This window comes from Fibrisoma limi BUZ 3 (assembly GCF_000296815.2).
GTDB lineage: Bacteria > Bacteroidota > Bacteroidia > Cytophagales > Spirosomataceae > Fibrisoma > Fibrisoma limi.
The window spans coordinates 1-52,536 of sequence record NZ_CAIT01000001.1; the positions used below are offsets into that span (position 1 = coordinate 1).

Annotated in this window: 43 protein-coding genes; 19 read left to right on the forward strand and 24 right to left on the reverse strand. The window is 53.1% G+C overall.

Translation table 11 applies throughout. The features are described from left to right. Positions 1–59 precede the first annotated feature (59 nt). Both dnaA and BN8_RS00010 read left to right on the forward strand, forming a co-directional pair. Positions 60–1,469, forward strand: a complete 1,410-nt coding sequence (dnaA, locus tag BN8_RS00005; RefSeq protein WP_040005158.1) for a chromosomal replication initiator protein DnaA — start codon at positions 60–62, stop codon at positions 1,467–1,469. Between the two features lie 33 nt (positions 1,470–1,502). Further along, on the forward strand, positions 1,503–2,516 hold the full coding sequence (locus BN8_RS00010; RefSeq protein ID WP_144051539.1) for a GNAT family N-acetyltransferase: 1,014 nt from the start codon (positions 1,503–1,505) through the stop codon (positions 2,514–2,516). On the opposite strand, the gene BN8_RS00015 is transcribed toward BN8_RS00010, so the two are convergent. Both BN8_RS00015 and BN8_RS00020 read right to left on the reverse strand, forming a co-directional pair. After that, positions 2,502–3,290, reverse strand: coding sequence for a DUF3108 domain-containing protein (locus BN8_RS00015; protein WP_009279691.1), 789 nt, complete (start codon positions 3,288–3,290; stop codon positions 2,502–2,504). The two genes, BN8_RS00010 and BN8_RS00015, sit on opposite strands and share 15 nt — an antisense overlap. Before the next feature lie 29 nt (positions 3,291–3,319). Next, positions 3,320–4,366: an aminopeptidase gene (locus tag BN8_RS00020; RefSeq protein ID WP_009279692.1), complete on the reverse strand. Its 1,047-nt coding sequence runs from the start codon at positions 4,364–4,366 to the stop codon at positions 3,320–3,322. A gap of 281 nt (positions 4,367–4,647) precedes the next feature. On the opposite strand from BN8_RS00020, the gene BN8_RS00025 reads away from it, so the two are divergent. Beyond that, positions 4,648–6,744 (forward strand): peptidoglycan DD-metalloendopeptidase family protein, encoded by a 2,097-nt coding sequence (locus BN8_RS00025; RefSeq protein WP_083882473.1) that lies wholly within the window; start codon positions 4,648–4,650, stop codon positions 6,742–6,744. A gap of 76 nt (positions 6,745–6,820) precedes the next feature. Here the strand turns inward: BN8_RS00025 and BN8_RS00030 are convergent, their stop codons facing one another. The 5 genes from BN8_RS00030 to BN8_RS00050 all read right to left on the reverse strand — a co-directional run bounded on the left by BN8_RS00030 (position 6,821) and on the right by BN8_RS00050 (position 11,625). Beyond that, positions 6,821–7,384 carry a GNAT family N-acetyltransferase gene (locus BN8_RS00030; protein WP_009279694.1) on the reverse strand — a complete coding sequence of 188 codons (564 nt, stop codon included), beginning with the start codon at positions 7,382–7,384 and terminating at the stop codon, positions 6,821–6,823. A gap of 2 nt (positions 7,385–7,386) precedes the next feature. After that, positions 7,387–8,487 carry a mandelate racemase/muconate lactonizing enzyme family protein gene (locus BN8_RS00035; RefSeq protein ID WP_009279695.1) on the reverse strand — a complete coding sequence of 367 codons (1,101 nt, stop codon included), beginning with the start codon at positions 8,485–8,487 and terminating at the stop codon, positions 7,387–7,389. A gap of 93 nt (positions 8,488–8,580) precedes the next feature. Beyond that, positions 8,581–9,708 carry an amidohydrolase family protein gene (locus BN8_RS00040; RefSeq protein WP_009279696.1) on the reverse strand — a complete coding sequence of 376 codons (1,128 nt, stop codon included), beginning with the start codon at positions 9,706–9,708 and terminating at the stop codon, positions 8,581–8,583. Positions 9,709–9,722: 14 nt separating this feature from the next. Continuing rightward, positions 9,723–10,202: a 2-C-methyl-D-erythritol 2,4-cyclodiphosphate synthase gene (gene ispF / locus BN8_RS00045; protein WP_009279697.1), complete on the reverse strand. Its 480-nt coding sequence runs from the start codon at positions 10,200–10,202 to the stop codon at positions 9,723–9,725. Positions 10,203–10,389: 187 nt separating this feature from the next. Continuing rightward, positions 10,390–11,625: a M16 family metallopeptidase gene (locus BN8_RS00050; protein WP_040005159.1), complete on the reverse strand. Its 1,236-nt coding sequence runs from the start codon at positions 11,623–11,625 to the stop codon at positions 10,390–10,392. 87 nt (positions 11,626–11,712) lie between these two features. Here BN8_RS00050 and BN8_RS00055 point away from each other — a divergent pair, with 87 nt between their 5' ends. Together BN8_RS00055 and BN8_RS00060 are read left to right on the forward strand one after the other, a co-directional pair. Further along, positions 11,713–12,843: a tetratricopeptide repeat protein gene (locus BN8_RS00055; protein WP_040005160.1), complete on the forward strand. Its 1,131-nt coding sequence runs from the start codon at positions 11,713–11,715 to the stop codon at positions 12,841–12,843. A 65-nt stretch (positions 12,844–12,908) separates the two neighbouring features. Then, positions 12,909–13,907, forward strand: a complete 999-nt coding sequence (locus tag BN8_RS00060) for a phosphotriesterase family protein (RefSeq protein ID WP_144051540.1) — start codon at positions 12,909–12,911, stop codon at positions 13,905–13,907. A gap of 5 nt (positions 13,908–13,912) precedes the next feature. Here the strand turns inward: BN8_RS00060 and BN8_RS33515 are convergent, their stop codons facing one another. The 3 genes from BN8_RS33515 to BN8_RS00075 form a co-directional block, all read right to left on the reverse strand. Beyond that, positions 13,913–14,452, reverse strand: coding sequence for a DUF8439 domain-containing protein (locus tag BN8_RS33515; RefSeq protein ID WP_009279700.1), 540 nt, complete (start codon positions 14,450–14,452; stop codon positions 13,913–13,915). A 122-nt stretch (positions 14,453–14,574) separates the two neighbouring features. Further along, positions 14,575–15,774 (reverse strand): DNA polymerase III subunit gamma/tau, encoded by a 1,200-nt coding sequence (locus BN8_RS33520; RefSeq protein WP_229367592.1) that lies wholly within the window; start codon positions 15,772–15,774, stop codon positions 14,575–14,577. Positions 15,775–15,924: 150 nt separating this feature from the next. Beyond that, positions 15,925–16,632, reverse strand: coding sequence for a GNAT family N-acetyltransferase (locus tag BN8_RS00075; RefSeq protein WP_040005168.1), 708 nt, complete (start codon positions 16,630–16,632; stop codon positions 15,925–15,927). Positions 16,633–17,014: 382 nt separating this feature from the next. Between BN8_RS00075 and BN8_RS00080 the strand changes: the two genes are divergently transcribed. Genes BN8_RS00080 through BN8_RS00090 form a run of 3 tightly spaced genes read left to right on the forward strand, consistent with a single transcriptional unit; the run spans position 17,015 to position 19,568 of the window. Beyond that, positions 17,015–18,328: an MFS transporter gene (locus tag BN8_RS00080; protein ID WP_040005161.1), complete on the forward strand. Its 1,314-nt coding sequence runs from the start codon at positions 17,015–17,017 to the stop codon at positions 18,326–18,328. Between the two features lie 23 nt (positions 18,329–18,351). Beyond that, complete coding sequence (locus BN8_RS00085) at positions 18,352–19,173, forward strand: ion transporter (protein ID WP_009279705.1); 822 nt, start codon at positions 18,352–18,354, stop codon at positions 19,171–19,173. A gap of 56 nt (positions 19,174–19,229) precedes the next feature. Continuing rightward, a complete protein-coding gene (locus BN8_RS00090) occupies positions 19,230–19,568 on the forward strand; it encodes a translation initiation factor (protein WP_009279706.1) in 339 nt (112 codons plus the stop codon). Between the two features lie 130 nt (positions 19,569–19,698). On the opposite strand, the gene BN8_RS00095 is transcribed toward BN8_RS00090, so the two are convergent. After that, a complete protein-coding gene (locus BN8_RS00095; RefSeq protein WP_009279707.1) occupies positions 19,699–21,204 on the reverse strand; it encodes a peptide MFS transporter in 1,506 nt (501 codons plus the stop codon). Between the two features lie 150 nt (positions 21,205–21,354). Between BN8_RS00095 and BN8_RS00100 the strand changes: the two genes are divergently transcribed. Together BN8_RS00100 and BN8_RS00105 are read left to right on the forward strand one after the other, a co-directional pair. Further along, positions 21,355–22,629 (forward strand): MFS transporter, encoded by a 1,275-nt coding sequence (locus tag BN8_RS00100; RefSeq protein ID WP_040005162.1) that lies wholly within the window; start codon positions 21,355–21,357, stop codon positions 22,627–22,629. Between the two features lie 33 nt (positions 22,630–22,662). Continuing rightward, complete coding sequence (locus BN8_RS00105; RefSeq protein ID WP_009279709.1) at positions 22,663–23,316, forward strand: peptidoglycan DD-metalloendopeptidase family protein; 654 nt, start codon at positions 22,663–22,665, stop codon at positions 23,314–23,316. Positions 23,317–23,329: 13 nt separating this feature from the next. On the opposite strand, the gene BN8_RS00110 is transcribed toward BN8_RS00105, so the two are convergent. The 3 genes from BN8_RS00110 to BN8_RS00120 all read right to left on the reverse strand — a co-directional run bounded on the left by BN8_RS00110 (position 23,330) and on the right by BN8_RS00120 (position 26,058). Beyond that, positions 23,330–25,036 carry an arylsulfatase gene (locus BN8_RS00110; protein ID WP_009279710.1) on the reverse strand — a complete coding sequence of 569 codons (1,707 nt, stop codon included), beginning with the start codon at positions 25,034–25,036 and terminating at the stop codon, positions 23,330–23,332. A gap of 121 nt (positions 25,037–25,157) precedes the next feature. Next, positions 25,158–25,499 carry a hypothetical protein gene (locus tag BN8_RS00115; RefSeq protein WP_009279711.1) on the reverse strand — a complete coding sequence of 114 codons (342 nt, stop codon included), beginning with the start codon at positions 25,497–25,499 and terminating at the stop codon, positions 25,158–25,160. A gap of 4 nt (positions 25,500–25,503) precedes the next feature. Beyond that, positions 25,504–26,058: an SET domain-containing protein gene (locus BN8_RS00120; protein WP_009279712.1), complete on the reverse strand. Its 555-nt coding sequence runs from the start codon at positions 26,056–26,058 to the stop codon at positions 25,504–25,506. A gap of 299 nt (positions 26,059–26,357) precedes the next feature. Between BN8_RS00120 and recQ the strand changes: the two genes are divergently transcribed. From recQ to BN8_RS00140, 4 genes are all read left to right on the forward strand, one after another. Further along, entirely contained in the window at positions 26,358–28,505 is a 2,148-nt protein-coding gene (gene recQ / locus BN8_RS00125) for a DNA helicase RecQ (protein WP_009279713.1), read from the forward strand. Positions 28,506–28,688: 183 nt separating this feature from the next. After that, positions 28,689–29,741: a lytic transglycosylase domain-containing protein gene (locus tag BN8_RS00130; RefSeq protein ID WP_009279714.1), complete on the forward strand. Its 1,053-nt coding sequence runs from the start codon at positions 28,689–28,691 to the stop codon at positions 29,739–29,741. A gap of 175 nt (positions 29,742–29,916) precedes the next feature. Further along, entirely contained in the window at positions 29,917–31,158 is a 1,242-nt protein-coding gene (locus BN8_RS00135; RefSeq protein WP_009279715.1) for a lytic transglycosylase domain-containing protein, read from the forward strand. Positions 31,159–31,384: 226 nt separating this feature from the next. Further along, positions 31,385–32,617 (forward strand): lytic transglycosylase domain-containing protein, encoded by a 1,233-nt coding sequence (locus BN8_RS00140; RefSeq protein ID WP_040005164.1) that lies wholly within the window; start codon positions 31,385–31,387, stop codon positions 32,615–32,617. Between the two features lie 2 nt (positions 32,618–32,619). Here the strand turns inward: BN8_RS00140 and BN8_RS00145 are convergent, their stop codons facing one another. From BN8_RS00145 to BN8_RS00190, 10 genes are all read right to left on the reverse strand, one after another. Further along, positions 32,620–33,651 carry a DUF4249 domain-containing protein gene (locus BN8_RS00145; RefSeq protein WP_009279717.1) on the reverse strand — a complete coding sequence of 344 codons (1,032 nt, stop codon included), beginning with the start codon at positions 33,649–33,651 and terminating at the stop codon, positions 32,620–32,622. Positions 33,652–33,654: 3 nt separating this feature from the next. Continuing rightward, on the reverse strand, positions 33,655–36,012 hold the full coding sequence (locus BN8_RS00150) for a TonB-dependent receptor (protein ID WP_009279718.1): 2,358 nt from the start codon (positions 36,010–36,012) through the stop codon (positions 33,655–33,657). Positions 36,013–36,149: 137 nt separating this feature from the next. Then, positions 36,150–37,484 carry a cryptochrome/photolyase family protein gene (locus tag BN8_RS00155; protein WP_009279719.1) on the reverse strand — a complete coding sequence of 445 codons (1,335 nt, stop codon included), beginning with the start codon at positions 37,482–37,484 and terminating at the stop codon, positions 36,150–36,152. Positions 37,485–37,670: 186 nt separating this feature from the next. Then, positions 37,671–38,015, reverse strand: coding sequence for a hypothetical protein (locus BN8_RS00160; RefSeq protein ID WP_009279720.1), 345 nt, complete (start codon positions 38,013–38,015; stop codon positions 37,671–37,673). 278 nt (positions 38,016–38,293) lie between these two features. After that, positions 38,294–40,252, reverse strand: a complete 1,959-nt coding sequence (locus BN8_RS00165) for a CocE/NonD family hydrolase (protein ID WP_009279721.1) — start codon at positions 40,250–40,252, stop codon at positions 38,294–38,296. 114 nt (positions 40,253–40,366) lie between these two features. After that, positions 40,367–40,591 carry a hypothetical protein gene (locus BN8_RS00170; RefSeq protein WP_009279722.1) on the reverse strand — a complete coding sequence of 75 codons (225 nt, stop codon included), beginning with the start codon at positions 40,589–40,591 and terminating at the stop codon, positions 40,367–40,369. An 11-nt stretch (positions 40,592–40,602) separates the two neighbouring features. Beyond that, positions 40,603–41,382 (reverse strand): LytR/AlgR family response regulator transcription factor, encoded by a 780-nt coding sequence (locus tag BN8_RS00175; protein WP_009279723.1) that lies wholly within the window; start codon positions 41,380–41,382, stop codon positions 40,603–40,605. 13 nt (positions 41,383–41,395) lie between these two features. Then, a complete protein-coding gene (locus tag BN8_RS00180) occupies positions 41,396–42,871 on the reverse strand; it encodes a histidine kinase (RefSeq protein WP_009279724.1) in 1,476 nt (491 codons plus the stop codon). A gap of 134 nt (positions 42,872–43,005) precedes the next feature. After that, on the reverse strand, positions 43,006–43,662 hold the full coding sequence (locus tag BN8_RS00185; RefSeq protein WP_009279725.1) for a hypothetical protein: 657 nt from the start codon (positions 43,660–43,662) through the stop codon (positions 43,006–43,008). A gap of 82 nt (positions 43,663–43,744) precedes the next feature. Beyond that, positions 43,745–45,970, reverse strand: a complete 2,226-nt coding sequence (locus tag BN8_RS00190) for a TonB-dependent receptor (RefSeq protein WP_009279726.1) — start codon at positions 45,968–45,970, stop codon at positions 43,745–43,747. A gap of 151 nt (positions 45,971–46,121) precedes the next feature. Here BN8_RS00190 and BN8_RS00195 point away from each other — a divergent pair, with 151 nt between their 5' ends. The 5 genes from BN8_RS00195 (at position 46,122) to BN8_RS00215 (ending at position 52,511) form a co-directional block, all read left to right on the forward strand. Next, a complete protein-coding gene (locus BN8_RS00195) occupies positions 46,122–46,703 on the forward strand; it encodes a LutC/YkgG family protein (RefSeq protein ID WP_009279727.1) in 582 nt (193 codons plus the stop codon). Between the two features lie 30 nt (positions 46,704–46,733). After that, positions 46,734–47,315, forward strand: coding sequence for a GNAT family N-acetyltransferase (locus BN8_RS00200; RefSeq protein ID WP_009279728.1), 582 nt, complete (start codon positions 46,734–46,736; stop codon positions 47,313–47,315). 87 nt (positions 47,316–47,402) lie between these two features. Further along, positions 47,403–48,113 (forward strand): (d)CMP kinase, encoded by a 711-nt coding sequence (gene cmk, locus BN8_RS00205; protein WP_009279729.1) that lies wholly within the window; start codon positions 47,403–47,405, stop codon positions 48,111–48,113. 39 nt (positions 48,114–48,152) lie between these two features. Then, positions 48,153–49,217 (forward strand): NAD(P)/FAD-dependent oxidoreductase, encoded by a 1,065-nt coding sequence (locus BN8_RS00210; protein ID WP_009279730.1) that lies wholly within the window; start codon positions 48,153–48,155, stop codon positions 49,215–49,217. 33 nt (positions 49,218–49,250) lie between these two features. Next, on the forward strand, positions 49,251–52,511 hold the full coding sequence (locus tag BN8_RS00215) for a hypothetical protein (protein ID WP_009279731.1): 3,261 nt from the start codon (positions 49,251–49,253) through the stop codon (positions 52,509–52,511). Positions 52,512–52,536: the final 25 nt, after the last annotated feature.

The window sequence follows — 52,536 nt, forward strand, 5'->3', positions numbered from 1 at the left end:
TTTGAGCGACACCCAACGTAACCTATAGATGTCCCGTGAACGTAACTACTCAGACAGGCATGCAGCGTGAAGTCATGACGGTGTGGAATCGCTGTCTGCACGTAATCCGGGAGAGCGTGCCTGAACAAAGTTTTAAAACCTGGTTTGAACCGATTGTTCCACTTCGGCTCAACGGTCACGTACTGACCATTCAGGTGCCAAGCCAGTTTTTCTACGAATGGCTGGAGGAAAATTTCGTGCATGTCCTGCGTAAGGCTCTCGATCATGCCATCGGCCGCGACGGTCAGTTGGAGTATTCGATTATTGTGGATAAGGGCAACGAAACGAACCGTCCGCTGACCGTTAACGTACCGACCACTAAGTCGACGCAAACTGCCAAACCCGATAATGTCAATCCCGATATTCTGAAAAGTCCCTTTCAGCTCAAAGACCTCGATTCGTTGACGCTGGATTCGTACCTGAACCCAAGCTATACATTCGACAACTACGTTGAAGGCGACTGTAACCGGCTGGCTCGTAATGCAGGCTATGCTGTAGCGCAGCGGCCGGGCGTTACGTCGTTTAACCCGCTGATGATTTACGGGGGCGTTGGCCTTGGTAAGACCCATCTGGTGCAGGCCATCGGCAACTACATCAAGAATAACAACCAGGGTAAGTTCGTCCTGTACGTAACGTCGGAGAAGTTTACTAACCAGTTTCTGAACGCCATCAAAACCGATACACTCCGAGACTTCAGCAGCTTTTACATGCAGGTTGATGTGCTGGTGCTGGACGATGTGCAGTTCCTTCAGAAGAAAGAGAAAACCCAGGAGATTTTCTTCCATATTTTCAACCACCTTCATCAGTCGGGCCGGCAGATCATCATGACGTCCGACCGGGCGCCGAAAAACCTCGATGGCTTGGAGGATCGGCTTTTGTCGCGCTTTAAGTGGGGGTTGACCACCGATCTGCAAACGCCCGATCTGGAGACCCGTATTGCCATTATTCAGAAAAAACTCCAGGCCGAAGGGGTTTATATCGAAGACAATGTAATTGAGTACCTGGCCCATAGCATCAACACCAACGTCCGCGAACTCGAAGGCGTGATCGTATCGCTGATGGCGCAGGCATCGCTCAACCGACGCGAAATAGACCTGGAACTGGCCAAGCACACCCTGCGTAACATTGTCGAGGATTCGGAGCGGGAAGTAACGATCGATTCGGTGCAGGAGGTCGTGGCCGATTTCTTTGGCGTGACCATTGCCGAACTGAAGTCAAAATCCCGTAAGCGCGAACTCGTGTACCCGCGGCAGGTAGCTATGTACCTGGCAAAGGAAAAAACGGGATTGCCGCTTAAGTCAATCGGCTACCATTTCGGCGGGCGCGACCACAGTACCGTCATCCACGCTATCCAGACAATCAGCGAACTGGTGAGTAAGAAAGCCGAAACCCGCGATGCCATCGAGAAGCTGAAAGCACAGTTTAAATAACCGCCAGCCCCTTACCTTCATGACTGTGGCCCCATGGTAGCGAGTACTCTGCCGAATGAGCTTCGGCTCCTGGATCGTTCCCAGGTGAATGAGCTGGCCTGGAACACCTGTGTGTCGTCGTCGAGTCAACGGACGGTTTACGGATATAGCTGGTACCTGGACGCGGTTCTGCCCAAACCTGACTGGTGCTGGATGGCTGTCGTTCTGACTGATCAAAACGGTGGATATCGAGCTGTGTTGCCGGTGCCTTTGCGTCGAAAGCGAATTGCCGGAATGAGGTATGCCTGGGTTGTCCATCAACCGGTTTTCTGCCAGTTTCTGAGCGTGTTCGCTACCGGACCAGCCCTTTCCGTCGAACCGTTCTATGCGCTTGTCTGCCGCCAATTTCGATACGGGTCAATCTTCTGCGTCAAATCGCCTGCCGCAGTGTGGCCAATTGCCGTTGAGGTTCGTGAACAGTTTACGCATACGCTTGATTTATCAGCCAGCTACGAACAACTGGTCGCCGGTTATTCTGCCGACCGCCGGTTGAACCTCCGTCGGGCACTGGCGGCAGGGTGGGTCGTTGAAGAATCTGTAGACCCGGAGCCCATCATCGACTTGTTTAGAGAATACCATGCCGATGCGATTGATGGGGGAGTGGCCGACTGGGCCTATACAATCTTCCGAAATTTAGTCGTGGAACTAAGCCGGCGCGGGCTGGCGACGCTCCAGTACGCCGTGCGTAACGGGCGTATCGAAGCCGGAGCATTGTTTGTGCAGGAAGGCGACCGGATTATTTATCTGTTCAATGCGGCCTCAACAGACGGTCGGCAGGGGCAGGCCCGAACGTTGCTGCTGGATCAGTTGATTCGTCGACAGGCCGGTCAGCCGCTTATTCTTGATTTTGAGAGCCCCGATAAAGCGTCGATTACCGCTTTTTACGGAAGCTTTGGGGCAGTCAAAGAGCCATATTACTCCGTGCGCTGGAATCGGCTCAACCGGGTAGAAAAATTAGTCAGACGTATCATCAGGCCGCAAACCCGCCGACGATCAGAAAAACCGTAGTGGGTGTTTTAGCCCCGCATGATGCCGGATATCCATATCCAGCGAGCCGATAGCCAGTTCAACCTCCACCTTCAGCGGAATCTTATTAGCGTCGTCGGATACCCAGATTTTGATGGCGTCGTCGCCCTTGAAGAAACTGTTGGGCGGCATAATGGGTGTCAGTTTCAATACGTTGATGCGGCCGAACTTTGTTTTGATGACGTCTTTGCCCCGGTACTTGACCTTCATGTTATAGATGGTGTCGTCGTAGAAAGCCGGGACTTCAACTACCTGCCCAACGTTCAGCTTGCTGAAGTCGATGGTCCGCACAAAATAATAACTGCTCACCACATCGTGCACATTGTCGGGCACGTGAAAAACGTCGCGTTCGGTACGCTCCTCTGCCCGAACGGTATTGTTGAGGTGGTTGAACGTAATGTTCTCCTCTTTCCGGTAATTGTTTTCGCGCAGACTCGTGTAAAACTTCTGGGGCAGAATGGCGTTCGTATCGATATAGGAACGCCACGTATCGCGCACCTTCGTGACCAGCGCAAATGCCCCCACAGTACGTCCGTCGACGTTGACCCGGTAGCAAGGGCGTTCGTTCACTTTATACAGCGTGGGACTCACATCCACGATGGCTTCTGCTGCGTTCAGAAAGCCGTAATGAACGCGGTATTCAATATGTTCGCCTGGGCCAAAGCTATTATTAACCACTCGCCGATAGGTATCCATGGTCGAAAAACCTGTCGCAATAAGGGTTAGTACACCGATGCCCAACAAGAACTTCTTCATAAATCAACAGCTTCCCACGACGGGGGTCATTACAAAGATGGATATGTCTTTTTTAAATATGTCAGGTACTCCTTAAAGTCGCTATGAAACCGGGTAACAAACTCTTCCCGAAAGCGATTCTGCTGTTTTCGGTACGTTAGATACCCGATAAAATACGCGTTGTTCGGTAGGTTTAGTTTGTTCAACGACCGTTTTTTTACCGAACGACGTGTTGCCGTACTCCGCTCATCCCGAATCGTATCCGAGGTGACAACGATCTGCCGGATTGCCTGCCACTTCAATGAATCTTTGACGGCCACCGGTGTCGTTGGTTTAAAAGACCCGTAGAGGCTGTCAAGCGTTTGAGTGCCCCGTAAGATATGCTCGTCATACCGGTCATAAAACGCTTTAGTGGCCAGGTAGTTCTGATATTCTTCGGACGCTTTCCCGTATTTAAACGCCAGAAAGCGCAAGGCACCGTATTCTCCGACAAAATCAGCAAGATTCTCGTTGTATTCCAAACTATTTTTTACGAACAACGTCCCGTGGGTTAGCTCATGAATGATCAGTTCGGCCAGGCTTCCGACCGGCCGCTCAAGCATGCTGGACAGAATAGGGTCTTTTAAAAATCCTAATGTTGACCAGGCCGAGACCTCGCCTACCCGGGTATCCCAACCCGCCTGCTTTAGCTCAGTTACTTGTTCGTCAGCACGATCTTTTTTAAAAAAACCTTTATACGAAAAGGTGCCAATTATGGGGAAATTCCATTGTTTAGCAACCAGTTTATAAGGTTCGGCGGCCGTTATTACCCATAGGATCGGCTTTCCGTGCTGATCATAAAACGATTCATAGCTACCCGAAGGATCAAGCCCGACAGAGTCTATGGCAAAACGCTTGATTTCCTGGATAAGTTCAATTTTTGTCTTGAGCGAATCCGGGAAGGAAGCATCTGCCAACACCTCATCTACGGGCTTAGTATTGAATAAAATGCGCAGTTGGCCGCGACCCTGCATAAGGCCGTAGCTGATTAGTTCACGCTGCCACACACCTATGACAAGCAAAACCAACAACACCCCTATGCCTACTTTTTTCCACATGCCACGTAAGGTGGAACGACTACGTAACAAAAATACGAAAAAACGGCGGTGGGCACCGTCAACTGGTCAAGATATATAAACATAGTTACAAGAAATAGAAACTATTGTATTTGTTCGGCCTTACGTCAGGCAATCAGTCCTGCTCTAAGCAAAAGCAGTTAAGCAGCCGGTAATTTTAGGCACGAAGGTACTTTCCACTTACCGGATACAAACCAGCTTTTGTACCTATTGTAGAAAGGTATTATTTTTAGTTATCGCTATCCGCTATCTATACACATCTCATGAAACAGACTTTATTCTATGCCATATGCACTGGGTTAGGGCTTTCCATGAACGCTCAGGCACAGCATCTGAACCCTCCTCCACCAACTGCTGGGGTAGGTGTTTATCAGGAAATAAAGCAACCATGCTTAAGCGAAGAAAAACACCGGGAGATACAGGCGTATCTTCGTCAAAAAATAGAGCTGCTGCGGCTTACCAAGCAATCACGTCAGTCGGCTGAGCATCCCAAGTTCGTATTCCCACTCAAAAAAGCAAGGTCAACTCCACAGTACAGCTTCTACACCATTGTTAACTTCGTCGACCACGATCCGGCGATAGGAGCAACGGACTTTAATCAATATTCGGCTACAAACAGGGATTATAATTGTGGCCGGCGTACGTACGATCAGAAGAACGGGTATCAGCACCGTGGTACTGATCTATCCCTGTGGCCTTACGACTGGCAAACCATGGCCAGGGAGGAGATCATGGTGGTAGCTGGAGCCCCAGGAACTATTATTGGTAAAACAGACGGTAATGCAGACCAAAGTTGTGGGTCGGCGACCAGTTCGGCTACTGACTGGAATGCGGTGTACGTTCGCCACGATGATGGGTCCGTAGCGTGGTACGGTCACCTCAAGCGGGGTTCATTAACGGCTAAGCAAATTGGTCAGCGCGTCTCGGAGGGTGAGTTTCTGGGCTTTGTAGGCAGCTCCGGTCGATCATCAGGACCCCATTTGCATTTCGAAGTGTACGATGCCGCCAATAGACTGATTGATCCGTATGCCGGGCAATGTAATCCGTCAACAACTGATTCGTGGTGGAAAGAACAGCCGACTTATCTCGAAAAGGTAATCAATCGCATTAGCGTTCATGATCAGCAACCCATTTTAGGGGCTTGCCCGCCACAAGCCAATCAATCCAACGAAGTACAGATCGCCAAACCCGGTCAATTATTTTATTTCTACGCATTTGGCCGGGATATGAGCGTTAATGATAACATCCTGTTTCAGATCATTAGACCGAACTCGAGCGTTTTTGCAGCGTATACCGCTAAGGCTACAAACGACTACACGACATTTTATTGGTGGTATTCAAACCAAATACCAGCCGATGCTCCTGAGGGTATGTGGAAGATTCGGGTAACGTATGGAGGTAAAGAATTTGAGCATTCTTTCTTGATTACCAATAAATCAGCGGATGTGCTACTGGTCGAATCGTCTAAAAAAGGGCCGTTGTGCGAGGGGGATACCGTAACGTTAGCCGCCAATCTGGAAAGCAGTGAGATTGTGTGGAAAAAAGACGGCCAGGTCATACCCAATATTGCTGGCCAACGACTGCTTGTTCGCCAGCCTGGAAAGTACACGGCCGAATTGAACGGGTACGTGTCGAACACTATTGACCAGACGATATGGAAACCGCTTGCCATCACGCTAATGCCGGGCGATACGTCGGTTTGTCAAGGTCAACAGGCGGTCTTATCAGTTAAAGCCTCGGATACTCGGTCCGCCAAAATTCAATGGCAGCGCAATGGAGTTGATATTCCCAGTGCCGTGAATGGTACGTATCAGGCAAGCCAGGGCGGTACGTATGCCGTCACTGTTGCTGATGGCGTTTGTCCAGCGGTCAGTAAAAGCATGACTTTGACTGTTAACGAGTTGATTAAGCCAGTTATCACCCAGAACAGTTTTATACTAACATCCAGCTTAGTTAGTGGAAACCAGTGGTTGTTGAATGGCCAGCCTATTCAGGGGGCTACCGGCGCAACATATAATGCAAATGAGGGCGGGGTTTACAAAGTGCAGAACAAGCAGGCCTGTGGGATAATTGAATCAAATGAGGTTGCTGTTTTAGTCACTGCACTCGAAGATACGACGGCTCTGTCTGTTCAGGTGTATCCAAATCCAGCCAGCAGTCAGTGCATAGTTACCTGGCCAACCCGCAATCAATTTGAAACCCTATTACTGACTGACATGATTGGACGCCCCCTCAAACGATTTGAGGTAACTGATCAATCAGCCGTTGTATTACCGCTGCATGGATTACCTAAAAGTACGTATTGGCTATTGTTTCAGCACAAAGAGACTGTTTTGAGCCGGCGGTTAATAATCAACTGATCAACGTTGACAGCAGGCTGTACAAAACGCTACCTATCAGGACAACCAAGGGCCGTAACAAAATAGGAAAATTGCGTTATTGGAAAGCCTGCCAATCCCAGACGACAATCACCCAGCTTTCGCCCAGGAGGTCGTCATAGAAGGAACTGATGTGCTGAAAGCCAACCCGTTCGTGGGCTCGTAGCGATCGGGTGTTGCGCTCGGCAATATCGGTGATCAGCAGTTGATATCGGTCGCTGTACACGTCGCGGTGGTGTTGGTACAGTTTGTCGAATATACCCTGGCCACGGTAGCCATCCGCTACGCACACCTGTCCCATGACGTAGTAATCATATGCACTCAGCGGTCGTCCGTGATATTTTGTTGTGTTTAACCGCCAGAAAAGAGGGAGCAACTCAGGAATATCGGCACCGAACGACGGCAGCATCGTCAGGGCGTAGCCGACCACCGTATCACCGTCTTTGGCGATAACGCTCGGCGCGGCTTCGTTCATCCGGCGCAGGGTGTCCGGGTTATGTTCAACGGTTACGAAGCCCTGCGCGGCCTGTACCTCAGGCGCCAGCGAACGCGGTAAGTTCTGCTGCTGAAGCGCCAGAATACCTTGTATGTCGGCTTCGCTTTGAACGGTGGTAATGAGCATAGCTAGGAAATGACAGTGCGGTCGAGTTTGGACAAAAAATCTGGATCAACATTGGCTCCAATACCGGGTGAATCAGGCAGGCTGATGGCGTATCCCGCATAAATGGCCCCACCCACGACCGGGTCCAGGGCGTGTTCAAAGGGAGCGTCGAGGTCAAAAAACGTAACGTTCTGTCGGGCTGAGGCAAAGTGTGCATTCGCCGTAATAGCCAGTCGTGACTCCGACATGCAACCGATCATGCAGGGTATGCCCGCGGCTTCGGCAATGGCATTAATTTTCAGGGCTTCGAAGATGCCGCCACTTTTCGAGAGCTTAATGTTGAAATAATCAATGGCTTCTTCTCGTACCAGCCGAAGGGCATCCTGGGCATCGAACAGCGACTCATCGGCCATGATTGGTACGGGCGACGCCTGTCGAACCTGCCGAAGCCCGGATACGTCCCAGCGTCGGATAGGCTGTTCGCAGTACTGAACGTTCCAGCCACCGATGGTGCGCAGTACAGCCGACGCCGTCACTACGTCCCAGCCCTGATTGGCATCGGTCCGTATGGGGGTTTCGTCGCCGAGGGCAAGCCGAATTGCTTCGACCCGCCGAATGTCGTCGCGCTGGTTGGTGCCCAGCTTTACCTTGACAGCCTCGCCCCCGTTGGCTTTAATACGTTGGGCATCCTCGACCATGCGCTCGGGCGAATTGAGGTAGATCGTTTCGTCCGTAACGACCGTCCGTTTCTGCCCGCCCAGAAACTGGTATAGCGGCATGTTGGCCGCTTTGGCCGCCAGGTCATATAAGGCCATGTCGAAAGCGCTGCGGGTAGTTGGATGGCCGGGTAGGTAACGGGTCAGCGCCGTCAGACAACCTTCAATATCGAGCGGATCACGACCGAGCAGGAGCCGGGCCATGTCCTGCGCTGCCGCCAGCCCGGACGCCTGCGTTTCGCCAACGATCATCCAGAACGGCGAGCCCTCGCCCCAGCCGGTAATGCCTTCGCTCGTCTGAATCTCGATAAGCAGGTTCCTGGCGTGCTCAATGGTACCGAGGGAGATGGCGATGGGCGCCTTCAGCGGTATATCGTAGCGGTAGAGGGTGATCTGAGTAATTTTCATTTTAAACGCAGAGGTAACAGAGTTTACGCGGAGGACACAGAGATAGCTCAGCGAACTCTGCGAAAGCCTCTGTTGTCTCTGCGTTTAAGAAACCTATTGGGGAAACTGACTCTTATCTAAGCCCGGAATGATGCGCAGGGCGTTTTTGTAATACACCTTCTTCAATACGTCATCGGGCAGAGCCAGGCCGTACATCCGCCAGAATGCGTGGTACTTTTTGTGGTAAGGAAAGTACTCGTCGTCAGTTTCCAGGACCCGGAAGTACGTTGAGTATTCAGAAGGAACCCAGCTATCCTTACCAAACAGAATCCGGTCCTGGTTCTTCACGAAGAAGTTGTGGGCAGCGCGTGGCTGACGACCCAGCTCAGCAATAACAGCCCCAATTTCGACCACCATGTTCGGAAAGGCCTTCATTAGGCTGTCCAATTTGTTGAGGTTGTTGGGATACCAGCCCATGTGGGCATTGATGAACGTCGTTTTGGGATGTTTGCGAAAGACGTTATGCTGCTCAGCAATCAGTTGCTCCCACGCTACCGGGTTGTTATCGCTGCGTTTGCGGCCGGGGTGCAGTTTCAACTCAAGCCAGCGCTCGTTAAACCGGTCCATGGGGTCCCAGAACGGCTTCGGATCGGCGGTATGAATCAACACAGGAATGCCCAGTTCGCCACATTTCGCCCAGATCGGGTCCAGACGCGGGTCGTCTACCCGAACACGTTTGCCCTCCGAATCTTTTACGTTAAACCCGAGGCTTTTGTAAATTTTCAGGCCTTTCGCGCCTTTCCTGACGTCCTCTTCGAGCGTTCGGACGGCCTGGTCGGTCCAGCTTTTCTCCCCAACACCGGCAAAGTTGATGTTGGTGAACAGCGCGATTCGTTTCGGATTCGTTTTCTGGATGTTGGTCAGCGCTCCATCGAAAAACTTCGTGCTCTCGGCTGTATTGCTGCTGAAACCACGGCCGCTCAGGTTCACCATCAGCCCCATATTCAGTGCATCCATCTGAGCAATGAGGGAATTCAGGTCGGCCCGGTCCATCTCATACTGGTGGTTGTGTACGTCGATGAACGGGTACTTGGCCCGGGTCAGCTTATGTTCGGCAACCTTAAGCGTCGATACGGGTTCGTATTCTTCAAAGTCAACCGGGCCGTCTGGGGTGGAGACCTTAGGTTGGGCGTAGGCCAGGCTTGCGGTAAGTAGTAAAGGCAGAATCAGGTTGTTACGCATAGTCAGTCTTGTAATTAATCCTTAAAGATAAGCGCTACGCAATGAGCCGCAATGCCTTCCTGCCGCCCGACAAAACCCATATGCTCGGACGTAGTCGCTTTGATCGAAATATCTTCTTCCGGAATCTGCATGACCTTTGCCAGGCATTCCTTCATGGCCGGGATGTGGGGGTTGAGTTTTGGCTCCTGCAGCACCACCGTTACGTCCACATTTGATACGTCGTAGCCAGCGCCACGGACCATTTTCAGAACTTCGGTCAGCAGCAGTTTACTATCGACGCCCTTCCAGCGCGGATCTTTGTCGGAGAAGTGGTAGCCAATGTTCCGCATATTGGCCGCTCCCAGCAGCGCGTCGCAGAGCACGTGGCAGACAATATCGGCGTCGGAATGCCCGACGGGGCCGTGTGTATGGGGGATGAGAATGCCGCCGAGCCAGAACGGTCGGCCCTCGGCAAGTTGGTGAACGTCGTATCCTTGTCCTACGCGGATTTTCACAGTGGGTTGTTAATTGGTGGGTTGATAAAAGCCGGTTTTTATAGCCATAGGCCGTCTGGCGGCTGTATTAATTGCCTTGTCGATTGCGTCGAAACCGGACATCCTGTCTGTGACGTATTCCAAATCCTGTCGAAAAACGAACGGAAAGTTTAACTCTTTCGCGTCGTCAGCAAGAAATAGGCTCGACCTACGCGGCCCGATAATACAGCGTGGAGCAGTTGTCTTTGCGGAGAACCTGCTGCGCCATGCGCTGCACATCGGCTGGCGTAACGGCCTGAATCTTGTCGGCTTCCTGGTTAACCAGTTCGGGATCACCGGCGTTGGCGGCAAACGCCAGGTTCATAGCCCGGTTCAGCAACTCCACTTCCGAGAATGCCAGCGTGGCTTCGGCCTGGTTTTTGACCTTGGCCAGTTCCTCATCGGCTACCGGGTTATCGATCAGATCCTGTACAACGGCTTCAACGGCAGCATCGGCTTCCTCTAACGTAACGCCTTCGTTCAGTGTGCCCTGAATAACCAGCAGACCCGGATCGGCGGAGGATGTGATGTAAGCCGAGATATTATTGAACAGTGGATTCTGCCGCAGCAGTTGCTGATACAGTCTCGACGATTTGCTACGTCCCAGCATGTCGCTCAGCAAGTCCGTGGCCTGGAAGTCCGGATCGAAGCGCCCGGGCATGTGGTACGCTTTATACAGGGCGTTGAGTGGTACGTTGGCGCTGGTTTCGAGTTTCCGGGCTTCGGTCTGAACCGGTTCATTCGGTAATTGACGAACGTAAGGATCGCCCGCCGGGATGGGGGCAAACCACTTCTGACATAACTGCTTTACCTGCTCGACCGTTACATTGCCGGCCACGACCAGCACCGCATTATTGGGCAGGTAGTATTTGAAAAAGAATGATTTAACGTCGTCGAGGGTGGCGTTTTCAATGTGGCTGATGTCCTTGCCGATGGTCGCCCAGCGGTACGGATGCTGCTGATAAGCCAGTGGGCGCATTTTTAGCCACACGTCGCCGTAGGGTTGGTTCAGATACCGCTGCTTAAACTCCTCAATCACAACTTTCTGCTGCACATCCAGCACCTGCGGATCGAACGAGAGGCTCAGCATCCGGTCCGATTCGAGCCAGAATGCCGTTTCGAGATTCGCCGAAGGCAGCGTGATGTAGTAATTGGTGATGTCGGGGCTGGTGAAGGCGTTATTCTCCCCGCCCACTTTCTGCAACGGCTCGTCGTAGCTCGGAATGTGTCTGGAACCACCAAACATCAGGTGTTCAAACAAATGGGCAAAGCCTGTCCGGTTCGGATCTTCGTCGCGTGAACCGACGTTGTACAGAATATTAACTGCGGCTATTGGGGTTGATTCGTCTTCGTGGACGTATACCCGTAATCCGTTATCTAAAACAAAGTGCTCGTAATGAATCATGCCAAACTTTTTGCGAAAAAGCCTCGTTAAGCAACTCGCAGTACAACAAATGTACGGCCCTCGCCGTATAGAATCAAACGTCGTTACATGGTGCCTACGCTCCGCATCCTGAAAGCTTTTTTTTTCACCATTCTTACGTCCCTGCCTGCTTTGACGAATGGGCAGGTGCTGACTGATCCCAGTCTTCAACAGACCATTCAGCAGGCGTTGGATAAGATCTACAACATGGAGTTCGATGAAGCCGAGACCCTCATCCGACAAATTCGAACCCGGTATCCGCAACACCCGGTCGGACCAATTCTGCGCGCTACGCAACTCGAGCTTCAATACCTGCCGGTTCATGAAAACACGGCTGCAACGGCGCAATTCACTCAGGCCACGCTGCAGGGACTTGAACAGGCGAAACGAATGCTGGGGCGTAATGAAAAGGACCCTGAAGCTATCTTTTTTGCCCTGACGGCACATAGCTATTTAGCTTCTCTGTATAACAACCAGGGGGAGTCTTTAAAAGCCGTTTCCGAGTCGAAAAAGGCGTATACCTACATGAAGGATGGCTTCGCGTTGATGAATAAAAGCACGGATTTTTACTTCACGACGGGCTTATACAACTACTACGTGAAGCGCTATCCGATGGACCATCCGGTAGTCCGGCCGTTTATGTTTTTCTTCCAGGACGGCGATATGCAGACTGGATTGAAGCAGATGGACGTTGCTACGCGAAAAGCGTTATTTATGCGACCCGTCGCCTGCTATTATCTGGCGCATATTTACCTCAAGCATGAAAATCAGCCAGCAAAGGCTATTGGCTATACCAAATACCTGGCGGATAAATATCCCAACAACCCACTGTTCGCGATGATTAACGCAGAAACGTTGCTGCTATCCGGGCGGTATGCAGAGGCTCAGCCCTATGTGCAGCAGCTACGGCAGATTCAGCATAAGCTGGTTCCGTTGGCTGTCAGAGTGTTTGATGGCCTGCTGCAGGAACATCTGTCAAAGAACGATCGGGAAGCGGCTGCGAACTATCAGGCAGCCTTGAAATTACCTTACAACCGAGCCTACACGATGGAATACAATGCCATGGCCTGCGCCGGTTTGGCCCGTATTGCGGCCCGGGCTAATGATCCAAACCGGGCGAAAGAATACTACAAGCGGGTGCTTAAGATCAGTGAGTACAAGGGCCTGGTTCGCGAAGCAAAGAACTACACAAAAAGCTGAGGTATTACGTAATTGCGTAGTTTGGCGGTGCATTCAATAGATTCCGTTGGATGTGTCGGTTTGCTATGTCATACGATCGTCGCCGTTTTCTCCAAACCATTCTCGCCGGAGCTTCATCTCTGGCTTTTCGTTCGTCGGGCCGGATAATGACCGTTCGTGGGCCAATCGGGGCTGATCAACTGGGCCTGACGCTTATTCACGAACACGTATTGGTGGATTTCATAGGAGCCGATAAAACCGGTTATGGCCGTTGGAACCGGGATAAAGTCGCAGCTACGATGCTGCCTTATCTCCAGGAGCTAAAACAGCTTGGTTGCCAGGCGATTCTCGACTGCACTCCGGCTTACCTGGGCAAGGACCCACGACTATTGGCCCGGTTATCGGCGGAGTCCGGGATTCATATTCTGACCAACACCGGCTACTACGGCGCGGTTGACAACAAGTTTCTGCCACCGCATGCGTTTACCGAAACCGCCGACCAGCTCGCCGATCGCTGGGTCGCTGACTTTGAAAAAGGTATTGAGGATACGGGTATCAAACCGGGCTTCATTAAGATTGGCGTCAATCCCGGCCCGCTATCGGATATGCACCGTAAACTGATCACGGCTGCCGCCCGAACCCATAAGCGGACAGGATTGACCATTTGCTCACATACCGGCCCCTACGTACCGGCCTTTGAGCAGATCGACATTGTGAAGCAGGAAGGCGTTCGGCCCGACGCGTTCGTGTGGGTACACGCGCAGGGGAACAACATGTCTCATTACGCCCGGGCCGTTCGGGATGGAGCGTGGGTGAGCCTGGATGGACTCGATAACAGCAACGTAGACAAGTACGTCGAGACACTGTTGCTGATGAAAGAGAACAAATTCTTACATCGTACGCTGCTTTCCCACGATGCCGGCTGGTACGACCCCGAAAAACCCGACGGCGGTAACATGGGTCGCGAGTATACGGTGTTGTTCAAGCGCCTGATGCCAGAACTGAAAAAGAAAGGATTTACAAAACGGGATTTCAGACAGATTCTGATCGACAATCCGGTTGAAGCGTTTAGGCTAACTGTTTGACCAGATCAATAGTCAACCTCTAACCCCAGCGCCTTTCGCAGCTCATGAAGTGCCGGATTCTTTTCGGCCATGTAGTTGAACTTATCCAGCGGGCTGTAGATGAGTTTTTTTGTTTCAATAACCACTACCTCGTGTTCAATCGTGATCTGGCTGTTTTGCAGCGTATCGCGCAGACAGGCAAGGAGATCGGGTTTTAACTCGGTGAGAATGTCCACCTGCAACCGATTATCGAGGGTCAGGTGAATGGCTGTGCCTTCCAGCCGCAAGTCACGATTCAGTACCAGTTGTTCGCTCATGGAGCCGGTCTGTCGCTGCCGTTGCTGCGCAAAAGAATCCCAGCAGGCTTTCAACTGCTCGAAAATGAACGGCTTATCCGGTCGGGTAGGAGCCACAACCGCTACCGCCTGATCGGTATTGGCCGAACCCGCCGTTGGCGTAGCGGTCAGACTTACCGTAGTACGTAGTCGGCTCGTTGGTGGGAGGGGCCGGGGAGGCAGCGGATTTTTGGTTGTACTGGCAACTGCCGGTTGAGCAGCATGGGCCACGGCCGTGCCGTTCGTATGCGGAGTAGCCTCATGGTGAGTGGACAGGCCATTGGCTGGCTTATAACCGTTGACCGGCTCGCTGGTAATCGGATGCGTTTCGAGCGGAATTCCGGACGTAGCAGCTACGGGTTCGCTTCCGTTAAGCGATGGTATGCTGTTTTTTTTTCGGCCCCGTTGAGCGGTGCCTCTGAGGGAGCCGTAGTGGGTAACGTGTTCCAGTCCAGTACGTTGCGCAGGTTAGCCAGCTTCATCAACGCCAGCTCCACGTGCAGCCGCTGGTCTTTTGCCTGTTTGAAGTTGATGTCGCACTGCCCGCCGATGCTCAGCGCCGACAGCAAAAACGACATAGGTGCCTTGGCCGACTGCTCCAGGTACTGTCGCCGGACGTTTTCGGTCACCTGCAATAGCTGCACCGTTGCCTGATCTTTACAGACGAGCAGATCACGGAAGTGGCGGCATAAACCCACAACAAACTGGTGCACATCAAAACCTTTCCGCAGGATTTCGTCCAGCGTGAGCAGACTTTGGGTCAGGTCGCCCGTCAGCAGTTGGTCCGTGAGTTTGAAGTAATAATCGTAATCGAGGATGTGCAGATTGTCCAGCACTTCCTTATACCGAATAGTCCGGTCGGCCGAGAACGTAACGTTCAGATCGAACATCGATAGGGCGTCGCGCAGACCGCCATCGGCCTTCTGAGCAATCAGATCAAGCGCGTCGGACTCGGCCGTTATGCTTTCCTTTTGCGCAATGCTGGCCAGGTGACTGGCAATGTGTTGCGGCTGAATCCGGTTGAAATCAAAAATCTGACAGCGCGACAGGATTGTCGGCAGGATTTTATGTTTCTCAGTAGTCGCCAGAATAAAAATAGCGTACGAAGGTGGTTCTTCCAGTGTCTTCAGAAAGGCATTGAAAGCCGCCGACGAGAGCATATGCACCTCGTCAATGATATAGATTTTGTATTTGCCGGACTGGGGCGGATACCGTACCTGATCAATCAGATTACGGATGTCCTCAACGGAGTTATTAGAAGCCGCATCCAGTTCGTGGATGTTAAAGGAAGCACTCTGGTTGAAGCTCGTGCAGGACTCGCACTCGTTGCAGGCTTCGCCCTCGGGCGTTAGGTTATGGCAATTGATGGTTTTGGCCAGAATCCGGGCGCAGGTCGTTTTGCCGACCCCGCGCGGTCCACAGAACAGGAAAGCCTGAGCCAAGTGATTGGTTTTGATGGCATTCTTGAGCGTAGTGGTGATATGCTCCTGCCCAACGACCGTATCAAAGGTCGCGGGCCGGTACTTTCGGGCTGAGACCACAAAATTTTCCATACCGCAAGTTAGCATTCAGGGGGCGGATTTCAAACGGAAATCTGGCTCGAAACTGCCTGCTGATGGCGATCTTTCACAACCAAAATGCGATTAAACAGCCACGCCTTTCCGATCGGAAAGGCGTGGCTGTTTATCATTGTATGGGCGGACTCAATGAACAGGTTCCAGTTCCCGCTCCGGTTTGCGCTGACGATCATGAAGATGCAGACGCAGCAGAATACGTTCCTTTAACCGCATCCAGCGCTCATACAATTTGGATTCTTTCAAGAAGTTCCACTTTTCGTTTTTCTCCGTTTTCTTATGCTCTTCCGGGTCATAGAGCATACCTGTGCAGAGGCAGTGCTTGCGGTTTGTCCGGCTCAGAATGTCGTAGTTAACACAGGTTTGGCAGCCTTTCCAGAACGCTTCGTCGGCGGGGAGTTCGCTGAGTGTTACGGGCTGGTAGCCTAAGTCGGAATTTATCTTCATCACGGCCAGACTCGTTGTCAGACCGATAATTTTAGCCTCAGGAAAGCGCGTCCGCGACAACTCAAATGCTTTCGCTTTGATGCGCGTAGCAATACCGCTCTTGCGATGTTCAGGGTGCACGATCAGGCCGGAATTGGCCACAAACTTACCGTGATCCCAGGTCTCGACGTAGCAAAAACCAACCCACTCACCCGAGAGTGTGGTGGCGATAATGGCTTTGCCTTCGAGCATTTTTTCCATTACGTAGATAGGCGAACGCTTGGCAATTCCCGTCCCGCGGGCTTTGGCGCTCTGCTCCATCTCTTTGCATATGGTTTCGGCCAGCCGCAGATGATTCTCGTTGGCGACCTGAACAATGAATTGATCGTTGACTACTTCGTGGTTGACCATCGTCGTTTTTTGTGCGATCATACTATCGCATACGGAGACAAGGTGATCCGTGTTGGTTGTTAGAAAATGTTGTTAGTGAAATTGATAACGGTCGGAAAAGTTTTACCGCATAGGCAAAACATAATTATATGGTCCTTTCGGACCTAAACCGAAATGGCGTAGTGTGAAGGAAGGCCGGTATGTAAACGAGCTTTGCCATTGGTTGTGCGTACAAAACGCGGACAATGTTAGATATATTATCCGGGTCGTGCAATAGTGATAACAGGATTTTACGGGGATAGTTCACAAACGGTTAAAACAAAGCATGTTCAACAGGGCGTTTGTTGAAAATTTAATCACTACTTAATCGGCTATCGATTAACTAGGATAACTACGACATATCGTGACGTCTCACATTCCATCGGACTCGTATCCACTAACGCTCAGTGAAAGTAGACCCTTGCGGTATGGCGTTTTCTTCTACCTGTATGTCATGCAGGGTATCCCGTCGGGGTTTGCCCTCACCGCCCTGTCCAACTACCTGACCGCGGAGGGGGTAAAGCCGGAAGTTATTGGAAAATTTGCTGCTACGGTCGGGCTTCCCTGGGCGTTTCAGTTTGTTTGGGGGCCACTGATCGATCGGTTTCAGGGGTCAGTAATGGGTCGCCGAAAACCATGGGTACTCCTGTCGCAGTTTCTGGCGTTTCTGGCATCGCTGGGTATTCTCTTGATCAATAATCCGGTTGGGCAGATAACCGGGCTGATGGCGGCTTTTTTCATTCACAGTGTCTTTGCGTCGATTCAGGATGCGAGCGTCGATGCGCTCGCTATTTCAGTCATTCCGGAAGAAGAACGGGGGCGGATAAATGCGTTCATGCGGGCCGGGTTCCTGATTGGCATTGGTGTAGGAGCCGCCGTCCTGTCGCACATTATCCGGTATGATGGGTTCTTTTATGCAGCCCTAGCGCAATCAGCGGCTTTGTTGTTGTTCACCATAGTTACGTTCTTTATCCGGGAGCGGGTTGGGGATGCACTGGTTCCCTGGGCCGTCCGTCGTTCATCGGAACAGGCTTTGGCAGGGTCGCATCCGGACCACTCGTTTGAGTGGCTGTTTTCAGAGCTGTTCCGAGGGTTGTTGGCGCGGCAAAGTCTGCTGCTGTTTGGGGCCGTAATAGCCGGATATCTGAGTATCAGTCTCTTCTCGCGGGCTTTCAATTTTCACCTGATCCGATCGCTTGGCTGGACCGATACGTCGGTTTCCGTGCTGACCGGTACGTACGGAATGCTGCTGGCTACGGTCGTTGCCCTCACTGGCGGATTTCTGGCCGATCGCTTCGGAGCCCGGCGGCTGCTGGTGATCGTTATTTCCATTATAGCTGCCTACCTGATCGGTTTCAATCTGATTTCGGATTGGTGGAAGACTCGCGATGTAGCCCGAACAGGTCTTGTTGCGCTGTATTTCATGGACCCCAGTCTCAGCATTGCCGCGATGCCGGTGCTGATGGCCATCTGTCGGAAAGGCGTTGAAGGGTCGCAGTTCACCACCTACATGGCGTTTGTCAATCTGTCGGATATTGCCGGGTCGTTTGTTTCCGGACACGCCCTCAACTACCTGGCGGCACCTACTATTGGCAAGATAGCCGGTTTACTGGCTTTCCTGGCTGTACTTACAGCGTTTTTCACGCTCCGCCATTATCGGGTCGCCAGTCAAGGGTAATTCGCGTTTCGGTCGTAGCTTGCATGACCACCGATCTGTCGAACACCATGATTAGCTTTCGTCGTAAAGTATACCGCGTTCTGGAAACCTCGTCGGGGAGCCGTCGGGGAATAAGCTTGATTTTTAACGTAGTCCTGATCTCCATCATTACGTTGAATGCCATCGCGATTGTGCTGAATACGATACCGGAATACAATCGTCAATTCGCGAGGCTGTTCTACGACTTTGAATTATTTTCCGTTGTCTTTTTTACCATTGAATACTGCCTGCGTATCTGGGTAAGTGTCGAAAATGAACGATACCGACACTGGTTCTGGGGACGGCTACGGTACATAGTCTCCACAAGCGCCATCATTGACCTACTCGCTATTTTCCCTTTCTACTTTACGCTGTTCGCCACCGATCTGGCCATTGTTCGGTTACTGCGGTTGTTCCGGATTTTCCGGTTGTTCCGGATTTCGCGGTATTCACACGCGCTACGGGTAATTCAGCGGGTCGTTAGCGATAAAAAAGAGGAACTGCTGTTGAGCCTGGCGTTCGTTGTGTTTATGCTCATCATTATATCGAGCATTGTGTATTACATCGAACATCCGGCCCAGCCGCAGGCGTTTTCCAGCATTCCGGCCACGATGTGGTGGGGTGTAAGTGCTATGACAACGGTTGGCTACGGTGATATTCATCCGATAACCCCACTTGGTAAGTTTGTCGGCGGCCTCGCGGCCATAATGGGTATCACCCTGTTTGCATTACCGACCAGTATTCTGGTGTCTGGTTTTACGGAAGAAATTCGCGGGCATAAATCACAGACCCGAAAGCGGTGTCCGCACTGTGGCCAGGAGCTTTAACCCTGGCCGAACGAATAGCGGAATGGGCCTGTTACGTCATTAATTTTTCAGAGGCTATGAGCAAGAAGAACCGAAATGGGGGCGTCGTTTATTCGACCGACCCGAATTTTGATTACCAGACAAACGACGAACCAGAAGCCGAAACCCTGCCTCCGGCGCAGCAAAATCTAAAGATCTGGCTGGTTAAACTCGGCGGCAACAAAGTCGTGACGGCGGTGCGTGGTTTTGTGGGTAGCACCAACGACCTGAGCGATCTGGGCAAACAACTAAAAACCGCCTGCGGAACAGGCGGCTCAGTAAAAGATGATGAAATTCTGATTCAGGGCGATCACCGCGACAAAGTGCTGACGTGGCTCACCGGAAAAGGCTACAAGGCGAAAAAAGCCGGGGGCTGATGCTCATTCGTGGCCTTCACTACGAATCTAACGGATAACTGCTTTGACTCGCTCCTCACATGTTGGGGCGCCGTTCAGCAGGATCGCGACCTGAAAACGCGCTTGTCAGCCCTGACACAACCATTCGTGCTTACCGAATCCCTCCCATCCACTTCCGCAATGGCTTGACCAGAACGAGTAACAGTACACCAAAACCCAGACTGAAAACCGCGACGCTCTGGAACAGGCTGGGCATTTCTGCTACGTTGCTCTCGTCGAATCCACCCGCAAACAGACTGGCGATCAGGTTGCCCAGGGCAGAGCCGACGAACCAAAGACCCATCAACTGGCTGGTATACCGTTTGGGCGACAGTTTGGAGAACGCACTCAAGCCGACCGGACTCAGAAACAGTTCGCCCAGGGTAAAAAACAGGTAGGTGAACGTCAGGTACAGCGGAGAGGTGCGTACGCCCGTTATAGCGACCTCGGAGGCAAAGATCATGACAACATAAGCCAGCCCCAGCAGAAGCAGGCTCGTGGCAAACTTGGCCGGTACAGAAAAGTCGATGTTGCGATTCGCCAGGAAAATCCACAGACCGGCCAGCACCGGCGAGAAGATGAGAATAAACGCAGGGTTCAGGTTCTGAAACCAGCTCGACGGCATTTGCCAGCCTAATATGGTCAATTGCGTATAACGATCGGCAAAAATTTGCAGTGAAGAGCCCTGCTGTTCGTTGCCCGCCCAGAACGCAGCCGACGCCAGGAAAAACACGAACAGCACAACTACGCGTTTTTTCTCGGTGGCATCCAGCCCGCCCGCGGTCAGGATGTAGACGAAATAGCCAAAGGCGGTAAGCGATATGATGGCTCCCATAGCCTGAGCCAGTCCCGGCGCCGTGGTCAGATCCAGCACACCGGTCAATTGCAGAGCGGCCAGAATAACGACCAGGCCGGCGATGAACACCAACAAAGAACGATTGCCGCCCGAAGACGGGCCAGCGTCGGTTGTCGGCCGGGCTACGTAGTTACCGAGATCGCCCAGATACCGTTGTCCGAACGTCCGGAACGTAATGATACCGAGGGCCATCGCAATGGCGGCCGCCCCAAAACCGTAGTGCCAGCCAACTTTCTGCCCTAAGTAGCCAACCACCGAAATACCCAGCAGTGAACCGGTGTTAATGCCCATATAGAAAATCGAAAAAGCGGCATCCTTGCGGGCACCGCCTTCTGGATACAGTTCGCCCACAATGCTACTGATGTTCGGCTTGAGCAGGCCCGTACCCAGTGCAACGGTGCAAAGGCCAGCGTAAAAGACGCCGGGACCCGATGGGATAGCCAGGATGATGTGGCCGAGCATGATGATCAGACCGCCGTAAAAAATCGACTTCCGCTGACCCAGCAAATTGTCGGCCACCCAGCCGCCGGGCAGCGAAAGCAGATAAACGGAGGAGGTATATAAGCCGTAAATCGCAGCGCCTTCGAGCTCAGACAAGCCCATGCCTCCGCGAACGTTGTCGATCAGAAACAGCAGGAGGATGGCCCGCATACCGTAGTAGCTGAACCGCTCCCACATCTCGGTGAAAAAAAGCACGAAGAGACCCGCAGGATGGCCCAGCACGGTGGTACCGCGAACTGGTTTTTCGATGGTTGCTTCCATTCAATACAAACCGCCGGGGCGGTGATTAACGCGTCTGTTGACAGAATTTTGATGAATAATAACGAAAAAGGAAACGGTAAATATACTGATTGGGTATAAAATCGGCAAATGCTATCTTGTTGGCCTGTTCGCCCTAACCCAACGGCCTCTATGCGTTATCGGTACCGTGTTCTTGGCTTTTTGTTTTGTTTATCAATCATTACGTATCTCGATCGGGTCTGCATCTCGGTGGTTGGTCCCCGGATGAAGAAGGATCTCGACCTGACCAACGAACAGTTTGGCTACGTCCTGAGCGCGTTTGCGCTGGCCTATGCGCTCTTCGAGGTACCAACCGGGGTACTGGGCGATCGTATTGGCCCGCGACGGGTGCTGACCCGTGTTGTTACGTGGTGGTCGGCGTTCACGGTGCTGACGGGCACGGCGGCTAGTCTGACGTATCTCGTAGTTATCCGGTTTTTGTTTGGTATTGGCGAAGCGGGTGCGTACCCCAACGCGTCGATCGTTATCTCGCGGTGGTTCCCGGCGGTCGAAACGGGTCGGGCGCAGTCGTTTATCTGGGCAGCCGGCCGGATCGGTGGGGCGCTATCGCCCTTGATTGTCGTGCCGGTGGCGGCTGCGTTTGGCTGGCGGGCGTCGTTCTGGGTCATGGGTGGTATCGGGTTGATCTGGGCGCTGGCCTGGTACGGCTGGTTTCGCGATTTCCCACGCGATCAACCCGGCGTAAGCACAGAAGAACGGGACCATATCGAAGCTACCCGCAGCTTCAAAATGCACAGTCATTCGATTCCCTGGCGGGCAATCCTGCGCAACCGGAACATGTGGGCCATTATGCTCATGTTTCATTTCTACATGTACGGCGCGTATTTCTTCACCGGCTGGTTGCCTACGTACCTACAGGATGGCCGGCAGTTCAGCGAAGACCAGATGAAGCTCTTTGCTACCCTACCGTTTATGCTGGGTGCCATCGGGTGCTTTACCGGCGGCTATGCCAGCGACTACATCGCCAGGCGATACGGCCTGAAAACCGGTCGGCGAGCCGTGGGTATTGTAGGCATGGGTATGTCGAGTGTGGTGATGCTGGCTGCGGCTCTGGCGACCAATAACCAGACGGCGGCTTTGTTGCTGGCCTTGGGTATGGCGTTTAAAGACCTGACGTTGCCGGTATCGTTTGCCGTTTGCGTAGACATTGGGCGGAGTAAATCCGGTACGGTATCCGGCGCAATGAACATGGCCGGCCAACTCGGCGCTTTTTTTCTGGGCATTTTGTTCGGAAAAATTGTGGATGCCACCGGCAACTATAACCTGCCGCTGTTTCTGATTGCCTTTCTCCTGCTGTGCAGCAGCCTGCTTTGGTTGGTCATTGATCCGACAAAGGAAATTGTACTGGCTGAGGATACCGACGAAGCAAAGCTAACGACCGTTTGAGGGCTATGCCCCTGCTACGTAACTTGCGCCTTCATGCTCAGAAGACCCATGCTGTTACCGTTTGATTTTACAAAAGACCCGTATCTCGTTCTTGATTTCTCAGCGACTAACCCCGACCTCGCGACGCTGGATCTAACCAACACGGCGGTCTTCAACGACTACGTGTTCGGTAAGCTCCAACAAGCCGGGGCCATAGTTGGCGTGGGTGGCTACAACGAACATCGGGTCATTTACCGACGTAGCGAACACTTCCAGCAGACGGTGGAGCCGCGGGTCGTTCACCTGGGTATCGATTTCTGGGCCGAAGCCGGCACGCCCGTGTTTGCCGTCATGGATGGGGTCGTGCACAGCTTTCAGGACAACGCAAACTTCGGCGACTACGGCCCGACGATTATTCTGGAGCATGAAGTAAATTATCGGCCTCTTTACAGCCTGTACGGCCACCTGAGCCGGTCGTCGCTGAATGGCTTGCTGTGGGGACAGAAAATCAAAGCCGGCGACAAAATCGGCGAAATTGGCCCCTATCCCGAAAACGGCGACTGGCCTCCACACCTGCACTTTCAGCTCATGACTGATATGCTAGGATTGACCGGCGACTTCCCCGGTGTTTGCAGTCTGTCGGAGCGTGCTTACTGGCTACGCATCTGTCCTGATCCGAACCGATTACTGGGCATCGCCGGGCTCTAATCCCAAGCATTGCCTACTTTGCCGGACCAGGTTTGGGAAACACCTGATGCGATGTAGCCCACTGCCGCCATTGGGTTGCCAGTTGCTGCACTTTCTCAGGGTGTTGTGCCGCTACGTCCTGCGTTTCGGCCTTATCGGCGGCTACGTTGAACAAGCGCCAGGTACTGTCGCGGCTGGATGACACCAGTTTCCAGTCGTCCGAACGAACGTAGCGGGCACCAAAATGTTCATTAAACAGGGCCTCGCGTCCGGTCGATACCTTTCCCTGGAACGAAGGTGTCAGGCTGAGGCCAGTGCTTGGGGTAATGGCGTGGCCTTTGTACGTGGTGGGGTACGTAGCGCCGGCCAGTTCAACAAACGTGGACATGAAATCCATTACGTGCCCAACCTGTGGGCTGAAGCTACCTTTCTTTGCCTTGATGCCGTTGGGCCAGAACGCGATCATCGGCGTGTGAATGCCGCCTTCGTACGATTCGGCTTTCCAGTATTGGTACGGTGTGTTGGCTACGTTCGCCCAGCGCTGACCAATGGACGCAAAGGACGTTTGCGGACCCGGCATCACCTGTTTTTTTAAATCATATACAATGGGCCGACCGTCCCGCGTCTGATTTGGTCGGTCGAAGCCAGGGCCGTAAGCCGCGCAGTTTTCCGGGCTGGCCCCATTGTCCGACAGAAAAACGATCAGCGTATTGTCCAGTTGCCCGGTTTCGCGCAGCGTTTTGATTAGTCGGCCAATGCCCTGATCCATCCGGTCGACCATAGCCGCGTGAACCGCCATAGCCCGGGCGTCCCATTCCTTATCCGGATTGTTTTCCCAGGTCAGGTCACCTTGCCAACGTGCCGAGAGTTTGGTTTTGGCGGGATCAATCAGGCCAAGTTTCACCATTTTATCGTAACGGGCTTTCCGAATGGCATCCCAACCAGATTTGTAAGTGTCCTTGTATTTCGCAATGTCCTCGGGCAGGGCCATCAGCGGCCAGTGTGGAGCGGTGTGGGCTACGTACAGAAAAAACGGTGCCGACGATCTGGCAAACGCTTTAATGTAGGCTACGGTTGTGTCACTTATCGCATCAGTGTGGTAGTAATTCTTCGGGACCTGCTTCACAGGCTTCGTCCCACTGACAAGACTAAACGGGTCAAAAAAGTCGACGACACCCCAGATGTTGCCGAAATACCGATCAAACCCCCGACTGGTCGGATACTGATCGATGGGCGAAAAATCGCCGAAATCCTTTTTATGATTCAGCCAGTCCAGTTGATCGGCTGGATCTTTCTGGACAATGGTATTCGATACGTGCCATTTTCCGGTCATGCCCGTCTGGTAGCCCGCCGACTTGAGTACCTCAGCTAACGTAACCGTGTTTTCGGTCAGGTGGCCGCGGTAGCCGGGGGCGTCTTCGGCTTCGGTCATTTTGCCAATCCCGGCCTGCTGGTTATACAGCCCCGTCAGCAGCGACGCCCGGGTGGGGCAGCAGCGTGATGTATTGTAAAACTGCGTGTACCGAATGCCGTTGCTGGCTAAGTAATCGAGGTTGGGCGTTCGAATTTCACCGCCGTAGCAACCCAGGTCCGAAAAGCCCAGGTCGTCGGCCATAATCAGGATAATATTCGGCCGGGGAGCAGTTGCGGTAGCCGGAATGTCTGACGGGTGCTTAGAAGTAAGCAACCCCGCTAGTAGTGCCAGAAAAGGGAATGATAAAACAAAAGCCTTCTTTTTCATGGATCGTCTTGGTAGGTAAACAAGCAGCGGAATGGCGTTTCCTACCCGGCAGGATTTAGGTTTCGTTTATCAGTTCAGGCCTATGAAGTGTTTTCCGGTCAATGGCCAGTTCAACGGAGGCTCATTCCTGAAAACGCAGCAGCAGCACGATGGAGGCCAGCCCCAACCCCAGGCCGACGAACTCACCCATTGACATCTTTTCTTTGAATACGATGAGGCTCAATAAAACGCTGAGCGCAATAACGCCGACCGAGTGCAGGGCACCAATGGTGAACAGTTTGTAGGATCGCATCATGTAAAACCAGCCGAGGGCCGTGCTCCCGTATACGATTCCACCCATCAGCAGGGCCTTCCATCCCGACAGCCCCGGCTGAAGCGACGCTTTTTTGATCAGGTAGTCGGCCAGTAGTGAAATCAGCTCCAGGACAACCAGCAACAGAAGCCATTTGTAACGAATCGCCATACGTTTAAACCGGAATAGAATACCGTTGGAGTAAGCTTAGAAAAGACGCGTTCTCGGCTGATTGAACAGCCAGTAGGGGCTGGTTGAGGCTCATGATATCGGGCGCAATGTCTTCCAGGCGTAACCGGAGATCAGGACGGTAGGAATCAACCTGATCGATAGTGCCGCGGCAATTGGCGGCTCCGCACTTGCACGTGAACGTCTCGAAATGGCCGTAGTAACAATAATAGTCCTCTACGATTTCCTCATCCGGCTCAATATCGCGGAGCGCGATGCTGATGTTATCGTACTCGAGCAAACCCGTTGAGTTGGGCGCACAGGAGTGATTAACGTATTTGCCCTCGTCCCAGGGAACGATGACCCGGTGCTGGTAGTCGAGGTAGCAATAGATGTTGAGCTTCTGCTGTTGAAGCGGATCAAGCGCCTGATGGGTCAGAAGCGGCATCTTCAGGTCAATGTCGTCGATAATCCAGAGGATTTCGCCACGCAGGAAGCGCTTCCTGGCAAAAAGTCCGAGCCCTTTGGGCGTATGCTGAACGTAGGTGTCCGGGTGAATCATGTAGATCTGAGAGGTTTGTAGCGTAAATGTACTTTATGCGGATGCAGACGTATGACGAATGAAGGCGAACGGTCAAGGTTTGCCGGTCAAGGCCGACTGGTAAGTAGGTCAACTGAAGGGCGTCGTTGGTAAATAGCTTGTGCTGCGCTGTCTGAGGTTGTTGCCTGTACGGATACTTCCACACCGATCGAGACGAAAATCAGATTCGGACGGTTGTGGAGGTAAGATGATGACTCGCGTGGCGATACGTAGGAGTGGCCCAGAATTTTGTGTATATTTGATATAATTCCGTTGCCGAAATGACCACTGCCGATCTCTTCACTGCTGACCAAGCAGACCTGCGCGAGCCTACCGACTACCTCAAACGTTATTACGGATACGACCGCTTCCGGCCCATGCAGGAAGACATTGTCCGGTCCATCCTGCGCGGTCGGGATACGCTGGTGCTGATGCCTACCGGAGGAGGGAAGTCTGTCTGTTTCCAGATTCCGGCGCTGATGATGCCGGGCATATGCGTGGTGGTGTCGCCCCTGATTGCGTTGATGAAGGATCAGGTCGAAGCCCTCCACATGAATGGCATTCCGGCGGCTTTTTACAACAGCACCCAGTCAGGGAAGGAGCAGCGTGCGATTGAAGACGATTGTGTAAAGGGTAAAATCAAGCTGCTGTACGTATCGCCCGAGAAAATGCTGACGGAATCGTTCTTCGTTTTTCTTAAGCGCATCAATATCTCCCTGTTCGCCATCGACGAAGCCCACTGTATTTCGTCGTGGGGGCATGATTTCCGGCCGGAATACACGCAACTGCACGTATTGAAGGAACATTTTCCGACCGTACCGACGGTGGCACTGACCGCCACCGCCGATAAACTGACCCGCAACGACATTGCCCAGCGGCTTGGCATGAACGATCCGGCCGTGTTCATTGCGTCGTTCAACCGCCCGAACCTGAGCCTCAAGGTGCTACCCGGAACCAACCGGCTACCGCAGATTATCAAGTTGCTGCAACAGAAACCCGATACGTCCGGTATCATCTACTGCCTGAGCCGGAAGTCGACCGAATCGCTGGCGGCCAAGTTGCAGGAGAAAGGCTTCAAGGCGGCTTTTTACCATGCCAAAATGGACCCGGAGGACCGGGCCAAAACACAGGAGGCTTTCCTGCGCGATGATGTGCGGATCATGTGCGCTACCATTGCGTTTGGGATGGGCATCGATAAATCCAACGTTCGGTGGGTGATTCATTACAACCTGCCTAAAAATATCGAGAGCTTCTACCAGGAAATCGGACGGGCGGGTCGCGACGGGGCCGAAGCGCAGACGGTTCTGTTCTACAGCTTTGCCGACGTAGCAACCTACAAGGATATGCTCTCCGAATCGGCACCGGCCAATCTGGGCTTACAGCTTGCCAAGCTGGAACGCATGCAGCAGTATGCCGATGCGAACACCTGCCGCCGTCAGATTTTGCTCAGCTATTTTTCGGAAGACTTGCCCGAACCGTGCGGTAACTGCGACGTATGCCGCGACCCCCGCGTTACGTTCGACGGTACGATCCTGGCTCAAAAAGCGCTGTCGGCTATTGTCCGGGCGGGCGAGCGCGTACCGATGAACCTGCTGATCGACATTCTGCGCGGCTCACGCAGCCAGGCCGTGTTGCAGGGCGGCTATGACCAGATCAAAACCTACGGTGCCGGGCGTGATCTGCGTTTCGAGGAGTGGCGGAACTACCTTCACCAATTGATCAACGTCGGTGTCATTGAAGTTGCCTACGATCAGCACTATGCGCTGCGGAAAGGTATTCTGGCCGATCAGGTGTTGTTCGGTGGGCGGAAGGTGGATCTGGTACGTCCGGACGATGCACCGAAGCCGGTGGTTGAAAAAGTTAAGACGAAAACCGAAACCCAACGCGACGACCTCTTCGAACGACTCCGCGTGCTGCGTAAAAAACTGGCTGACGAGCAGAACGTACCACCTTACGTTATCTTCACCGACACAACGCTGGAAGATATGGCCCGGCAACGACCCACTACGCCGGACGCCCTGCGGAACGTGAGCGGGGTAGGCGAACGAAAACTGCAACTCTTTGGCAAGCAGTTCCTCGATGAGATCGTTGGGTACGTCCGGGGTAGGGTACAGGTCGGCGAAAAACCCAAAGGATCAACTCAGCTTTTGACGCTCGATCTGTATAACCAGGGAATGACTATTGACGAGATTGCCGCCGAGCGACAACTTACAACTGGCTCAGTAGCCGGGCACCTGGTACAGCTCGCGAAAGCCGGTTATGACATCGACATTGCGTCGTTGGTGAGTCCCTTTGAGCGGACAGAAATTGAGCGCGCTATCGCGGTGGTGGGTATGGAAGAGGGGCGTTTAAAACCTTTGTTCGACTATCTCGGTGGACGTTATGACTATAGTAAACTAACCCTGGTGGCTGGGCTACTTCAACTCTGAAAAATACTATTCAGCAGAGTACCATTGGATAATTCGTAGGACTTTAATTTGGTATGTACCAGATTATCAGGTATATTCGTAAACTGATTAACAACGAGCCCGTTACAACTGACGGGCTTTGTTGTCCTATGTACCACAACAAATACCTCTGTTTTGATCAAAGAAGTAGGTTTTTCCTTGTTAATGGCTACCGTCAAACCGCTAGCCGGGCCAACCAAAATGGTGGCCGACACGGGTCGGATGAACCCCTTGTCAAGTGGATTAAACAGTCCTGCGTTACTGGTCGTGGATTCGTCGAAACGGGTGTTTCCAATCTATTTTTGTGGGGAAGAAGTACCCGTTGATCAGCCGCGTGTGGCCCGTCGATGGGTCCAGACGCTCCGCACCTATGGCGCGCAACCAGAATGTCTGGTTGATCTGCGGAAACGGGCCGCTGATTTCTTTCCAATTATTGATCCGATTCTTCGGAAATACCGGATTCCGCGCGATTTCCGGTTTCTGCCACTGGCCGAGAGTGCGCTGGTCAATGACTGTGTATCGCCAAAAGGCGCATCAGGGTATTGGCAACTTATGCCGGAAACCGCCCGCGAACTGGGACTAAAAGTGAACGGTAAAGTCGATGAGCGGTATGATTTGCAAAAAGCAACCGTAGCCGTTTGCCGGTATTTGCACCAACTCTATGCCACCTTAGGCTCCTGGACGCTGGTAGCTGCGGCCTACAACGGAGGCATTACGCGCATCCAGAACAAGATTGAGCAGCAGGGGCACTCGAACTATTACCGGCTGCGTCTGCACCGCGAAACAAGTCACTACCTCTTCCGGGTGCTCGCCTATAAAGAGTTATTGAGTAACCCACGACAATACGCCTTGCTGCTGTCGCAGAACACGGTGGCTCAGCTAACCAAGCCGCTGCCGAAGTGGAGTAAACCGCTGGCGCTAACGCCTAAAATCAAAGATGCGCCAACGGTACAATTGGTTGATGACGAGCCCACTGACCCAACCTGGGGACCTCGTCCGAATAAATCGCTTACCAAGGCCCCTTCGGATACCCAACAGTGGTTAGCGTCCGTTTCTGATTTCTTCCATCAGAAAAATGCCGGTATTACTGAACAGCATAGCGCGCTGCCTATCACCAAATTAATGGCGATGATGGTACTCCGCTTCCGTCGCCCCCGATTCCTGCAGCTCCGAAAAGGTGAAGGTCACCGCCCGCTGCACTTCTGGGATTGGATATAATCATCCATACTTCTTTAAATCGCACCTTAACTGGCTCTGCGTGTATAGCAGGGTCAGTTAAGGTATTTTTTTGTTAAAAATTTATTAATTTAGGTAACAAGATTGATATAGTGTAACGGTAGACTTGTAAATTCGTCTAACTGAAAGTGCCTACCTGACTTGTGACGTTTAGTTAATGAACTTTTTAGCTTGTTTGTCGATCACAACCGGTTTGGTTGTGTCGAGCAGTTTGCCTGCTACTTCTATCTTTCCATTATTAAATAGATCATATGATAAAACATATACATTAGATAAGACAGAATTAACGACGAGTAATCCTGGCATATCGGCTGCGTTACCGCCGGTTTATTTCTGTGGAGAATCTGTACCCCTGCATGAGGAGCAGGTAGCCCGGCGGCTGATCAGGGCGCTGGTCAGCAACGCCGTTCAGCATCAGGTGCTGTATCAGATCCGGCAACGGGCTGCTAACTTCTTTCCGGTTATAGAGCCTATTTTGGCCCGTCATAACGTCCCCACCGATTTCAAATACCTTCCGCTTGTCGAAAGTGCCTTGCGGGGGTATGCCGTATCGCCGAGCGGGGCCGCTGGTTACTGGCAGTTTATGCCCGCTACGGCCCGCGAGCTGGGGCTCCGAGTAGGGGCAGGTCACGACGAACGGCGGGATCTGATCAAATCGACGGAAGCGGCCTGCCGGTATCTGACTTATCTATACAATCGATTAGGGTCGTGGACACTGGCCGCAGCGGCCTACAACAACGGACTGGGGGCTTTACTCGGTAATATCCGTCGGCAACAGCAGCGTGATTACTACTACCTCCGGCTCAACGCCGAAACGGGGAAGTACCTGTACCGAATCCTGGCTTTCAAAGAATTACTCTCTAATTATCGCTCCTACGAAGGAATTATTCCTGACCGGGTGATGGCCAGTCTGAGTCGCCCGCTGTCGTCCGATAAAGACGCAGGGGCGGATGAGATGTTGATACCAGAAGTTTTTGTGGAAGAGGCCGTCGAACTGGCGGTACGTACAGGGAATCGGGAATCAGCAACGGGCGGGGTATCGTCGGAGATTCCTCTGCCCAACGCGGCCGATGTATTTCGGGGCGGCATCAAGGCCAAACTGGCCGAGTCGGCTGGTTTACAACGTGGTCAGGTCTGGGTTTTTCACCTGACCCGCGACGGTATGACAGACGGTCGCCAGGTCGAAGCGGGTGATATTCTCTATGCTACCGTAGAAGATATTGACCCAAAAACCGACAAAGTGTACCTGCGGGCCGACCGGCTCTATTCGACCAGCAACAAGCAGACGTATAATCTGGCGCTGGCGGCTGTGGACGCATCGACGGGGCGTATTGGTATCCGGGTTCCTGATGTCGAACAGGTTAAGGCCGGTTGGATCTTGACATGGAAAGCATTGTAAGCCTATGTCCGCTGAGGTATTCTGTTGAGTCAGACGTACCGTACAGACTCAACAGAATACCCTCAGCAGACGTAACCTTACCAGACCCAGGCTAAGTTTAAGTGATTGGCAGCTGGTAGTCAGGTCAAACGTACCGTGCAGACCTGACTACCAGCCAATCACTCAACTTATGAACTAAACCCCCGGCATCGGTAGTTGTCAATAGGCTGAAACAACGACAACAGTTTTGAAGGTATCCGTAAAGTCAGCTACGTTACTGCTCGTCGGTCATCTGTTGACCGTTCCGGCCGTAATGGGGCAGAAATCAATACGAAAAACACCGGGTAAACCCGCTCGTAGGGCGGTTGTATTCCAGCCTGCTATCGCTACCGGCAATGGCCGTTTGCACTTTTGCGGGGAATTGGTGCCCACCCAACAGGGCGATGTGTCGGCCAAGCTGGCCTTCGCGCTGGCTGGTAACTCCGGTTACGTTCGTCACCTGAGTGCTCTCAAAGCTCGTTCAGCGCCTTTTTTTGCGGTTATTGAGCCTATTCTAAGCAAGCACCGTATTCCAAACGATTTTAAGTATCTGCCGCTGATTGAAAGCGCCTGGAAAGCCGATGCTGTGTCGGTGGCTGGGGCGGTTGGTTACTGGCAGTTCATGGACGAAACGGCCCGTGATATGGGGCTGTCGATAACACCCGGGAAAGACGAGCGCACGGACCTTCGTAAGTCAACCGAAGCTGCGTGCCGGTACCTACGATTCTTATACCAGAAACTGGGGTCATGGACCCTGGTAGCGGCTGCTTATAACGGGGGCGTGGGCATGGTACAGCGTAAGGTTGTGCGAACCGGACACCGCGACTACTATTCAATGGCCATGAATGAAGAGACCGGCTACTACCTTTACCGCATTCTGGCCATGAAAGAACTTTTCAGTAATCCCATCTACGGTGTAGACCGGCTGGCGGTTTATGATAACCCCTACGAGCAGGAACGGGAACAGGCCCGGCGCATGGGCTGGCTCAACGACAACGAGCCTGAACCGGTAGGTGTACCCATTGAACGTTTGCCCGCAAATCCGCTGGCAATAAATCAAGGGGAGACCGTACTCATGGACAGCGTACTGACCGAACTGTTGAAAGAGAGCCCGAAAGAACCTCTGTTTGTGGGCGATGTAACCGCAAAACTGGTTAAGCCAGGTGCCCTGAAGGTAGGCCAGAGCTGGATGTTCGTGCTGACCGAAAACGTTCAGATCGGCGACGATGAATTAAAAACCGGTGACGCTCTTTACGCCGTTGTGGACGATATTGACCTGAACGGTACCGTATTTCTGCGGGCAACCAAAGCCATTTCGGCTGAAACCAAAACCGTAATTTCGCTGACGTTGCTCGCCATGAATCCGACTACGGGTCTGGCGGGAATCCCCAGGCCGAAAGCCGTAAAAGCCGGTTGGGTAGTGCAGTGGAAAATCAGTTAGTATTAACGCCAGCCCTCCGGCTCGACGATCGGAACCGGGCCAAAAAACTGACGACAATCCCCCTCGGGAATAATAACGCTGCTGATAAAACTCAGCAAGCCTAAGTTCTGCTGAGCATCATATTCCTGCGCCCGGGCTCGTTTGCGGGTGATAGACGTAACGGCAAAGTAGCCGCGAGCCAGATCGGTTGGATCATTGATGTTGACCAGATTACCGGCAATTGGGGCCGGTAGTGGATCAAATATGCTGCCGGTTCGGGTACTTTGCTCCTCATAAGCCTTCCAGAACTGGTAGTTGGCTTGTGTCAGTCCATACTGCTGCACTTCCACCAACTGCGGCCCAACGGTATAAATTGGTAGTTGCAGGACTTCGCGCTTTCGGATTGGGTTGCCGTTGATGGCATCGTCTGAGAAAACATTCAACTGATCACTCGACACCGGCGTCCAGCAGCGGTTGTTGCAACGTGCCGGACTCCCCAGACTGCAGGGAACGCCCGTCGACAGGCGGTTGGTGTACCCGAAGGCCGTCCACCGATAGTAGTTGCGTTCCGTAGCCGGATCGTTTGTTGTTACGTAGTACGCCAGCCGATACGGTGTTGCCATGTTGCTCAACCGACTCACTACCTCGAACGAAATGCTGTCGATCGGCGGAACGGCAGGCATCTGCTCGGGTTTTGATTCGTATGTTTTGCCGTCGTTGAGCCGAACGGTCAGTGAGTAGCTGCGACCAACTTCCCCCCGAAACGTCAGATCGGTGGTTTCGTACACCCCCGTACCTCGATCGCGGAACGTAGTAGTTCGGCCAGCATCGTCGCTGAGCGAAACGACCGCCCGCAAAACCGGGGTGTCGACAGTATTGCTGCCTGTAAAGCCGGTGGTGTACGTCAGCCGGACGGTGTAGGGTGGGGCCTCGTTGGTAATTTGACCATCGACTACCAGACGCGGTTCTTCGTTCCGGATCGGCAGGCTAATCGGGTCGATGCAGGCGCTGAGCCCACTGATCAGCAGCAAGGTAAGGACAACGGAGCGGAGCATCGTTCAAAAATAAAAATTGTAAGCAATGGACGGAATCAGGGTGCCAAACACCGAAAGCCGGTAAGCCTGCGTGCGCTGATTGGTTCGGGTGTAATAGATGGAGTATGGATTCTTCCGGGCGTACACGTTGTAGATACCCAACGTCCAGATACCGTATCGGCGCTGGGCTTTGTTGAAACGCGTGTCTTTGGAAAACGCTACGTCGAGCCGGTGGTAGTCGGGAACGCGGTCGGCGTTTCGGCGCGAATAGTCCTGAACGGGTTCACCATTGTACGTATAGCGCCCGTCCGGGTACGTAGCCGGAATGCCCGTGTAGTACACGAAATTGGTGGTGAACGACCAGTTGTGCGGCATCTGCCAGCGCGTCTGTAGATTCAAGGTATGCGGCCGGTCAATGTACGATGGGTAGTACGTTCCGCCGTTTATCTGAAGCTCATTAAAGGGCGTTCGGGTGGCAATCAGCGAACGGGCGTAGGTATAGTTGAACTGGCCCGTCAGCCGGCCCTGGTTTTTGCTGATACCAATTTCTACGCCGTAGGCACGGCCTTCGGCTCGCAGCAGGTCCGTTTCCAGCGTTGGATTCAGAATCAGGTTGGCACCGTAGCGGTATTCGATCTGATTCTGAAGCTTCTTGTAATAGCCCTCCAGGCTCAGCTCAATGGCATTGTCGTGCAGGTTCTGGAAAATGCCCAGCGCTACCTGATCGGCGATCTGAGGTGGTACGTAGCTGTCGCTCAGCTTCCAGAAGTCGAGGGGCGTAATGGCCGTAGTGTTAGAAATCAGGTTGATATACTGCCGGGTCCGGCTCAGGCTGGCTTTCAGGGCGGTATGAGCCGCTACCTGCACCCGCAGCCCCAATCTCGGCTCCAGGCCGCCGTAGGTCTGAATGGTCTGGCTGCGACTAAAGCGGCTGGAATCCGTTCGGGTTTCGGGCGAACGGGGTACATCACCGGCGTAGGTATACACCGTTCGGGGTCCCACGAACGCATAGGTTGAATACCGCAGACCGGCCTGTAGCGTAATGGTCGGCGTCAGCTCCCATTCCGTATTGATATAAACGCCACCTTCGCGCCCGTGTTCGGGCGCAATGCGCTGTGGATTAATACTCGATTGGTCTCCCGTAGGCGCTATTTCTCCCGTTTGTACCTGGTAGAGAATCGCATTGAGCCCCGCCTGAAGTTTGTGCTTCCGGTTCAGTGTGTATGTTACGTCGGCTTTCCCTTCACGCTGGTCAATGAAGGAGCCAAACCGGAAGGTCAGGCCGGGGCCTACACCGTCGACGCGCAGCCGATAACCACTGTAAAGACCGAGGAGACTAACCTGAAGATTGGGTCGGACCAGGTAACTCCAGCGACCCGTTACGACGTTCGACTGCCAGCCGTAGAGCGTATCGCCGGGGAACTGAAAATTGTCTTCACTACGGTAGGCCGACAGCGCAATGGTTTGTTGAGGACTGGGCGTAAACGTAAGTTTGATATTGCCGTCGTAAAAGAAAGCCCGACTGTTCTTTACGCTTGGGGCCGGAAACGCCCGGAGTATGTAGTTCGGGAAAGCGATCCGTCCGCCGGCCAGCAGCGTGAGCCTGGAGCTGATCGGCCCATCCACAACCACCCGGCCGCTGACCGGACTAATTCCGCCCGACAAACGCCAGCGATCCGTTCCTCCGCTACGGGTGCTCATCAGCAGCAACGACGATACCCGACCACCGTACTGCGTCGAGAATGCCCCCTTATTCAGGCTGACATCCTGTACGACATCGGAACTAACGTTGGTGTAGAATCCCAGCAGATGCGAGGTATTAAACAGTGGAGCGCCGTCGAGCAGGACCAGATTCTGGTCGGCCCGGCCACCCCGAACGTTGAATCCACCAGCCCCTTCACCGGCCGTAGTGACACCTGCCTGCAAGACCAGCGCTTTAAGAATATCGGGTTCGCCCAGCACCACCGGCATCCGCTTCAACTGGGGTACACTGAGCTGAATCTGCCCCATGCGCACGTCCGTGATGTTACGGTCTTCCCGTTGGGCACGTACATCCACCTCCTCGAGATCAACTGAGCGGGGCCTAAGCGAAAAGCTGAGGGTTGCGTTGCGGTTCAGGGTTACATTTTCGCGGATTCGAAAATAACCCACCGCCGAAATGTAGAGCGTGAGCAGGCCGGGTGGCTGCGACAGTCGGACAACCCCGAGGCTGTCGCCCTGCGCACCGGCGTTCGTTTCAGCAACCAGGACATTAACGTTAGGAATGGGCTTTTGCGTAGTCGCGTCTCGTACGGTAATGGTCAGTTGAAGACGTTGCTGGGCTGATGCAATAGGTACGCCAAACACTAACAAACAGGAAAGGATAGGAAAAAAGTACTTCATACCGTTGATAAACAGGGCGCTGAATCAGGACCCGTAAGGTACAAAGAACGTTGGAAAATCAGTTCATCGGAACCAGTATGAGTTGAGGAGGTAAAGTCGCATCTGGGGGCGTTCCGATGAACTGTTATTATTTTCTGCTAGCGATTCAGCGCTTTCTTGTAGGTATCGATAGCGCGTTGGCGGGCCATCGGGTGGTCGACGATGGGTTGAGGATACCGTAATGAATCAAATTCCGGTACCCACCGCCGGATGTATATGCCTTTGGGGTCAAATTTCCTGGCCTGCTCGGCCGGATTAAACACCCGGAAATATGGTGCGGCATCGTTGCCCGTTCCGGCAATCCACTGCCAGTTGCCGTTGTTGGCGGCCAGGTCATAGTCGCGCAGCTTCCGGGCAAAATAAGCTTCGCCAATCCGCCAGTCGATGAGCAGGTGTTTGACGCAGAAACTGGCCACAACCAGACGGACGCGGTTGTGCATCCAGCCGGTTTCGTTGAGCTGCCGCATCCCGGCGTCAACGATCGGATAACCGGTTTCGCCGTTCTGCCAGCGTTCAATGTCTTCCGCGCGATTCAGGAACGGAATGTTTTCATATTCGCGCCGGAAAGCGTGTTTCTCAACGTGTGGAAAGTGATCCAGAATCTGGAAGTAAAAGTCGCGCCAGGCCAGTTCTGTCAGAAAACGTTCACTGGTGGCCTGGGCCTGTCGTACCAGATCGCGGATGCTGATCGTACCAAAGCGCAGGTGTATGCCCAGTTCGCTGGTGCCCGGTTGAGCCGGGATGTTGCGCATCTCTTCGTAGTTCTGCAACAGGTCGTCGTCGACAGTCGGCACCGGATACGATTCACCCTTCGGCCGGAAGTTCATTTCTTCCAGCGTTGGGATGGTGAAATCATGGTCGCCCAGGGCAGACGTCTTTACGAAGTTGGCGAAGTATGTTTCGGTTGGGTACGATTTAACGTAAAAGTCGTTCAGCTTACCAATCCAGTTACGGCTGTACGGTGTGAAAACGGTATAAGGCTTACCCCCTCCGGTCAGCACCTCGTCGCGGTCGAAGATGGCCTGGTCCTTGAAGGTGTGAAAGCCAATACCTCGCTCGGCCAACATGGCTTTCACTACGGCATCGCGTTCTTTAGCGTACACTTCGTAGTCGTAGTTGGTGTACACATCGGCAACCGCAAACTCCTCAACGACTTGTTTGAGCACGTCAATGGGCCGACCGTAGCGGGCAATAATCGTAGAGCCCATCTGATGGAGCTGGGCCTGTAACTGCTGAATTTCCCGATGGATAAACTCGACCCGACGATCGTCGCGGTCTTCCAATTGATCGAGGATCAGGCGGTCGTACACAAAAATGGGTAGAACAGGTCGGCCACTTTTCAGGGCGTAATACAACGCGGCATTGTCATGTAAGCGAAGATCGCGCCGGAGCCAGACAAGCGAGATAGGTTCAGTAGTAACGGATGGTTTCATATGTGATTCGGCTAACCGCCCGTTTGCCTGAAATGTTTGGCACAAATGCCGGGGTAGTCGTGGTCACCGCATGCTGTTCCTGCCCGGTAGAAAGACAAAAGCCCTGCCAGGCGAACCTGAACAGGGCTTTGTGCACACTGCAACCAGATTATAACAACGCTTATGATTGTAGTAATCGCTTCGGGGTTATTCCGGCTGGAAGCGCAGCCGTACGGTGTATAGCTCACCCGGGTTTGCTGCAACCAGTACTTTCTTGCCGGTCAACTGCCGAATCAGACCCATATTGAGCTGTTCATTCTGACTAAAAACCTCAACCTGAGATAGCTCGTTGTCGGCATTTACCCGGAACTGGATCATGACAATCCCGCCCTTGTTGGTTTGCCGGAGCACATCGGGGTAATGAATGTATTTGGCTAACTGCTGCTCCCAGGTGTTTTTAGGAGCTTTCGTTTTGCGATCATTGGTAGGCGTAGCGTAGGCTTGCACCGCCAGGAAGCCTACCAGCGTAAGGAGAAAAAGGGACTTTTTCATGACTTCGTTTATGTTTAAATGAACCGTACCTACTTGCCTGAGTCCCTCACTCGAGTCGCACAGACTTATATTACTGTAATATTACCAAAATATTAAGTTAATGTTAAGCAAATGTTAATATTAATTTTCTGAATAACTTAATTAATCCGGGTGCTCACTATCATGAATTAACCTTTTAAAGGTCTAAAATGCTAAAAGTCAGCCCTGCAAAAACTCGTAATCGAGTTTTTGCAGGGCTGACTTTTCTGAGATGTAATGTTACGTGAATGTTAAGAAGTTTATCGATTTTGGGTAGTCAGGTCAATTTTTGACGGGTGGCTGGCATCGTGGTACAGCCGCATCGTGGCTTTCTGAAAGTCCGTGGCTTCGGCGGCACTGATGTCCAGAAACTTCTGAGGGTTCCGGTCTACCAGCGGAAACCACGTGTGCTGCACTTGTATCATAAGCCGATGCCCTTTTCGGAACGTGTGGAAGGCATCATTCAACGGCACCCGAACCTCCGTTACCTGGCCAGGTGTAAACGGCTCTGGCTGTTCAAATGAGTTGCGAAATTTACCGCGCAGCACTTCAGCCCGCACCAGTCGTTGATAGCCGCCCATTGTCAACCCTTTGGGGTTTTCGGCCGGGTTCGGTGCGTCATCAGGCAATACGTCGATGACTTTAACGATGAAGTCGGCGTCGGTACCGGTTGTTGCCACAAACAGATTAGCCGTGATCGGTCCGGCCACTACCAGATCGTCGGTCAATGGTGCGCTGATGAACGTAACGACATCCGGCCGCCGAGCCGCAAAGCGTTGGTCTTCAATCATGTACTGGTTGTTGCGCCGGGCATACACACCGTCGGTGTATGGCACCGGTTTTGCCGGATCACTGACGTATTCATCAAACGACTCGCTTGCGGTCGGCGCTGTGGTTGTTAGCTGGCCATGAGGAGCCAGAAACACGCTCTGGGTAGTGGTGGTTTTGGGGGGCCAGGTGTCAAATGTCTGCCACGCGTTTGTACCCGTATCGAACATAGCGGCCTCCGGAGCCGTAAATGAACCCTTGCCTTTGAGGTGGTAAGCAAAGAAAGGCGTTTCGAAGGTATCGCGGTAATAGCTGGCCGTATTTTGCCCGAAGCTAAACGGCCCAAACTGACTCCAGTTGTCACGCGCCCAGGCTCCGTGTGTCCAGGGGCCCATAATCAGCCGGTTGTTGTTGCCTGGGTTCTGTTTTTCGATGGACTCGTACGTACGCAGGGCTCCAAACAGATCTTCGGCATCGTACCAGCCACCCACCACCAACGTAGCGGGCAGTTGCGTTCCCGGCTGGGTCGCTTTTAAATGCGGGCGGATGTTGCGGCTTTTCCAGTACGCGTCGTAGGTGTCGTGTTGCAGGTACTCATTCCAGATTCGCCCGCGATTATTGAAGTACGTTGGACCATTGGCGTTTTTGATTGGACCTAAATCCAGAAAAAACTGGTACGCATCTTTGGGACTCCATCGGAACAGTACGTCATACGCTTCTACAGGCTTTTTAGGCATGGCGTCGAAGTAATTCATGAAGGCGAAGTTGTCGAGCAGGAAGAACGCACCGTTGTGCCGGGCGTCGTCGCCGATGAATTCATCCGTTACGGGTGCCTGGGGCGATACGGCTTTCAGCGCTGGATGGGCACCGGGTAAAGCCGCCGATGCGTAGAAACCGGGATATGAGATGCCGATCAACCCGACGCGGCCGTTATGGTTCGGTATGTTTTTAAGCAGCCATTCGATGGTGTCATACGTATCGGTGCTCTCGTCAGTAGCGGGTGTTACATTCGTTTTAGGCCCCGACTTTTTACCCTTGCCTGAAACGGCGGTAGCCTTGGTCCGGTCAAGACTGGGCGTCATTTCCTCAAAGTTGCCCTCACTCATGTAACGCCCGCGAACGTCCTGAAATACGAATATGTACTTCTCCTGCGACAACGCTTTGCTGGGACCAGGGCCGGTTTTCGGGTAATTGGCTTCTCCGTACGGTCCGGCGGAGTAGGGCGTTCGTTCCATCAGGAAGGGGTACCGGTTGGCGGAGCCTGCATCGGTCGGTACGTAGATGACCGTGTAGAGTTTTGTACCGTCGCGCATCGGAATCTGCCGGTCCAGTTTGGTGTAATTTTGCCGGACAAGGAGTGAATCGGCGGCAGCGGCTGGCGACTGGGCGTTGCCGGTGTAAGAAATCAGGAATACTGACAGCGCAGTCAGGATCAGTCGGGAAACGAACATGATAGCAAACGGGTAAAATGCGCCGTAAATAAACGAGAAATCGCACAGGACGTACGGTGGCCGGGAATAAAATACACGAACAACTCTACGTCCTGTGCAACCTGCAATACCCTTCTACGACGTCGCCCGCAGGGTCGATGCGGCTCGGTTCCACCGGCGAACGTAGTGGCCGAGCCATAACCAGAGCCCCGACAGCACGACTGCCGGCAGGATGACCGCGCGGGTCATGAAGGCGGCCTCAGAGATGCTGGCTACCGGACCGTAGATGAATCCCAGAATTGGAATACTGGCCAGGATATGAAACCAGCTGATGAGTTTACGTTCAGTCGAAGCCCTCATACTGGGTTGGTTTATAATTCGAGCAGTTGCCGGACGGTATCGCTGTACGTTGAGCCGGTAGTAAGCTTTGTGGCTTTCTTATCGGTCAGCGCCAGCAGGAACTTGCCGTCGAAATGCCGGTGAACCTCGGCAATTTTGAGCCGGTTAACCAGTACCGACCGGCTGACACGTACGAACGTATCGGGCAGCTTTTCGGCCAGGGTCGTGATGGTATAGGTCGTCAGAAATTTATGTCCATCTACCGTCGACAGAAAGACGTATTTGTCTTCTGCTTCGAAGTAAGCGATGTCCGACAGGGGAATCAGCTTGATTTTCTCCCCGGTTTTGACGGAAATGGAGTAAATCTCTTTTTTGGGCTGCATCTGGGCCAGCAGGCGCATGACGTTCTCCGTCATCGGATTCGTGGCTGTAGCCGTTTCATTACGTTCTACCAGCGCCCGAATTTTCTGCGCGGTTCGGGCCAGTCGGTCGGCTTCGATGGGTTTCAGCAGATAGTCCACTGAATTTTCCTCAAAAGCCCGGATGGCGTATTGATCGTAGGCGGTGGCAAAAACGACCATCGGTACGTTGGTCAGGCGACCGAGCATTTCGAACCCATTGAGGAGTGGCATTTCAATATCCAGAAAGACGACGTCGGGCTGCTGCTCGGTGATCAGCGTGAGGCCTTCGGCTCCGTTGGCTGCATCGCCGATCACCTCAAACGTATCCTGATGTTTGTCGAGCAGGCGTCGCAGTCGGCTGATGGCCAGTGCTTCGTCATCAACTAGAACGGTTCTGAGCGGAAGTGTCATAGCAAAACTTTCGTTAATTGTGAGCGGCAGTCGTTGGCTGTGAAGTCTGTTGCAGGCGACTCATCCGGATCAGCAGCAACACCTGTTTCAGCGGATTATTCTGAAGTTCGACCTGGGCGTCGTCGCCGTAGAGCAGCTTGAGTTTATCCTGAATACTGCGCAGTCCATAACCCCCGCTCATTGTATCGGCAAAGTCGGGGCCGTTGTCGTGAACGCACAGATGCAGGTAGCCATCCTGTTCGTAAATCCGGACATCGATCCGGCCGGAGTCGGCACGTTTGGCAATCCCGTGTTTGATTGCGTTTTCTACGATAGGCTGCAACAGAAACTGCGGTAGCCGCAGCTCATTCAGGGCCGGGTTTGAAATCGACACACTGAACGACAGGCGGTCGCCGAAACGTACCTGCTCAACCTGAAGATACGTACGAACCATTTCGAGTTCATCGGCAATAGACGAGAACAGTTCACCGTCGCGGCCGGTCGAATACCGGAACAGCTTCGAGAGCAGCAGCGTCATTTCCTCGGCGCGATCGGGGTCGTCGTGAACCAGACTGGCAATGCTGTTGAGCGCATTGTACAGAAAATGCGGATTGATCTTCGCCTGTAGTGCGTCCAGTTCGGCGCGGGTTTTCATCTTTTCCAGGTTCAGGAGTTGAAATTCCTGATCGGATAGCTTACGGGTTAGCTGGCGGCCCTGCTGGAGGATGTACAAAAACGTATTGGCAATTAGCAGGTTGCCGAGCGCGTAGAAATACCAGGGCGCGTTCTCCGAGGCAAAGGTTGGCCGTTGCATCAGTTGCTGAATGGACGTTTTGCCGAAAAATGTGTAGAGGGTAGTATTGATGGCAAAGAAGGCAACCAACGCGGCAACACTAATAATCAGGTGCCGCATCCAGGCCGTTTTGAACCGGCGGGTTAGCCAGGTCAGCATCGACCAGGCCAATAAAAAAGACAGGACACCATCCAGTGCATTCTGAATGATCAGGTAGCGGTACAGCCCCGCCATGAGCTGATCCTGCGTTGAATTGATCAGATTGGTGAAGAAGATGACCGAATTGGTACCGTAGTTCAGCAGTGCGCCGAGGCTCATACCGATCAGCAAACCCCAACCCGGCTGTTGCAGCAGCGTTGTCAACGTAATTGGCTCGGGTCGAATTGGTTCTGGCCTGAAGTTGCTGCGACCGGAAAAATTGAACCTGGCTCCCTCTACGTTAGCGCCAGTCAGGGTAGCGCCTTCCAGCCCGCTAAAACTCAGGTTTGCTTCGAAGAGGTCCGCATCCGTGAAGTCGGCGTCGCTTAAATCCGAAAAACTCAGGTCCGCTTGCCGGAGGATCGTTCCTCGGAAATTGGACCGGGACAGATTGGAAAAACGGAGGTCGGCTCCTGTCAGGTCAAGGTTACTAAAATCAAAGCCGGCCAGGTCAGACGCCCGCATCTTCAGCCGTCTGCCGTTTTTATTGATGGTGCCAATTAGTTGTTCACGCGTCATCTCGTCGGTTGTTCAGGGGAGTTACGGTATTCAGTTTATGGGTTTCAGTGATGTCTCGTTACGTCAACTCACCGGAGCGCCGGCTGCCGCATACTGAAAACCGTGAACCGAATACCGTAAACCAGATTCTGTCCCTATTTCGGGCATTTCGTCAGCATGGGTTCGATCTGCTCTTTACCCCACATCGGGTGCAGGTCGCTGGCAGGTTTAAAGGTAGCAAATTTCTCAGCGGCCTGTTTCAAGACAGGGCAGGCTGCATCGGCACCACCGCCGAACTGTACCGGCGTGTACATCAGCGAAGTGCCTTCCAGTACGTAGGGGCGGGGGTTGTTGGGATTCAGCGATTTGGCTTTTTCAAGACCCGCCTGAAACAGCGGACCATACTGCTGCCAGCGATTTGTGGGATCGACCACCATCCGGGACTGAGCGATATAGGCTTTGAGGACCGCCAGTTCATCATTATCGGGGGCCATGGCGAGGGCCGCTTTCAGGTTTGTGTCGGCCTGATCCAGGAATTTATCTTTCTCGGTTTCATCCTTGCCCATAAAACCCAGGTACACGTACATCAAACCAGCGTAGTAGCGGGGGAGCCATTCTTTGGTTTCAACGCCGGCGATGCGCTCAAACTGATTGGCCATTGCCAGCATGTCCGGAACGGGGGTTTTCTCGCTTTGGGTTTTCATCTTGTTCAGCGCGTCGGTCATAGCCTGTTTGTACTGGTCGGACTGAGCATGAACGGGTACTACGTTGGCAAAGAGCAGGATGAGGATGGAGGTAAGGAGCGTTTTCATGGTCTTAATTATCGTGGCCAAGCTCCAGCTTGACCTTTACGTGATTTTATTAGTTGGACCAGGCTGGAGCCTGGTCAGGACGCTACAATTGATTTACATCGACTTTGGCTTTTTTCGACAGCATGATCAGACCGCCGACAAAGAAACTCCGGTACGTCTGCGGCCCAACGGCGTATCGGACTCTGTTCGGATTGCCGTTTTGATCGGCCGCGTAGCGATACGTAAAGATGTTTCGGCTGTTGAGCAGATTATCCACCGACGCGTATAGCACAATCAGATTACCTTTTGTCCGCAGGATGTGGCTGGCCGAAAAGCTCACGTTGTTGACCGCCGGCGTCCGGTCGCTCAGGAACTCGCGCTCCGAGTCGGCCGGGCGGTTGGGGTTATAGTACGGCCGACCGCTGGTGAACGTATAGGTCAGACTGATATTCGTGCTGATTTTTTCGAAGAACCGCTTCGTGATCAGGCTGACGTTATGGTTTGACACGAAGGTCGGGGTAGCCAGCACGGCATACTGCTGGAACAGCCGTTTTGTATCCACATAGCTGTACGTTACCCAGTAATCCAGTCCTTTCACGGTTTTCTGATCGCGCCAGAACAAATCGAAACCCTGGGCGTAACCATGGCCGCTGTTGTCGGTGCGACCCCACGGAAACCGATACGGATTGACGTCATAGGGCGCACCCGTAAATTCCCGTACCAGGGCCGCATAGTTCTTGTAGAAGGCTTCGGCCCGGAACGTGCGTTTGTTGCGAATGATCTGGTAATTCAGAATCAGGTGGTCGGCCCGCTCGAAGTTCAGGGCTGTATTACGGTAGAGGTAGCGATAATCCGGCGTTTGATAGAACTGCCCGTAAGCCAGCGACACCTGACTGAACACCCCCGTTTTGTAGGCCAGCGACAGCCGTGGGGCCAGATTAAATTGTCCGATTACCGACGAATATTCCGCCCGGATGCCCGGCTGAAAGGCCAGGTTGCGGCTTACATAAAACTGCGATTCCACAAAAGCCGCTCCGTAGTTGTCGCGGAGTTGATAGGCTATGCCATCCACGGCGTTTTTCAGGGTAAGCGTGTGCGCTTCGGCTCCGAAGAGAATTGAACTGTTGCCGCCTAGCAGTCTGGTGATGACAGCCCGGACCTGCGCCCGCTCGCTCGACCGGCCAAAATCCTGCGTGTCGTAGGTTGTGGCGTCGGTATCGTAGCTGTATGAAAAACCAGTGTTCAGCAGCCAGCGGCCTTCGGCCCAGCTATCGGTGTAGGTGCTGGTGGTGAAGAAGTTGCGGTTGTGTTGCCGCAGGTTGATCAATCCGGTTTCGTTGCCGGTTGTGGCTGATCCCGGATCGCGGAAGTTCATACCCAGCCAACTATCCGAATACATGCCGTAGAACTTCAGCATGCCGGTCTTGCTGGGTTTCAGCCGGTACGTCAGTGATGACCCCGCAAACTCGGGCTCACGAGTCCAGTCGATGTTCTGGCGAACGAGCGCGAACAGCGGCTTCAGGTTGCCGTAGTAGCCGGTTGCCGAAATCGAAGAATTTACCGTCGAATGATCGTAGCTGAGCCCCGTATTCGCCAGATTCAGGCTGATACCGAGGCCATTGTTGATATTGCGATCAACCGTATTCAGGAGCAGTACCGACGAGAGGGCCTGGCCGTACTGCGCCGAGTATCCGCCTGTGCTGAACGACGTACCCTTGAACATGAACGGCTGAAACCGCCCCCGCGACTGAACATCGGGCAGCGAGCTAAAAAACGGGTTCTGCACGATCATCCCGTCGATGACGACCTTGGTTTCCAGGTTAGACCCACCCCGAACAAAAACGCCTTCCTGCTCACCCACGCGCTGGGCACCCGGCAGCAGATTCATAGCCGCCGTAATGTCGGCCGCGGCTCCGGCCGTCGTGACAATGTCCATCGGTTTCAGCATCGTCATCTTTTTTTCGTCGGAGGCTTCAAAAGCCCCGGCCGTAATCACAACGGTGTTTAGTTCGTTAGCCAGTTCGGTGAGTTTGATGGTAATCGGGGTGGATTCCGGTTGCAGTTTTATCGGCCGGACGAACGACTCGTAGCCGACGTACGTAACGAGCAGCGTAGCGGTGTCCTGGCGGGTGGTAGCGAAGCGGAAAGCGCCGGTCGTATCAGTCGTAGCGCCATCGTACGTACCGCGCAGAAAAACGTTGGCTCCCGGCAGCGCACGACCCCGCTGATCGGTAACCCGGCCGCTGACGACTGTCTGCGCTGATGCGGATAGGCTAATTCCAACCAATACGGGTATTAAACAAAAAGGAAGGCGTAAAAAAGGCTTCATAACACTGGTGCGTTGACTTGATGAGTCAAAGCTATTGGCCTGGTGAGCCGAACACCCGGCTTTTCTGACGAATGCCGGAAAAAAGCAGGATAAACCAGGATTGCGGAACGATGAATTTAATCGTAGTATTGGTCTATAAAATACTATAGCAATGACAACCCGTGATCAACTGTTGGCCCGCGTTCGCCAGAATAAACCCGACGAAAAACCGATGCCTGTGCTTCCGGTCTTCACCTACGGCGACGATGACCGGCTGGGGCGCTTTCAGGATGCGCTGGCGTTCATAGGTGGACAATTGATGGAGGCTTCGCCCAGTGATTCCCTTGGCGACCTGATACGTCGGCGGTTTCCGGAGCCGGGCCGCGTAGCTTCGTCGGTGCCCATCCCAGGTATTGACCTGATTCCAATTGACGCAGATGCGGACAAAGTCACACTTGAACAAATCGATGTGGCGGTGCTGCAGGGGGAGTTTGCGGTAGCCGAGAATGCCGCGATCTGGGTGCCGGAAGTAAACATGCTTCACCGCGCGCTGCCGTTCATTACCCAGCATCTGATTCTGATAGTCAGGCAGGATGCGCTGGTGCCGAATATGCACGCAGCCTATCAGCGCATTGACCGCGAACAGCTTAGCTACGGTGTTTTTATTGCGGGACCGTCAAAAACCGCCGATATTGAGCAGTCGCTGGTGATCGGTGCCCACGGGGCCCGAAGCTTAACCGTCATATTATGGTAACATTTATGAGTGTACCTAGTTAGTGTCGATATGACCTACGACTTGCCAAAAGCCACCACCTTGATCACGTTTCAATTGTCCACTTGTCGGCTCCGCCCGTGGCGCGAGGGCGATGAAGAATCGTTGTCGAAACACGCCAGCAACCGCCGGATCTGGAACAACGTTCGTGATTTTTTTCCGTACCCCTATACCCCCCGCGATGCGCATTCGTGGGTGCGTTCCAACAAATCGCAGCAGATGCCCAACAATCTGGCAATTGATGTTGATGGACAGGCGGTTGGCAATGTTGGCTTTACGGTAAAAGACGACATTTACCGCTACAACGCCGAGATTGGCTACTGGCTGGGCGAGGACTACTGGGGCCGGGGCATCATGTCGGAGGCTGTACCGATTATGACAAACTATATTTTTCGGAATTTTCAGGTCAACCGGATTTTTGCCTGCGTGCTCGAGCAGAACATCGGTTCTATGAAGGTGCTGGAAGCCGCCGGGTATCGCCACGAAGCCATTCACCGCAAAGCCGCCGTAAAAAACAATCAATATCTCGACGAACACATCTTTGCCATGCTGCGCGAGGAACACATCGACCTGACGGGACTGCCCCGGTCGTAAGGCTCGAACCAGTTCCGTTTTCGGTTGGGTAAACCTTATTTTTGTGGCTATCTTGCGCAAATTTTGCCACTTCGGTGGTCTGACTTCATGTCTAAAATAGTCATTGCAATAGACGGATACTCCAGTTGCGGAAAAAGCACGACCGCGAAAGCCGTAGCTGCCCGCATGGGATACGGCTACATTGACACGGGGGCTATGTACCGCGCGGTGAGTTTATTCTTCACGCAGGAACACGTAGCGCTTTCCAATCCCCGGGAAGTAGTGAGCGCCCTCGAAAACATTCACATTACGTTTAATTTCAACCAGCGCACCGGCCGGAACGAAACCTGCCTGAACGGCCTGAACGTGGAGGAGGAAATCCGGAAGATGTACATCTCCAACATTGTCAGTGAGGTCAGCGCCATTCCGGAAGTTCGCCGGGCCATGGTAGCGCAGCAAAAGAAGATGGGTCGCCGACGGGGCGTAGTCATGGATGGCCGCGACATCGGCACCAAGGTATTTCCAGACGCCGAAGTGAAGGTATTCATGACCGCCGATACCTACATCCGTGCCCGACGACGCCAGCGCGAACTGCTGGAAAAAGGCGAGCTGGTAAATCTGGAGGACATTATCAAAAATATTGAAAAGCGCGACCTCATCGACACAACCCGCGCCGAGAGCCCGCTGGTACAGGCTCCGGACGCAACCTTACTCGATACGTCGCACATGACCATCGAGGAGCAGGTCGATTGGGTAATTCAACAGGCCGACCAGCGAATCGCTGAGCTTCACCGCGAAGGACATTTCAGTCAGGAGTAGCCCAGGCTGCTCCGATTACTTCCTCTTAATGCATCCGGTATGACTATCGATTATCTGATCGTTGGGCAAGGCGTGGCCGGGTCCGTGCTGGCCTGGACTCTCGACCAGCGGGGCTGTTCGGTCTGGCTGGCCGACGATCCGACCTTGCCCTCCGCTTCGGCGGTGGCAGCCGGCATCGTAAACCCCCTTACGGGTAGGAAACTGGTCCGGACGTGGAAGGCCGATCAGCTATTTCCGTTTCTACACCGTTTCTACACCGACATTGAGCAAAAACTGGGTGCCCACTTTTTCCACCCGATTGATATTTACCGGCCGTTCCGATCGATTGAAGAGCAAAACGACTACCTGGCCCTTACAGCGGAACCCGCTGTTCAGCCTTATATTAAACAAGTTATTGATAATGAGTCGTATAGTCCATATATCAATAATCCGTTCGGAGGGCTGGCTGTAACCCAGGCTGGGTGGGTCGATTTAAGTGAGTTTGTTAAAAGTATCAGGGCCTATTTTATCAATAAAGGTCAATACGTCGACGCTCGGATCAAAGCCACTGATTTGATAATCAATTCGAAAACGGTGGCGTGGCAGGGGCACACGATTAATAAAGTAATATTTTGTGATGGTGTGCAGGCCCGCGAGAATCCATTATTTGACTGGCTGCCGTATAATCCCGTGAAAGGACAGATTCTGACGGCCCTTGTCGAAGATTATCCTATCAAAGATGTAGTCAATCAAGGGCTGTTTATTTTGCCGGTTCGGAACGGTTTAATAAAAATTGGTGCTACGTATACCTGGCATGACCTGGATTGGCAAACAACGGAGGACGGTCGGCAGTTTTTAGAATCGAAAGTGCGTGATATTCTGCGAGTACCGTATCAGGTAGTGAGTCAACAGGCCGGTATCCGTCCGTCGACCAAAGATCGGCGCCCGTTTGTCGGACTACACCCCGAATTCCCGGGCATCGGCATTTTTGGTGGGATGGGAACGAAGGGCGTTTCGCTGGCACCTTATCTGGCTAACCAGTTTGCTGGATACCTGTTAGACGCTGAAGATTTAGATACCGAAGCGAATATTAGCCGGTATCTTTCGTTATATTACCGTGCATAAAAGTTCAAATTTTTTGGTGTTGGCAAGCTTCGTATGCGAAATCAATACATACTTCTGTTAGGTCTGTGGCTGGGGGGATTGAGTACGGCCATGGCGCAGAATTACCCATCGCTCGAGCGGTTCGGTAAAAATCGTATTCAGTATCGGAATTTTGACTGGAAGATTATCCGAACTTCCAACTTCGAAATCTATTACTACCAGGACGGAAACCAGATTGCCAACCTGACAGCCCAATACGCTGAGTCAGAGTTCGACCGGATCACTGAACTGCTCGGTTATACGCCTTACAATCGCATTAAAATCTTTTTGTTCAACTCTCCGCAGGAGTTGGCGCAAAGCAACATTGGCCTCAACGCGCAGGGGGGGCTGAGCAGCCAGGAACTGGATCTCTCTAAGTCGCGGGTAGAGATTGCCTTCACCGGCGATCAGGTGAGTTTTCGCCGGCAGATCATTCACGACATTTCGATGCTGTTTGTGTACGATATGTTGTATGGCGGCAGTTTGAAAGACGCGCTCCAAAGTTCGCTGCTGCTCACGTTGCCCGATTGGTTCATGCCTGGTATTGCGTCGTACATTGCCGAAGGTAATAGCGTTGAACTGGACGACTACATGCGCGACGTATCACTGAATCGGCCGATCAGGAAACCATCGCTGCTGTCGGGGGCGGAAGCCGAACGGGTCGGCCATTCGATCTGGAACTACATTGTGCAGAAATACGGCCGCGACAACGTATCGAATATACTGAACCTGACGCGTATCATTCGCAATGAGCAAAACAGCATTTCCAACACGTTGGGCATTCCCTACAACCGGTTCCTGCGCGAATGGCGCGAGTACTATGCGGGTATGGCCAACGCCATTCGGCCATCCTACCCGGGTGGAAATGACGATTTCCGGATCAAACTCAGTTCATCGGATGGCAAGCTCCTGCTGACCAGCCTTAAGCTAAGTCCTGATAAGCAGTTTATTGCTTATGGTACGCTGCGGGATGGCAAATACAGCGTTGAGGTGGTGAACACGACTAACCGCAAAAAAACGTCGGTGTTGTCGGGCGGCTATCGGCTCGATGGGCAGGCGGCCCGGACAAGCACTCCGCTGGTGGCCTGGCAGAAAGGTAACAGCCTGATTGTTATTGTTGACGAAAACGGCAAAACGAATTTGTATAAGTTTGCCGACTTCGACCGCAAAAGCCCCCGGTTGCAATTTCGACGGCCCATTAATGGCCTCACCCAGGTTATGGCGGTCGATGCTTCGGAGGACGGCGGTAGTTTGATCCTAAGTGCTGACCGGCGTGGTCAGAATGATCTGTTCCTGTTCAATATCAACCGGGGTACGTACCAGCAGATTACCAACGATCTGTACGACGACCTATACCCGTCGTTTGTTGGTCGGACGGCCCGTAACGTTATTTTCTCATCAAACAGACTTCAGGATTCGCTCGGGGTTGATAAAGGTACGTATCGTACAATCAGGGACCGTATGAGCCTGTTCCGGCACGAAGGTAGTGCGCGGCAACTGTCGCTGACCCGGCTTACTGACTCGCTTATTAATGCTACGCAGGCCATTGCAGCCGACGAAGCCGTGGTGTATTTCCTCAATGATATCAACGGTATCCGTAACCTGTATCGGCTCGATACGCTGACGAACGCAGTCCGGCCGGTTACGGCCCTGCCGCAGGGCATTCGGTTGTATGACCTGATTCCTTCAAATCGGGGGTTTGTATACAGTAGTCTCAGCGACGGCGACGAATACATTGGGTTTCGGTCGGAGCTGAACCTGAACCAGACCGTTCAGAACCCCCCAACCCAGCGAAGCATCAGCACTGGTCTGGTTACTACGCCAAAGCCTCAAACTACCGTCGTAATAAGGCCTGATACAACGCCCCGCCCGGCCGATTCTACAGCGGCTCGTTCCACGGAGGGTCGCCAGCCGTCGGGTAGTTTATCGCCTGATCCGGAAAAACGACTGGCCCTGGAGCCGGGCGAGGTTGACACGGATAATTATCAGTTTGATCCCGACGTACTGCGGTCGTCGGAGTACCGCCAGCGTCGGAGTGCCACCACCGCCCTGCCGGGTCTGACGGTAGCTCCTCCACGGAATCGCCGTCGGGAGAACATCACCATTCGCGGCCCATTTGATTATAAAGGTCTGTTCGTGGCCAGCGATGCCGCTTCGTCCTGGCGGATTGATCCGATTCGGGGTTTTGGCTACGCTCAGGATATAACAATGAACGATCTGCTCGAAAACCACGTATTGCGGGCTGGTCTGTTCATCACAACGACGCTACGTAACAGCGACCTGTTTGCGGAGTATCATAACCTGACCAACCGCATTGACTTTGGGGCGCGGGTTGATCGGCAGACGCTGTTTAACGATAACAATGGGTTGCTCCAGAAGTACCGCTACAACCGGTTTGCTTTATCGGCGTCGTATCCGCTCTCCGTCAATAGTCGTTTCACCGTATCGCCGTTCTACGCCATCACGCGCCTGGTTGATCTGTCGTATATCAACAATCCGGATCGCACCTCCGACTACGTCGGTCTGCGGGGCGAGTTTGTGTTCGACAATACCAAAGTGAATGGGATGAACATGATTATCGGTACGCGGATGAAAGCTCGCTTTGAAGAGTATGCCGGTATGCGGCAGGCATCAGAAGGATTCCGTCGATTCACGCTCGATCTGCGTCACTATCAGAAAATTCACCGCGATCTGGTTCTGGCGCTACGTATGTCATTCAGCCAGTCGGGTGGGCCGTCGCCGAAGCAAAGTACCCTGGGCGGTATGGAAAACTGGATTGGTGCACAGAAAGAGAACATAGCAACGAACCCGTTGAACCTGCAATCGGAAACCCGGGACGATTATCGGGATGTTTTCTTCCTCGATTTTGCGGCACCGCTTCGTGGCTTCCGCCAGGGTAAATTGACGGGCAACAGCCACCTGCTTTTCAATGGCGAACTGCGTCTACCGCTGGTACGGTACCTGTATCGGGGTAACATCACGTCGAACTTCCTGCGTAATCTGCAACTGGTGGCCTTTACGGACATTGGGGCTGCCTGGACAGGAAAAGGGCCATTTAGCCAGCAGAACAGCCTGAATACCGAAGTTATTGGCGACCCGCGTATCCCGTTCCGGGCTACGGTCACCAACTTTAAGAATCCATTCCTGATTGGATACGGTGCGGGTGCCCGGACAATGCTGTTTGGCTATTTTGTCAAGTTCGACTACGGATGGGGCCTGGAGAATCGTGTTGTCAGCAAACCTATTGCTTATCTAACCCTGGGATACGATTTCTAAGCCTTGCTGTCTTATCAATCATAAC

Coding starts and splice junctions, on each gene's coding strand:
- BN8_RS00055 (WP_040005160.1), top strand. CDS start 11,713: ATGGTGCCTACGCTCCGCATCCTGAAAGCTTTTTTTTTCACCATTCTT.
- BN8_RS00095 (WP_009279707.1), bottom strand. CDS start 21,204: ATGGAAGCAACCATCGAAAAACCAGTTCGCGGTACCACCGTGCTGGGC.
- cmk (WP_009279729.1), top strand. CDS start 47,403: ATGTCTAAAATAGTCATTGCAATAGACGGATACTCCAGTTGCGGAAAA.
- BN8_RS00020 (WP_009279692.1), bottom strand. CDS start 4,366: ATGTGGAAAAAAGTAGGCATAGGGGTGTTGTTGGTTTTGCTTGTCATA.
- BN8_RS00160 (WP_009279720.1), bottom strand. CDS start 38,015: ATGAAAAAGTCCCTTTTTCTCCTTACGCTGGTAGGCTTCCTGGCGGTG.
- BN8_RS00210 (WP_009279730.1), top strand. CDS start 48,153: ATGACTATCGATTATCTGATCGTTGGGCAAGGCGTGGCCGGGTCCGTG.
- BN8_RS00015 (WP_009279691.1), bottom strand. CDS start 3,290: ATGAAGAAGTTCTTGTTGGGCATCGGTGTACTAACCCTTATTGCGACA.
- BN8_RS00145 (WP_009279717.1), bottom strand. CDS start 33,651: ATGCTCCGCTCCGTTGTCCTTACCTTGCTGCTGATCAGTGGGCTCAGC.
- BN8_RS33520 (WP_229367592.1), bottom strand. CDS start 15,774: ATGGAAAATTTTGTGGTCTCAGCCCGAAAGTACCGGCCCGCGACCTTT.
- BN8_RS00100 (WP_040005162.1), top strand. CDS start 21,355: ATGCGTTATCGGTACCGTGTTCTTGGCTTTTTGTTTTGTTTATCAATC.
- BN8_RS00185 (WP_009279725.1), bottom strand. CDS start 43,662: ATGAAAACGCTCCTTACCTCCATCCTCATCCTGCTCTTTGCCAACGTA.
- BN8_RS00215 (WP_009279731.1), top strand. CDS start 49,251: ATGCGAAATCAATACATACTTCTGTTAGGTCTGTGGCTGGGGGGATTG.
- BN8_RS00115 (WP_009279711.1), bottom strand. CDS start 25,499: ATGGCGATTCGTTACAAATGGCTTCTGTTGCTGGTTGTCCTGGAGCTG.
- BN8_RS00130 (WP_009279714.1), top strand. CDS start 28,689: ATGGCTACCGTCAAACCGCTAGCCGGGCCAACCAAAATGGTGGCCGAC.
- BN8_RS00075 (WP_040005168.1), bottom strand. CDS start 16,632: ATGGTCAACCACGAAGTAGTCAACGATCAATTCATTGTTCAGGTCGCC.
- BN8_RS00040 (WP_009279696.1), bottom strand. CDS start 9,708: ATGCGTAACAACCTGATTCTGCCTTTACTACTTACCGCAAGCCTGGCC.
- BN8_RS00150 (WP_009279718.1), bottom strand. CDS start 36,012: ATGAAGTACTTTTTTCCTATCCTTTCCTGTTTGTTAGTGTTTGGCGTA.
- BN8_RS00190 (WP_009279726.1), bottom strand. CDS start 45,970: ATGAAGCCTTTTTTACGCCTTCCTTTTTGTTTAATACCCGTATTGGTT.
- BN8_RS00110 (WP_009279710.1), bottom strand. CDS start 25,036: ATGAAAAAGAAGGCTTTTGTTTTATCATTCCCTTTTCTGGCACTACTA.
- BN8_RS00035 (WP_009279695.1), bottom strand. CDS start 8,487: ATGAAAATTACTCAGATCACCCTCTACCGCTACGATATACCGCTGAAG.
- BN8_RS00200 (WP_009279728.1), top strand. CDS start 46,734: ATGACCTACGACTTGCCAAAAGCCACCACCTTGATCACGTTTCAATTG.
- BN8_RS00165 (WP_009279721.1), bottom strand. CDS start 40,252: ATGTTCGTTTCCCGACTGATCCTGACTGCGCTGTCAGTATTCCTGATT.
- BN8_RS00105 (WP_009279709.1), top strand. CDS start 22,663: ATGCTCAGAAGACCCATGCTGTTACCGTTTGATTTTACAAAAGACCCG.
- BN8_RS00025 (WP_083882473.1), top strand. CDS start 4,648: ATGAAACAGACTTTATTCTATGCCATATGCACTGGGTTAGGGCTTTCC.
- BN8_RS00180 (WP_009279724.1), bottom strand. CDS start 42,871: ATGACGCGTGAACAACTAATTGGCACCATCAATAAAAACGGCAGACGG.
- BN8_RS00175 (WP_009279723.1), bottom strand. CDS start 41,382: ATGACACTTCCGCTCAGAACCGTTCTAGTTGATGACGAAGCACTGGCC.
- BN8_RS00195 (WP_009279727.1), top strand. CDS start 46,122: ATGACAACCCGTGATCAACTGTTGGCCCGCGTTCGCCAGAATAAACCC.
- BN8_RS00090 (WP_009279706.1), top strand. CDS start 19,230: ATGAGCAAGAAGAACCGAAATGGGGGCGTCGTTTATTCGACCGACCCG.
- recQ (WP_009279713.1), top strand. CDS start 26,358: ATGACCACTGCCGATCTCTTCACTGCTGACCAAGCAGACCTGCGCGAG.
- BN8_RS00120 (WP_009279712.1), bottom strand. CDS start 26,058: ATGATTCACCCGGACACCTACGTTCAGCATACGCCCAAAGGGCTCGGA.
- BN8_RS00050 (WP_040005159.1), bottom strand. CDS start 11,625: ATGATTCATTACGAGCACTTTGTTTTAGATAACGGATTACGGGTATAC.
- BN8_RS00060 (WP_144051540.1), top strand. CDS start 12,909: ATGTCATACGATCGTCGCCGTTTTCTCCAAACCATTCTCGCCGGAGCT.
- BN8_RS00170 (WP_009279722.1), bottom strand. CDS start 40,591: ATGAGGGCTTCGACTGAACGTAAACTCATCAGCTGGTTTCATATCCTG.
- BN8_RS00030 (WP_009279694.1), bottom strand. CDS start 7,384: ATGCTCATTACCACCGTTCAAAGCGAAGCCGACATACAAGGTATTCTG.
- BN8_RS00010 (WP_144051539.1), top strand. CDS start 1,503: ATGGTAGCGAGTACTCTGCCGAATGAGCTTCGGCTCCTGGATCGTTCC.
- BN8_RS00085 (WP_009279705.1), top strand. CDS start 18,352: ATGACCACCGATCTGTCGAACACCATGATTAGCTTTCGTCGTAAAGTA.
- dnaA (WP_040005158.1), top strand. CDS start 60: ATGCAGCGTGAAGTCATGACGGTGTGGAATCGCTGTCTGCACGTAATC.
- BN8_RS00135 (WP_009279715.1), top strand. CDS start 29,917: ATGAACTTTTTAGCTTGTTTGTCGATCACAACCGGTTTGGTTGTGTCG.
- BN8_RS00155 (WP_009279719.1), bottom strand. CDS start 37,484: ATGAAACCATCCGTTACTACTGAACCTATCTCGCTTGTCTGGCTCCGG.